We start from the raw sequence: 56,372 nt of genomic DNA, 5'->3' as shown, positions 1-56,372 counted from the left end.
CCGAACGTTCGAGGCGGTCGAGGGTGTCGTTCGTGGTGAGGGCCAGGTAGGTGATCTCGTCGCCGGTGTCGGGTACGGGCACGCGCCTGCTGAGGTCCTGGCCGGTGATCTCGGCCATCTCGGCGCGGATGCGTTCGACGGGACGCAGGGCGGAGCCCACGGTGATCCAGGTGATGCCCGCGATGCACACCAGGACGAGCGGAGTGCCGAGGAACACCAGGAGATGTACCCAGATGAGGGCGCGATCGACGTCCGCCAGGGAGGACGCCCCGTACACGGTGGCGGGGCCGTGGGGCGTCTGCACCGTGAGGGCCATGATCAGATAGTGGGCCTCCGGTTCGTCCGGGCTCCGGTACACGGTGCGCTCGGTGGTGTAGACGGTCTCGGGCTTGGCAGGGCGGAGGCTCGTCAGGGGCAGTTCCTCGGGGACGCCGCGGCTGCTCGCGATCACCTTCCCGTCCGCCGAGACCACCCGCAGCAGCTGGACGCGCGTCGGGGGCTCCAGCACCGGGGGCAGCTCTCCCGTACGCGCCTCACCCGCGACCCGCCGCACGGCCACCTCGACCCTGGCGTGTTCGACGCCCCGCAGGTTGTCCGGCACCGTGGTGAGGGTGAGGACGGACGTGGCGCAGAAGACCAGTGCCGCTATCAAGGTCGCGACCGCGGTCAGGCGCGCCCGGATCGAGCGCGGAAAGAGCCGTCTCACCATCCCATCCCATCCCCCCTCTGCGTCACTGTCTGTGACATTTACCCTTCGGACGGCGATCGCAATATGGCTGTGCGTGAGGGCCTCAGGCTTTCGCTCCTGGCGATTCCGCTGACGGCGTGCACACCTACCGCGCGGGGAGCCGGAGAGCCAAGGTGGATGGCATGAAACTGCTGGTGCTGGGTGGCACGGAGTTCGTGGGGCGGGCGGTCGTCGAGGAGGCGCTGGCGCTGGGCTGGGAGGTGACGGCGTTCAACCGGGGCAGCCACGAGCCGCCTGCCGGTGTGGCGGCGTTGCGTGGCGACCGGACGGCGCCCGGCGGGCTCGCGGCGCTGGAGCGCGGGGAGTGGGACGTGGTGATCGACACCTGGTCGTGGGCGCCGGCCGCGGTCAGGGACACCGCGTCGCTGCTGGCCGGGCGGGCAGGCCATTACGTCTACGTCTCCAGCCGCTCGGTCTACGCGCCGCCGGTGCCGTTCGGCGCGGACGAGAGCGCCCCGGTCGTGGCGGCGTCGGCGGACGATGGAGACGGCGACTACGCCAAGAACAAGGCGGGAGCCGAGCTTGGCGCGGTCGCGGCCTTCGGCGAGCGGGCGCTGCTGGCACGCGCGGGCCTGATCCTCGGCCCGTACGAGAACATCGGACGCCTGCCGTGGTGGCTGACCAGGATCGCCCGCGGCGGCCAGGTGCTCGCCCCGGCGCCGAGGGACCTCGCTCTGCAGTACATCGACGCCCGCGACCTGGCCATCTGGTGCCTGGAGGCGGCCCGGCGCGGCGTCGGCGGGGCTTTCAACGTGGTGAGCCCGCCGGGGTTCGTGACGATGGGGCAGGTCCTGGAGGCGTGCGTGAAGGCGACGGGATCCGACGCCGAGCTGCGCTGGGTGGCGGCCGAGCCGATCCTGGCGGCGGGCGTGCAGCCGTGGACGGACCTGCCGATCTGGCTGGTGGGGGAGTCCTACGACTTCATGCACGGGGGCGACGTGTCCAAGGCGGTGGCGGCGGGCCTGCGATGCCGGCCGCTGGAGGAGACGGTGGCGGACACGTGGCGGTGGCTGCAGAGCATCGGCGGCCGGCCCCCGATGCGCCCGGACCGCCCCAGCGTCGGCCTCGACCCGGAGGTGGAGGCCCGGCTGCTGCGGCAAACGTGAGCCCGGCCGCGCGATCAGCCGGATGTGTCGAGGGTGGTCAGCCGGCGGCGGCGCGGCCGGCTTGGCGGCCGGAGAAGAGGCAGCCGCCCAGGAAGGTGCCCTCGAGAGCGTTGTAGCCGTGCACCCCGCCACCCCCGAACCCGGCGATCTCTCCCGCCGCGAACAGCCCGTCGACGGGCCGGCCGTCCAGGCCCAGGGCGCGCGAGTCGAGGTCGGTCTGGATGCCGCCGAGCGTCTTCCGGGTGAGCACGTGCAGCATGACCCCGACCAGGGGACCGGCGGCCGGGTCGAGGATCCGGTGCGGCGTGGAGGTGCGCCCGAGCCGGTCGCCGAGGTAGCGGCGGGCGTTGCGGATGCCCTGGATCTGGGAGTCCTTGCTGTACGGGTTGGCGAGCTGCAGGTCGCGGGCCTCGATCTGGCGGCGCATGAGCTCGGCGTCGAGCAGCGGCTCGATCGTGAGCTGGTTCATCTTGGCGACCAGGTCCGCCAAGGTGTCGGCCACGACGAAGTCCGCGCCGTTGCGCATGAAGGCCGCCACCGGACCGGGGGCGCCCTTGCCGAGCAGGCGTTCACGGAGGAAGGCCTTGCGGTCGTTGCTCGTGATGTCGGGGTTCTGCTCGGAGCCCGAAAGCGCGAACTCCTTCTCGATGATCTTCTGGGTCAGCACGAACCAGGAGTGGTCGTGGCCGGTGCCGCGCAGGTGGCGCAGGGTGCCCAGCGTGTCGTAGCCGGGCAGGCAGGGGTCCGGCAGCCGCCGGCCCACCGCGTCGAACCACATGGAGGAGGGCCCTGGCAGGATCCGGATGCCGTGGCCCGGCCAGATCGGGTCCCAGTTGCGCAGGCCCTCGGTGTAGTGCCACATGCGGTCGCGGTTGACCAGCCGCGCCCCGGCCTCGGCGCTGATGTCCAGCATGCGGCCGTCGACGTAGGCGGGCACGCCGGTCACCATGCTCTCCGGGGCGGTGCCCATCCGCTCGGGCCAGTAGCGGCGCACCAGGTCGTGGTTGCCGCCGATGCCGCCGCTCGTGACGATCACCGCGGGCGCGGCGAGCTCGAACTCGCCGACCTCGTCACGGTTGGAGGCGACCCCGCGCGGCGAGCCGTCCTCGGCGAGCAGCGTGCCGCGCACTCCTTGTACGGCGCCGCCGCTCATGACCAGCCCGTCGACCCGGTGGCGATGGTAGAAGGTGACCAGCCCGCGCTCGGCCGCCTGCCGCACCCCGCCGACGAACGGCCTCAGCACGCCCGGACCCGTGCCCCAGGTGACGTGGAATCGCGGCACGGAGTTGCCGTGGCCGTCAGCGCGCAGGTCGCCGCGCTCGGCCCAGCCGACGGTGGGCAGCAGCTTGATGCCGAGCTGGTCGAGCCAGGCACGCTTCTCCCCGGACGCGAACTCGACATAGGCGCGGGCCCACCGTACGGCCCAGGAGTCCTCGTCCTCGAGGCGGTCGAACTGGGCGCTGCCCTGCCAGTCGCTCCAGGCCAGGTCGAAGGAGTCCTTCACGCCCATCCGCCGCTGCTGCGGCGAGTCGACCAGGAACAGGCCGCCGAAGGACCAGAATGCCTGGCCGCCCAGGTTGGCCGCGCTCTCCTGGTCGACCACGGCGACCCTCTTGCCCCTGGCGGTGAGTTCACAGGTCGCCACCAGGCCTGCCAGGCCGGCTCCGACGACGATGACGTCAGCGTTCATGCGCCGATGATGGCGTCTGTGACATTCCATTCACAAGGTGGATGAAAGACGCCAAAGGGCTCACGTGCCGTTGATCTCCAGCAGGCGATCGAGCCGGAGGGCGAGGTCGATCATCTCGCACCTGAGCGAGTCGAACTTCTCCATGATCTCGGACTGGGTGGACTTGAAGTTCTCGTTCGTCTGCGCGCGGAAACCGGCGATCTCCACGATGAGAGCCTCGAAGTCCTGGCTCGCCTCCGTGCGGACGTCCGCGATCTCGGCCTTCAGCTCGGCGAGGCCGATCGACCTCTCGCAAGCGTGGACGGGCAGTCCGGGCCTGTGCGGGCCGCTCTGCGCCGGGATGACGTGGTGGGGGCGTGGGCCGGGGCCGGAGCGCACGATCGTCTCGAGAGCTTCCACCCGGCGTTTCAGGTCGAGGATCTCTGCCTCTACGTTCACGCACTCCTACCTTCGCCATGGCCGCCCGGGCCTCACTTCGTGTGTGCACATGATGGCAAGCGGTTCATGATCAGGGGCGATCGATCGCCGAAGCACGTGCGGATTTTTCTCCCGACACGACGCCGGCGCTGATGGCGGACATGGTGACGGCCACCGCGTGACGCACCTTCGAAGAGCCACGGTTCGCGTCGAAGGAGCACAGGGCGATGGCCGCAGGGACCAGTTTGCTGCCTGGCCGGTCGCCGGTGAAGCCCCGTCAGAATCGGTGACTCCTACTTGTTGTGCCGCACCGGCGCCCACGTTTCGGAAGCAACTACTTCGGGTAAAACCGACGTTGATCTCTGAGCTGCCTGGTCCTCAGGAGCCCCAGATGTCCCGTATCACGTTGACGCGTGCCGCCCGTGAAGCGCTGCGCGACGAAGAAGTGGTGTTCTTCGACTGGCACGTGACCGGCCTCTGCTGCGCGGACGCGGGGGAGTTCTCGGTCAGGCCGCTGCGTCGCTCCCGTCTCCCCCGGCGGGCCCGCAGCCTCGGGACCGATCTGGCGTACGCCCATCCCACCGCCTGGGTGCATCTAGCCGAGCTTCCCGTGACGATCGACTGCCGTCCGCTCTGGCGCTGGCGGCACTTCACCACCGATCTGCCGCCGGACGCCGGGCTGCGTTGCTGCCTGGGTCGCCCCATTGCTGGGAGGTAACGGGTGAAGCTGCGTTCCATCATCATCTGGACGGCGGTCGCCGCCGTCGGGGCCGCTGGGTGGGCGGTGCTCGCCCTGTCCAGAGGAGAGAACGTCAACGCGGTCTGGCTGCTGGCCGCCGCACTCGGCTCGTACGCCATCGCCTACCGTTTCTACGCCCGTTTCATCGTCCGCAAGGTGCTGGGCGCGGACGACCGCAGGGCCACCCCGGCAGAGCGGCTCGACAACGGCATCGACTACCAGCCGACCGACCGGCGCATCCTGTTCGGTCACCACTTCGCCGCCATCGCCGGGGCGGGGCCGCTGGTCGGGCCCGTGCTGGCGGCTCAGATGGGCTACCTCCCCGGCACCATCTGGATCATCGCCGGCGTGATCTTCGCCGGGGCCGTCCAGGACATGGTGATCCTGTTCTTCTCCATGCGGCGCAACGGCAGGAGCCTCGGCCAGATGGCCCGTGAGGAGATCGGGCCGATCGGCGGGGCGGCGGCGCTCATCGCGGTCTTCGCCATCATGATCATCCTGCTGGCCGTGCTGGCGCTGGTCGTGGTCAACGCCCTGGCCCAGTCGCCGTGGGGCGTCTTCTCCATCGCCATGACCATCCCGATCGCCCTGTTCATGGGCTTCTACCTGCGGGTGATCCGGCCGGGCAGGGTCGTCGAGACCACCGTGATCGGGGTCGTGCTCCTGCTGCTGTCGATCGTGGCCGGCGGCTGGGTGCAGGAGTCGAGCTGGGCGCCGTTCTTCACGCTGAGCCCGTCGGCGCTGGCGCTGTGGCTCATCGCGTACGGGTTCGTCGCCGCGGTGCTGCCCGTGTGGATGCTGCTCGCGCCGCGCGACTACCTGTCGACGTTCATGAAGATCGGCACCATCGTGCTGATCGCGATAGGGATCGCCGTCACGATGCCCACGCTGAAGACCACGGCGTTCACGGACTTCGCGTTCAACGGCAAGGGGCCGGTGTTCGCCGGGTCGTTGTTCCCGTTCGTGTTCATCATCATCGCCTGCGGGGCGCTGTCGGGCTTCCACTCGCTGATCTCCTCCGGCACCACCCCCAAGATGATCCAGAAGGAGACCCAGGTCCGGATGATCGGGTACGGCTCCATGCTCATGGAGTCGTTCGTGGCGGTCATGGCCATCACCGCGGCCTGCGTGCTGACCCCTGGGCTCTACTTCGCGATGAACTCCCCGGCGGGCGTCGTCGGGGCCACCGTGCAAAGTGCCTCCCAGGCCGTCAGCGACATGGGCTTCGTGATCACACCGGAGCAGCTCCAGGCCGCTGCGGCGGCCGTACAGGAGCAGACCCTGATCGCCCGCACCGGCGGCGCGCCCACGCTGGCCGTGGGCATCTCGCAGATCTTCTCCGGGTTCATCGGGGGAGCGGGGCTGCAGGCGTTCTGGTACCACTTCGCGATCATGTTCGAGGCGCTGTTCATCCTCACCACCGTCGACGCGGGCACCCGGGTGGGGCGCTTCATGCTGCAGGACACGCTGGGCAACCTGTGGAAGCCGATCGGCAAGGTGAGCTGGTGGCCCGGGCTGGTGGCGGCCAGCGCCGTCGTCGTGGCGGCCTGGGGATACTTCCTGTACGTGGGCGTCAACGACCCGCTGGGCGGCATCAACCAGCTCTTCCCGCTCTTCGGCATCGCCAACCAGTTGCTCGCCGCGGTGGCGCTCACCGTGGCCACGACGCTGCTGATCAAGAGCGGCCGGCTGAAATGGGCCTGGGTGACGGGGGTGCCGCTGGCGTGGGACGTCGCGGTGACGCTGACCGCGAGCTACCAGAAGGTGTTCTCCGCCGACCCCACGCTCGGCTTCTTCGCCCAGCGCGACCGCTACCAGGCGGCGCTGGACCAGGGGAAGCTGCTCGCGCCGGCCAAGACCCAGGGCGCGATGGAGCAGATCGTGGTCAACTCCACCGTGGACGGGATCCTGGCCGCGCTGTTCGCGGTCCTGATCGTCATCGTGATCCTCGACGCCCTGCGCGTGTGGGTGACGGCGATCAGGTCGCGTGAGCCGCTGCCGACCACGGAGGCGCCGTTCGAGGAGTCGAAGATCCGCGCCCCTGCCGGGCTCATCGCGACCCGGGAGGAGCGGGAGATGCTAGAGGCGTAGCTCCGGCGGGAAACCTGTCCACCGCAGGTCGGCGGGCAGGTGGCCCATGTCGTTGAAGAGCAGGACGGAGGACGGGCGGTCCTGCGCGTACCTGATGACGGTCAGGGCGGCGTTGCAGTGGTTGAGGCCGAGCCAGCGCCAGTCCGGGGCGTTCAGCGCGGCACGGACGAGCCAGCCGATCAGGAAGTTGTGCGTGACGACCAGCTCGTGGCGAGTGCCTTCCACTGGGCCGGTGAACAGCTCTTCGGCCGCACGGGCGAGCCGCGCGCCGCCGTCCTCCGGGAACTGGCCGACGAAGCCCAGGAGCCGGTCCGCGTGCTGCGCGGGCAACTCCTGCTTTGCCGGTACGTACGGGACGAAGTCTCCGGCGGCCTCGGAGACACGCACGGGTACGTCCGGGAGCTGCTCGGCGATCAGGCGAGCGGTCTGGGCGGCCCTCGGCAGCGGCCCGTGGTGGATGGCTGAGAGGGGGACGCCCTTCAGCCGCTCGCCGAGCAGCGTGGCCTGCCGGCGGCCGTTCTCCGTGAGGCCGCTCTCGTCCGGCGTGGCCTCGCCGTGGCGGGCGAGGTAGAGGTAGCGGGTCATCGGTCTCCTGTTGTTGACCTCGGATGCGCGTCATGGGCATGGTAGGGCGTGGCCAGCGACGAGACGCGCGACGGGATCGCGCTCAGCAACCTCGACCAGCCGCTCTTCGACGGAGCGGGGGCGACCAAGCGTGACCTGGTCGACTACCTCGACGCGGTCAGCGACCGGATCATCCCGGCCCTGCGCGACCGGGCGCTCTCGGTCATCCGCGTACGGCCGGGGCAGGAGCCGTTCATGCAGAAGAACCTGCCCAAGTACGCCCCCGACTGGGTCAGGTCGATCTCCGTGTGGGCCGAGGCGTCACGCAGGCAGGTGACGTACGCGCTCTGCAACGACAGGAGGACGCTGCTCTGGTTCGCCAACCAGCGGGCCGTGGAGTACCACCCGGCGCTCTTCGTCGGCGACCATCCCACCCACATGGTGCTCGACCTCGACCCGCCCGAGGGCAGTGACGCGTTCTCGCTGGCCGTACGCGGGGCGTTGCTGGTGCGCCAGGCCCTGGCCGACGCCGGGCTGGCGGGGGCGGTGAAGACCAGCGGGGCCAAGGGCGTGCACGTGTTCGTGCCCGTGGTGGCGGGGACCGGCGTGGAGGACCTGGCCGCGGCCACCCGCGCGCTGGGTGCGCGGGCCGAGCGGCTGGATCCGGCGCTGGCCACCACGGCGTTCATCCGCGAGGACCGCGCGGGCAAGGTGTTCATCGACTCGACCAGGGCGGGCGGGGCCACGGTGGTGGCCGCGTACAGTCCTCGCGTGCGTCCCGGCGCGCCCGTGTCCTTCCCGGTGGCCTGGGAGTCGATCGAGGACGTCGCGCCCGCCGACTTCACCGTGCACACGGCGGCCGAGCTGCTCAAGGGGGCGGACCCCTGGGCCGAGCTCATGCCGGAGCCGCAGCGGCTGCCCGCTGACCTGGTCGAGGAGGGGCACACGATCCCGGTCGCCCGCGTACAGGCGATGCACGAGGGCAAGCGGCGCGCCCGCGCCCGTCGCGGCGAGTGACCAGCTGACGGGTGCTCACCCGCATATGTCCGGATTTTGACGCACTAGTGGGTCTTCTCACTGATCGTCGGCCGGGTTACGTTCGCCTGGCGGCTCGGGGGAACTGCCGCATTCCCGTCCAGTAGGGGGACCTTTATGCGCCGAATCGCCATCGCGCTGATCACAGCGCTCGCCTTGCCGCTGGCCATGGCCGCGCCGGCCAACGCCGGCGGCCTGGACGACGTCTTCTCCAGGCTGCTCGTCAAGCAGGTCAAGGGCACGAACGTCAAGAAACACCTCAATGCCCTGCAGGCGATCGCCGACGCCAACGGCGGCAGCCGCGCCGCGGGCACCCCCGGTTACAACGCCTCCCGCGACTACGTGGCGGACAAGCTGCGCAAGGCCGGATACAAGGTCACGCTCCAGCCGATCAACTACGTCGACAGCTGGAGCGAGAACTCCCCGCCCACGCTCGCCCTGACCGCGCCCGGCTCGAAGACGTACGTGCCGAACGAGGACTTCTACTCCTTCCAGCCCTCCCCGGCGGGCGACGTGACCGCGCAGGTCCAGGGCGTGGACCTGACGCTGCCGCCGAGCCCTTCGCCCAGCTCGACCAGCGGCTGTGAAGAGTCCGACTTCGCCGGTTTCGTTCGCGGCCGGATCGCGCTCATCCAGCGTGGCACCTGCGCCTTCGCCCAGAAGATCCGCAACGCGGGTCGGGCCGGAGCGTCCGGGATCATCGTGTTCAACGAGGGCCAGCCGGGACGGACCGAGGCGTACCCGCTGGACATCGGCGAGTGGCGGGCCGGAGTCCCGATGGTGTTCGCCGACTTCGCCGTCGGCAACGAACTGGCGGCCACGCCCGGCGCGACCGTCCGGCTCAAGGTCGACGCCAAGCTCGTGCTCGGCACCAACGACAACGTGATCGCCGAGTCCCGCTTCGGTGACCCGCGCAATGTCGTGATGGCCGGCGCCCACCTCGACAGCGTCCACGAGGGCCCCGGCATCAACGACAACGGGTCGGGCAGCGCCGCGATCCTGGAGGTCGCCGAGGAGATGGCGCACTTGCCGGTGAAGAACAAGGTCCGCTTCGCCTTCTGGGCCGCCGAGGAGATCGGCCTGCTCGGATCCGACCAGTACGTCGACTCCCTGTCGGAGGCGCAGCGCGACCGCATCCGGGTGTACCTGAACTTCGACATGGTGGCCTCGCCGAACTACGCGTACAAGCTGTACGACGGGGACAACTCCGACAACGTCGGCTCCCCGGCCGGGCCGCCCGGATCCGCCGAGATCGAGAAGCAGTTCCAGGCCTTCTACGGCTCGCGCCAGTTGCCCACCGTCGGCACCGACTTCGACGGGCGCTCCGACTACGGCCCGTTCATCGCGGTGGGGATTCCGGCGGGCGGGATCTTCACGGGCGCCGAGGGGATCAAGACGGCCGAGGAGGCGGCGCTGTTCGGCGGCACGGCGGGGGTCGCGTACGACGCCTGCTACCACCAGGCGTGCGACACCATCGCCAACATCAACGACACGGCGCTGGACGTGGACGCGGACGCGATCGCGGACTCGATCGCCCGGTACGCCTTCAACCTCCGCTCCATCCCATCGAGAACGGCTCCCACGGCGGCGATGCTGGCCGCGAAGACAGCCAGCTGACACCCATCCTCCGGCTCAGGAGGGCGAGGCCGCGTCCATGGCAGGGCGCGGCCTCGCGGAGCGTCAGCGGGTGATCTTGACGTCGTCCACGCCCGCCTCGACCAGGGAGGCGCCCGAGGCGTCGGCGGCGTCGATGAGGATGCGGACCGTCTGGCCCGCGAACGCGTTCAGGCTGGCGGTGGCCGTGGCCCAGGCGCCGTTGCGGTTGGCGGCCGCACCCGTCTGGTTCAGCACTGTCGTCGTGGTGGTGCCGACGACCCGGACCCGGAAGTAGTCGGCGCTGGAGGCGTTCGAGCCGTGGGCCAGGTACCACGACAGCGACAGGTTCAGCGGCCCGGTGGACGGGAGCGTGATGGGCGGCGACTGGATCGAGGTGACGCCGCCGTCGAGGTCGTAGTCGCCGGCCGAGGCGCCCGCGAGCCGGCCGGTCACCAGGTCGTTGCTGCCGCTCACGGTGGTGCCGAGCTGCTTGGCGCCGCTGGAGGTGGTGGCCTCCGGGTCGCCGCGCTCCCACTGGCCGGTGGTGGCGGTGTCCGTGCCTGACGGGTTGACGGTCCACCCCGTGGCCGTCTCGAACGTGTCCTGCCAGACCACGACCGGCGGCACGGCGGTGGCGACCGTCCACACCGCGTACGCGATCGCGTCGGCGTTCCTGTCGAGCGCGGTGTCGTTGATGTTGGACATGGTGTCGCAGGAGCGGTGGTAGCAGACGTCGAACGCCTGCCCGGCGGTGCCGCCCCACAGCGTGGCCTGGGCCGAGCTCTTGATGCCCTCCGCGCCCGTGAACGTGCCGCCCGCCGGGATGCCGACCGCGATGAACGGGCCGTAGTCCGAGCGGCCGTCGAAGTCGGTGCCCCGGGTCGGCACGCCGATCGACGTGAAGTAGTCCTGGATGACCTTCTCCAACTGCGCAGACCCGGCCGGGCCGGGGCCGGAGCCGGTGCCGTCCGAGTTGTCGCCGTCGTACACGAAGTATCCGGGGTTCGGGGAGCCGACCATGTCGAAGTTCAGATACCCCTTGATCCGCGCTCGGTCGGCGGCCGGCAGGTTGTTCACGTAGAACTGCGATCCGCGCAGCCCCAGCTCCTCCGCGCCCCACCAGGCGAAGCGCAGGTGCTTGGCCGGCTGGAGCGACTGGCGGGACACTTCGAGGGCGGTCTCCAGGATGGCCGCGCTGCCCGAGCCGTTGTCGTTGATGCCGGGTCCCGCGGCGACGCTGTCGAGGTGCGCGCCGACCATGAGGATGTCGTTGGGGTCCCCGCCCGGCCAGTCGGCTATGACGTTGTAGCCGGTGGCGCCGTTGTAGGTGAACGACTGCAGGGTGGTGGTGAAGCCGGCGGCGTCCAGCTGACCCCGTACGTAGTTGGCCGAGGCCAGGTAGCCGGGGCGGCCGTGCGCGCGGTTGCCCCCGTTCGCGGTGGCGATGGACTGGAGCTGGGAGAGGTGGTTCTTGACGTTCGCCAGGGAGAGGTTCGGTGCTGCGGCGGCCCGGGCGGGCGTGCCCGGCAGGACGATGGCCAGGGATAACGCGATCACTGTGGCGATGCGTAACTTCACGCCGTTTCCGCAGGTGAGCGGCATGGTGGCGCCTCCATCCGAGGTCGAGGGTGGAAGATCCCGAGATGGTGCTCATAGGAACGTAACCCGCCAAAACGGGTTCGCCTAGGCCTACGAATGGAGGCTCAGACCGGGCCGCAGCGCCGCCAGGACGGTCTCGGGCTGGTCGGCGAAGAAACGGATCGAAGTGGCCTCGGCGCGGGCGCCGAACGGGCGCACGAAGGCGATCGGCTCGGTCAGCTCGATCGTCAGGTTCGTCTGCGAGGAGACCGCCACGCTGAGCCGCCCGTCCTTGACCGCGACCATGCTGCCCTCGTTGTAGTTGCGGCTGGTCCGCACGGCGGCGATCCGATCGACGGGTACGCGCAGATCGAAGTACACGCCGTACCGGATGCGCAGCTCGTCCGAGGTGATGACGTGGGGCCTGGTGACACAGGCGGCGGCCAGCATGATCCCGTACAGGAGCCCGTACCCGTCGGCGTAGAGCACCGCGAAGCGCAGCCACGCAGGCACGTCGAGCGCGACCAGCAGCAGATCGACCACCACGGTCTCGACCGCCATCGCGAACAACATCAGCGACAGCATGAACGTCTGCACCTTCGTGTACGTCGCGACGACCGCCCCGTCCGGCACGCCATGACGGCGCCGCACCATCCACCGCCCGATGGCGGCCAGGCCCTTCAACTCGAATCTCACGATCCGCAGCACGGCTCTGACCATCGGGTTCCTCTCTCTCGGCGCGGTTACCCCGATTAGAAACGTTGACGTCGCGTCAAGGTCAAGCCGAAGCGATCCGGCTGCCATGGAAAGTAGATCCATGAGCCGTTCTTCCGCCTCGACCCGTGATCGTGTCGCGTCATGCGCCCGGCGCGGTGACGGCGTCGGGCGGCAGGCGACGGGACAGGCGCAGGAGGGTGACGCTCGCCAGCGCGAGCAGGACGGTGAGCGTGCCCCACAGCAGCGAGGGCGCGGCGCCCAGCAGGGCCGAGAACGCGGCCGGGGCGACGACGTTCCCGATCGCCCAGGTCTGCTGGTGGATCGCCAGGTAGCGGCCGCGCAGGGCGGGTGGCGCCGTCGCCGCGGCCAGGGCCCACGACGGGGTGGCGTGCATCAGCTCACCCACGGTGAAGACGAGCGTGGCCACCACCAGGGCGATGACGCGCGGCGCTCCGGGGGGAAACGCGGCCGCCGCGGCGTACGCGACGCACGAAAGGATCAGGACCGCCCCGCCCAGGGCCATGGCGTGCGTACGGCGTGCGGCGCGCTGCCGTCGCCGGACCGCGAGCTGCCCCGCCGCCACCAGGATCGTGTTGAGCGTGTACAGCAGGCCCAGCAGCCAGGCGGGGGCGCTGAGCACCGTGACGGCGTAAACCGGCAGCGCGACAGGAAGGACCATCCGCGTCAATGTGAACGCCTGCTCGGCCGCCACCAGCCCCAAGAAGGGCCGGTCCGCCAGCACCCGCCGGTACCCACCCCGCTCCGGGGGCGCCGGCTCCACCGGTGTGCGCCGCCCCGACAGGACCAGACACCCGGTGGCCACGACGAAGCTGGCCGCGTTGACCGACGCGATGATCACGAAGCCGGTTGTGCCGCCCAGCGACACCACGCCCGCCGACAGCAGCCCGCCCAGGCCGAAGGCGACGTTCCTGGCGGTCGACATCATCGCGTACAGCCGGTCCCGGTCCGCGCCGGTGGCCAGGACCGAGATGTAACCGCCGGAGGCGGGATAGTAGGCCCGGTCGCCGATCGCGACCAGCGCGGCGACCACGATCAGCGCGGCGTAGCCGTCCACGAACGGGTACGCGGCGAAGCCCAGCCCGCGCAGCACGTACGTGCCCATCAGCACACGCCGTGCGTCGAACCGGTCGATGAGCACACCGGCCACCGGGTTGGCGGCCAGCCCCACCGCGGCCGCCGCCGTCACCCCCAGCCCGACAACGGTCATGGGCAGGCCGGTGACCGTGTGGATGAACAGCAGGGTGAGCGGGACGTACAGGCCACTGCCCAGAGCGTCCACGAACATCCCGACGAGAAACGGCCGCACGCCCGACGGGCGCGCCACGGAGGCGATCGACATGACGAGGAGTATCGGCACGCCAGAGGCCCTTTCGGATCGGCCCCCGGCCCTAGACGGTCTACACCGATGGTCTTAGAGCCTCGCCGTCTGCCGCGTCGGCGGTCCCCACCCAATGGGGCGCCCACCGCGAGTCGGATCGCGGTGGGCGCGGCAGGGTTACCGCACGAGGTAGGCGTCGGAGAGGAGCTGCTGGACGGAGTTGCCGTCCTTGTCCTGCGCCTCGACCTTGATCGAGATGCTCCCCGGGCCCTTGGGGTTGAGCACGAGCACCTTGCCGCCGGGCAGCACCGTGGCCTGTGTCCAGTGCGCGCCCTTGTCGCTGGAGATCCAGGCCCTCCGCAGCGACGGCGACCTGCCGCCCTCGGGCTTGACGGTGAAGGTGAACGGCCTGCCGCCCTGGACCGTGTCGTTCTCCGGCAGCCTGAGCTCGTACTTGAGGCGGATCAAGGGCACCTGGGCGCAGGGCTGCTTGTCGTCCCACAGCACGGCGTCCAGGCAGGCGTGCGAGGCGCTGCCGGCCGTCGGGCGGGTGGAGCGGAAGGTCCAGGTGGTTTCGACGCCGGTGCCGGAGTGCTTGCCGGCGAACGCGTCCTTCCACGAGTCCGTGAGCCGGTACGTGCCGGATCCGGCGGGGACCGTGTAGTAGGGCACCCCCAGGTCGTCGTACTGCGGTTGGACCTCGGTGTCGCCGCTGAACAGGTGGATCTCCTCGGTTCCGGGTGCGCCCTGGTACATGTGGCTCGGGTCGGAGGCGTCGGAGTAGTAGCCGAAGCCGACCGGGCTGAGCGCGCGCAGCCGCAGCCGGTCGCCCTGGCGGCAGCCGTCGCAGTAGAGGATCGGGCTGAACCAGTCCGGCAGGCCGGAGCCGGTCGTGAGCTGCGCGGGCACGATGGCCTCGTTCCAGTCCTCCCGCTCCTTGGTGGCGCGGGTGAAGCCGCGGGCGGAGACCGCGTAGCGCGAGCTGAACGTGGCGGGGTCGAAGAACACGTACTCGCGCTCCCACAGCACGTCCCGGCCGGGCGAGTTGTAGTACTCGGTCCTGGCCGTCGGCCCGGCGAAGCCGTGCGAGCCGCGGACGCTGAAGCGCTGCTCGGCCGAGTAGGTGTGGTTGACCTCGGTGAAGTTCCAGCGCGGCCCCCACGTGCCCGCCTCCGGGGCGAACTGCGCGTGATACGTGGTGTCGATCTCGGTGAGGTCCCGGGCCTTCGGGGCGAAGTTCAGTCGGCCAGCCGTGGTCCCCTTCACATAGTAGGCCAGCTTGTACTCGAACGGGGTGGTCGGCGTGGCGCGCAGGGCGGCGCTCGGGTACGGCTTGCGGGCCAGCGCCTTGCCGAGCTGGTCGGCCTCGCCGCTGTCGATCCACAGCACCGGGATCTTGTTCTGGGCCGTGTACGTCGAGGCGGTGAGCAGCCAGGCGAACCGGTCGCTGGTGACCACACCCGCGGCTCCCGCCTTGATGGCCAGATCCATGTCGGCCAGGAAGAGCTGGAGCGAGTCCCTGGCCGGGAGGTGGACGAGCTTGCCACGCACGTCCGCGCCGCCGCGCATGTCGTCGCCCGTGGTCAGGCTCAGGCGCCTGCCGGCGGTGAACTTCGGCACCAGCGGGTCGTGCTCGCTGACGTAGTGAGGGTTGAGCCGGACCCCCGGCACGGCCAGCTCGACCTCGGGGGCGCGGCGGATCTGGTCGAACAGCAACGTGTAGGTGCCCACCGTGGGCGCCTTCCGCACCCGCGTGACCCAGTACTTGCCGGTGTTGACGGGCTCGTAGCTGAGCAGCGACGCGCCCCCGTACATCCGGCCCGAGGCGGTCGTGCGGACGGTCATCACGTTCATGAACACCGGCTCCGACGTGCGCGGCGTGCTCACCTGAATCGGCTCGACATCGGTCGCGTCCAGGGTCACCGTGGTGTCGCCGTCGAGCTTGATCTCGGGGGCGAGCAGCAGGCCGTACTGGAGCTGCCGGTCGGGCTGGGTGAACCACCAGGGTGTGTCGCCGATGGAGTAGACGCCGCCGTGAGCGAGCTTGAGCTCGGTCTCGAACGTGCCGGGCGTGTCGGTGGCCCGCCAGTTGTCGGTGGCCACGCTCATCGGCTCCCCGTCGAGGAGCGGGTCGGTGTCGCTGACCCGGACAGCGGACACGATGCCCGGGTTGACCGTCCATTCCGGTCTGCCGGCGAACCTGATGCGCACGGTGTCCATCTCGGCGCCCTTGTGCAGGGCGATCGGCGCGGTCAACCGGGTCGTGCCCGCGGTGGCCGTCAGGCGGCCCTCGTACCAGCCGGGGTCGCCGAGCGTGGGCTCGATGGTGAGGTCCGCGCTCGCCGTGCCGCCCGCGGGAACGGTCAGCGACGACGGGGTGAGCGTGGCCATCCCGGAGGGCGGCTGGGCGTCGCCGCGCTTCAGCGTCATGGACAGGGCCAGCGTGACGGGTTCCTTGCCGGTGTTGCGGAAGGTCACCTTCCTGGTCAGCGTCTGGCCGGTGTACGGGTCGGTGAACCCGGCGTGCACCGTCGCCAGGTCGTCGAAGACCTGCTGGGTGACGGCCTGCCCGAGGTCCAGCCGTCCCGAGCCCTGGTCGTAGACCGGGGCGTCGCCCGGCTTCGCGGTGCCCGTCAGCGCGGTCTTGATCTGGTCGGCCGTCCAGTCGGGGTGCTGGACGGCGAGGATGCCCGCGGCGGCCGCCACGTGCGGCGTGGCCATCGAGGTGCCGGAAGCCGCGGTGTAGTGGTCGTCGATCGGGCCACCGCCCGGGATGCTGCTGCCCTCGCCCAGCGAGGTGCCCGCCGCGCGGGCCGCGATGATGTTCACGCCGGGCGCGGTGAGCTCCGGCTTGATCGCGAAGTCGTCGCTAAGGCGCGGGCCGCGGCTGGAGAACGAAGCGATCTTGTCGGACGGGTCCACCGCGCCGACGGTGAGCGCCGAGGTCGCCGCGCCGGGAGAGGCGATGGTGTACCTGCCGGGACCCGAGTTGCCCGCCGCCACCACGAACAGCGTGCCGTACTCGGCGGTCAGCTCGTCGGCCGCCTGGCTCAGCGGGTCGGTGCCGTCGGCCGGGCTGTTGCTGCCCAGGCTCATGTTGACCACCCGGGCGTGCGCGGTGGCCGCCTGCCACTGCATCGCCGCGATGATCTCGGAGTTGTTGCCGCTGCCCGTGTCGTCCAGCGCCTTGGCGATGGTCAGCCGGGCGCCGGGGGCGACGCCCTTGTACTTGCCGTTCGAGGCGGCGCCGCTGCCCGCGATGATGGACGCCACGTGGGTGCCGTGGCCGACCCGGTCGGCGACCTCGTCGGGGTTGCCGCCGCCTGGTTTGCCCGCGGGGACGAAGTTGCGGGCCGAGGTGACCCGGCCCTGCAGGTCGGGATGCGCGCTGTCGATGCCGGTGTCGATGACGCCCACCGTGGCGCCCGTGCCGTCGTAGCCCGCCGCCCATGCCGTGGGGGCGCCTATCTGCGGGTTGCTGACGTCGTCGAGCGCCTTGACCTTGCCGTCGAGCCACACCTTGCGCAGGTCGCTCTTCAGGGCCTTGGCGTTGGCCGGGTCTCCTCCCAGGGACTGCCAGAACGTGGTGGCCTGCTTCTTGTCCACCTTGATCGCGGCGCCGTCGATGCTCTCCAGCACCATCGGCTCCGCGCCGCCCTTCAGCGACTTCGCCTTGCCCGCCAGGTCGGCGGCCTTGGTCTGCGGCTGGTACTGGACGATGAGCGGGATCTGCGCGGCCTTGGCGTCGGCGTACCCGTTGGCCACCAGGTAGTCGATGTTGAACAGTTCCTTGTCCAGCAGGCCCTTGCTGACGTAAGACGCGGCGTCAGCGGGGATCACGTAGTAGCCGTGCTCGTCCTGCTCGGCCTGGTACGTCCGCACCTCGCGGCCCGCGCCGGGCTCCAGGGTGGCCGACGCGCGGCCGGCGCCGTCCTTGGCGTAGGTGACGGTGTCCCCGGTGATCAGCGTGACCTTGGCCCGCGGCGTACCGACTGCCTGCGCGCTCGCCTTGGTGACGGTGACCGTCGCGGTGGCCGGTCCCGGGACCGCGACGAGCGGCACGGCGAGTACGGCCCCGAGTAAGGCCACGAGTCTGCGGCGCCGGGGGGTGGGCAGCATGCGCACAACTTCTCCAGACGTGAGTAGCACCGGCCATCGTCGCCCGCGCGCGATGGAGATCGTTTCCACGCTGACCTAATCTGGTGATCAGTCAGGGCACAAGACCGCCGAACGGCCAAAACCCGCCAGGTGGCGGTAACCCGCCACCCCGTCAGCGGGAGAAGGGGCGTCGCCGATGCTCGAAGCGATCGGCCTGTCAGCTGCCGAGAGCCGCCTGTACGCGACACTCGTCGAGAACCCGCGATCGTCCGCCGACGAGCTCGCCACGCACTGCGGCGTCTCGACGCTCCTCGCGGCGCGCACGCTGGCGGCCTTCGCGCGACGCGGCCTTGCCAGCAGGCTGCCTGGCCGCCGCGCCCGTTACGTCGCCGTCGCCCCCGACATCGCCATCAGGCCGCTGCTCACCCGCCAGGAGGAGGAGCTCCACCAGGTGCGCACGGTCATCCACGAGCTCACCATGTCGTTCCGCCTGGCCTCCCGCTACGCGACGCATCCGGCCGAGCAGGTGGAGGTCATCACGGGGACCGACAACATCATCAGCAGGGCGTACGCGCTGCAGGACAGCGTCCAGAGCATGTTCCGCAACATCGACAAGCCGCCATATGTCATGAGCGGTCACGCCGACAACGTCGAGCGAGAGCGGCGGATGCTCAAGTCGGGCATCGACTACCGCAGCGTGTACGACCGGGAGTCTTTGGCGCTTCCCGGCAAGTTACCCCTCATCCAGGAATCCATGGCACACGGTGAAAAGGCCCGCGTGGTGGCCGGGGCGGCGGCGAAGATGTGGATCGCCGACGACACGCTCGCGCTGATTCCCATCCGCAACGGGTCGTACGCCATCGACGCGGCGTTCATCCTGCACCAGTCCGCCCTGCTCGACGCGCTGATCGCGCTGTTCGAACTGGAGTGGCGGCGGGGATCGCCCCTCCGCGCGGCACCTCGGCCCACCGATGAGCCCGACGAGCTGACCAGAGATCTGCTCGCGCTGCTCGCGGGCGGTCTGACGGACGAGGCCATCGCGCGGGCGCTGGGGCTCGGGCTGCGCACGGTGCAGCGCCGCATCCATGCCGTCATGCGCGACCTGAACGCCATCACCCGCTTCCAGGCGGGACTGGCGGCGCGGGAGCGCGGCTGGATCTAGCGGACCAGGAGAAGGCGCAAAGTGCCAGCCCCGGCCCCTTCTGCTAGCTACAGTGAGAATTCCAGTATCGGCGGGATATTTCGGGATATCCGCAGCGCGAGGAGCCGCGGGGTGAACCACCGCGTAACCGACGAAGCCATGGTCCGAGCCCTGTACCGCGAATACGGCGCCCCTTTGATGGCCTTCGCCATCCGCTTGACGGGGGGCGATCGGCGCTGGGCCGAGGACGTCGTGCAGGAGACCCTGGTACGCGCCTGGCGCAACCTCCACGACCTGCGTACCGAGTCCGGCTCGCTGATGCCCTGGCTGGCGACGGTGGCCCGCCGGGTGGTGATCGACAACCGGCGGCGCTCCGGCTCGCGCCCGCTCGACACCGTCGAGGACGTCCCAGAACGCGCCAACGCCGTGGCGGCGGAGGACGAGCGGCTGCTCCGCGAGATCGTCGTGACGGACGCGATGCTCTCGCTCTCGCCGGCTCACCGCCAGGTGCTCACGGAGACGTTCCTGCTGGACCGCACGGTCCAGCAGGCCGCGGAGACCATCGGCGTGCCGGTGGGCACCGTGAAGTCCCGGGTGTACTACGCCATGCGCGCGTTACGCGTGGCGCTGGAGGAAAGGGGGGTGACGCTGCCATGACGAGGGAGCCGCGTCACAACAGAACGAAGGGGGTGACGCGCTCATGACCGAGGTGCGTCACGAGGACGTGGCCGCGTACGCGCTCGGCCTGCTCAACGAGGAGGAGCGCGCCGAGTTCGAACGCCACCTGCACGGCTGCGCGAGCTGCGCCGAGGAGGCCGGGGCGTTCGCGGCGATGGGGGAGCTGATCAAGGGCGTGCACCCGGACGATCTCCTGCCCCACCCGCCCGACCCGCAGGTCGAATCGCTCCTGGTACGCCGCGCCGCCACCGAGCGCCGTCGCCGCCGGCTGCACCGCACGTTCATGTCCGCCGCCGCCTGCCTGGTCGTCGCGGCCGGCGTGTTCCTCGCGGTCAGCTCGATGACCAGCGGCCCGAACCCCGACAGCATCCACAGCCCGGCCCGCGCGCTCCTCATGACCGGCCGTACGTACTCCGCCACCGACCCCGCCACCGGCGTGTCCGCCGTCGTCGGCCTGGAGGACAAGGGCTGGGGCACCCACGTCGCGCTGGAGCTCAAGGGCGTCAAGGGACCGCTGCAGTGCCGGATGATGGCGGTGGGCGACGACGGCCGCTCCGAGGCGGTGGCGAGCTGGGGTGTCCCCGACAAGGGGTACGGCGTGCCGGGCTCTCCCGACCCCTTGGTGCTGCACGGCGGCACCAGCCTCCCGCAGTCGGAGCTGAACCACTTCACGATCGAGACCTTCGACGGCCGCACCTTGGCCACCATCCAAGTATGAGATCACAAGGCCGATAAGCTCGCCCGCAGCTCGCTGACCTGCCGCGGCTCCGCGATCCCGTCCCAGGGGGCCAGCGCCGCCAGCCCCGCCGCCCGGTGCTCCGCGGCCCGATCGGGCCGCAGCCGGGCCAGGTGCAGGTGGGTCAGCGCCATGCTCACCCCCGCCGGGGGCAGCCGCGGCTCGGCCTCCTCCAGCAGCGCGACCACCTCATCCGGCTGATGATCGGGCTCGTCCAGCAGCGCCACGGCCCGCTGCACGAGGCAGCGGGCCCGCCCGATCTCGTCCGCGGTCTCCGCGTAGAGCCGCTCGGCCTTCTGCAGATCGGACTTCGCGTCGAGGGGCTGCTCCAGGTAGCGGTTCGCGAGCGCGAGCAGCTCCTGACCGTGCGCCGCCGCGCTGGGGTCCGAGGCCTGCTCCGCCAGCCTGAGGGACTCGAACAGCACGATGCGGGCGTCGGCGTACAGGCGTTGCGCCTCGCGGTCTCGGCCGTCGTGGTCGAGCGTCTGCCCCTTGCGCAGGAGCAGCGCGGCCACGTTGGTCAGCCGGAGCGAGTGCCCCGCGAGGTCGCCGCCGGACAGCGCCTGCCCGTACCGTACGAGCGCCGACTCCACGGCGGTGAACTCGTCGCCGCTGGCCAGCAGGATGGCCGCGTGCTGCAGGTGGAGCTCGGCGGGCCACGACTCCACCTTGACGCGCAGCGCGGCCGCCTGGTTGAAGTGCTGGCGCGCCTTGCGCGGGTCGCCCCAGGTGAGCAGGATCGCGCACTGGCGCAGCTCCGCCGTGGCCTGCACGTGCTCGTCGCCGAGCGCCTTGGCCGCCTTGGCCAGCGCCTCCGCCGCCCGCAGCCGGTCCTCGTGGCGCTGTTCGAGCCGGAACCACGTCTCCAGCCCGTCCGCGATCCGCGCCAGCGCCCGCGCGGTCTTGGGCACGGGGTTCCCGAACGCCAGCACCTGCAGCAGCACCCTGTCCTCGATCGCGAACCAGGCTCGGGCCTCCTCCCCCGGCAGCAGGGCGGCGAACGCGTCGGCCTGGTCGGCGAAGTGCTCGACCAGCCGCCGCCAGGCCGCGGCCTCCAGCGGGCCGCCGCCGCGGAACGCGCCGCCCACCCTGACGCGCGTCATCCGTACGCTCTCCACGAGGCCCAGCTCGGCCAGCTCCCTGATCGCGTCATCGGCGGAGGGCACGCCGAGCAGCGCGGCGGCGGCCCGGTGGTCCACCTCGGCGATCGGCAGGCCCGCCAGCAGCACGAACAGCTGCTTGGCCAGCGGCCTGAGCTGCGTGATGCTCCGCTCGAGCACGAAGTCGAGCATCTTGTCGACGGACCCGCTCCGCAGGTCGTCGACCAGGTTCTGGAGGGTGACCTGGCGGTTGCGGGCGAGCCAGCGGCCGATCCTGATGATCTCCAGCGGAGTGCCCAGGCAGGCGTCCACCAGCAGGCCCAGCGCCTTCGGATCGCGTTTGACGCGCTCGTCGGCGACGTGGCGGGCCAGCAGCCGCTGCCCGTCCTCCGCGGCGAGCGGGCCGAGCTGGATCGGCTCGATGTGCTGCGGCAGCTCGTCGGTGAGCGTCCCCGCCACCACGATGTGCGCGCCCGGCACCCTGGGCGGCAGCCAGGCGATCTGGCTCCACGTGCTGACGTTGTCGAGCAGGAGCACCCGGTCGGTGCCGGTGAGCGCCTCGACCACCTGCGCGGTGGCGTCCTGCGGCTCCTGGATGGCCCCGGGCGGCCGGTCGAGGGTGCGCAGGACGCGCTGGGCCACGCTCAGCGGCGTCTCCGGATGGTCCCGGTCGGGGCCGCGGAGGTCGGCGTAGCGCTGCTTGCGGGCGTCGGCGGTCAGGCCCCACGTGGCCAGGACCGCCACGGCGGAGGTGCCCATGCCCATCGCGCCCTGCACGACGACGATCCCGCGCTCCTGCGCGCGCTCCTGGACCTGCCGGATCTCGGCGTCCCTGCCGACGAGCCCGTCGACCCTGTCGGGGAACGGCAGGCGGTGGAAGATCGGCTGGGGCGGGTCCTTGCGGCGGTTGCGTACGACATGGGTGAGCCAGCCAGTGGCGACCGGCAGCGCAAGGATCAGAACGACGATGAGCCAGGGCGGGAGCCACTCCGCTACCTGCTCCATCAGCTTCTCCTGCAGCAGCAGGACCGTGCCGCCCACCGTCACCAGGCCGCCCAGCCCCAGCTCGGGCAGGTGCGCCCCGGCCTGCTGGGAGAGCCGGGACAGGCGGATGCGCAGGCGGTCCTTTCGCGAGATGTCCGTCATCGGCGTACCCCTCGCGTCAGCCCCCTGTACAGCCAGCGCGCGGTGGCCACGACCACCAGCACGGGCACCGCGGTCGCGATCACCGCCTCCGCGGCCAGCGCGCTCGCGGCGCTCATGAAGTGGCGCGACTGCTCCAGCAGGATCAGCTGCAGGTGGTCGCCCGCCGGCCAGTTGAGCAGCAGCCCGACGACCGTGTCGTTCCACACCAGGACGAACGCCAGGACGCCGGCCAGCACCACGGCCGGGCGCGCCTCGCGTACCACGTGGAACAGCTCCCACCGGTCACGCGCCAGCATGGGGGCCGGCACGCGGACGAACGCGTTGTGCAGCACGAGCACCGCCAGCGGGATCACCAGCGCCGCGTGCACGATGGCCAGCGCCGGAGTGGTGCCGACGGGGCTGAGCGAGCGCTGCAGCGGCACCGCGAACGCCTGCGGCGGCAGCACGGCCAGGGCCACCGCGACCAGCAGCACCGGCCGCCAGGCGCGGCGCGGCAGCAGGTGCTCGTGCGCCAGCACGTACGCGGCCGGCACCGCGGCGAGCAGCACCAGGCACACGACCACGAAGGCCCGCACGAACGTGGTGCCGAGCGCGCCGAGGAAGCCCGGGTCGGCCAGCGCGTCCGCGTACGAGCCGAGCGTCCATGGACCGCCGCTCCACCACCCGGACAGCGCCGCGGCGACCGGGTCGCGCAGCGAGGTCAGCACGAGCACCGCGAACGGCAGCACCCAGAGCACCGACACCGCCACGCACGGCAGCCACACCCGCCAGCCCTTCCGCGAAGGCGCCGTGGCCACCGGATCCGCCCAGGTCACCCGCCCGCGCAGCCCGGACAGCGCGGGCACCGCCATCAACGCCACGAGGACCGACAGCCCCACGGAGAGCGCGGAGGCCCGCGTGTCGCCCAGGTCGCCGTGGTGCCGCCACCAGAACAGCCCGCCGCCCTCGATCTCGGCCTGCATCGACCCGGGCGCGCCCATCAGCACGACGTCGAACACCCTGGCCGCCGCGACCAGCGCGAAGAGGTACGCGAGCGCAGCCGGACCGGCGAGCGCGGGGAGCACGACGGACCACACCCTGCGCCGCCGCCCGATGCCGAACGCCCTGGCCATCCGCAGCAGGTTGGTCGGCATCCGGGCCAGCGCCTCGTGGAAGACCAGGAACGCGACCCCGGCCCACTGCCAGATCAGCGCCAGCCCGAACACCAGCCAGATCCACACGGGGCCGAGGAAGGCCACCTCCGTGCCGAGCAGCGCGTTGACCAGGCCACGCCGCGGGTTGGTGTCGAACATCAGCCGGAAGATCGCGCCGGTGGTGAGCGGGGAGACGGCGGCAGGCAGCACCAGCAGGAAGCGCAGCACGCCGCCGAGCACCGGCCCCGCGTTCCTGGCCAGCCAGGCCAGCCCGAGCCCCACGGCGCACACGACCACGGCCAGCACCAGCCACACGAACGAGTTTCCGAGCGCCTGGAGCACCTTGCCGTCGGACAGGACGTCGTACGCGCCGAGCCCGTGGGAGAGGCTGAGCACCACGGTCGCGCAGAGCGGGACCAGGATGACGCCCGCCGACAGCAGGACCGCGAGCAGGAGGTAGAGCGACGCGCGCCAACGGCTGATCCCGTGCCTGACCACGGGAATCCTGGCGTCGTGGTGCGGCGCCACCTCAAATCCGAAGGCGTTCACAGGACCGCCTTCGTCGGTCCTGTGAACGCGATGCGGCTGTGTTCATTGGCTCGCTCGCTACGCTCACTCACAGAGCGCCCTCCCTGCTACCGGCGACGAGCCTGTCGTGGGCCGTGCTCGCCGCGGTGGCCGGATCGGTCTGGTTGACGGTGACGTTCGTGAACAGCTCGGTGAGCACCCGCCACAGCCCGCGCCCGTCGCCGCCCTCCAGCCCGCCGATGAGCCGGTCGGAAAGGTCGTACTGGAGGTTCCCGCCGGACTTCAGCCCCTGAGGGAACGGCATCAGGAAGCCGCCGTCCTGCACCCAGCGAGTCAGCGCGTAGGGCTGCGTGAGCGGGTCGGTCAGCCAGTTGACGAAGTCGACCGCCTTCTCCGCGCCGTCGTTCATCGCCACCGCCACGTCGCCGCCGACGACCAGCGGGCGAGGGTTGCCCGCGTAGGCGGGGAAGGGGAACGGGGCAGGCACCCCGACGCGCCCGCCGGTGTACCGCTTGATCACCGGCAGGGCGAAGTCGGGCGCGGCCACGAGGTCGGCGGTGCGGTAGACGAACACGTCGAGTATCGAGTCGTGGAACTGCATGGTGAGCGCGCGCCTGCCTTGCTCAGGGGTGAACGCGCTCCGCCAGATCCCGCCGAGCAGCGCGAGCACCTCCGCGATCTCCGGCGCCCGCCACTGGTCTGGACTGTCCAGTGAGTGATACAGCCTCCGGTAGACCTCGGGGGCGTAGGCCAGCAGCACGTTCTCGAACCAGTCGCTGAGCACCCACCCGTCGGCCGCCCCGATCGCCAGCCGGCTGGGCTGCCAGGCGGCCAGGTTGGTGGGCTGCGCGGCCTGCCCGTCCCGGTACCAGATGAGCGACTTGTTCGCGATCTTGAACCAGGCCCCGAGCTGCTCGCCGCTCCCGTACGGTGTCACGAGCTCGCGCCAGAACTCCGGCTGGCCGGACCTCGTGGTCAGCCGCCTGATGCGGCCCTGGATCAGCGGATCGTGGAGCAGGCCCAGCCGGGGGATCACGGCCACGTCGGGAAGGACCTCCTGGGCCGGTCCGCGCAGCAGGGCGCCGATGTTGTCGCCCGCCGAATAGACGTTGACGGCCCCGTACCCGCTCACCACTTCGTGGAAGCGCCGCAGCTCCTCGCCGCTCCACACCACCGCCACCTGCAGCGGCCGCTCGCGGGCGCAGCCGGCCAGGGCCGTCGCCGGGATCGCGGCCAGCAACGTTCTACGGCTGACGGACATCGGCGATCTCCCAGAAACGCGAAGGGGAGGCGAGGCTGGCCACCCTGGTCCTGTCGTCGGCGACGACCAGCACGGCCAGGCTGGGATCGGCGCGCAGCGCCGCGCTCACGGCCGCGTGGCAGGGCCCGCACCCCGTGCGGTCCTCCACCACCATCACCTTGACCGGCAGCAGCCGGCACAGGACGCGGGCCAGCGCCACGCTCAGCCGCTCGTCGTGGGCCAGCTCGTGCGGCCTGGAGCGCAGGAAGCCCTGGATGTCCATCCGCCTGGCCATGAACGCGACCCTCCCGTGCACGAACGAGGGCGCGAGGTCGTCGCGGGCGGCCAGCGCGAGGTTCTGCTCGACGGTCAGGTGCGGCAGCAGCCCCGCCCCGGCGGGGACGAGCCCGACCTTGCGCTCGGTCGGCAGCCGCATGGTGATCTCCTGGCCGCCGACGCGGATCTGGCCGTCGTCCGGCATCTCCAGGCCGACCAGGATGTCGGTGAACGTGTCCGCCTCGGCGCTGTCGGCCGCCACCACCACGGCGGTGCGCCCTGAGTCGACGGTCAGGGGATCGGGCTTGAGCCCACGGCGGGTCCCACGTGTCTCCCAGGTGAGTCCGGAGAGCTCAAGAAGTGGCACGTCCACAACCGCCGTCAAGTCGGGGGGTCCTCCGCACCTGACGTTTTCACAAACAGTGGATCATGGCAACGTAATTGAGCGATTCCACTACGTGCTCATCGGGGGCCCGAGAAGTGGGTCGAGAACCAGTCTCTGGCGTGCTCGGCCACGACCTCCAGCGCGCCGGGCTCCTCGAACAGGTGGGTGGCCCCGGGCACGACCGTGATCCGGCTCTCGGCACGCAGGTGCCGCTGGGCCTCCTCGTTCAGCTTCACCACGACCGGATCCCTGCCGCCCACGATGAGCAGCGTAGGGGCGCGTACCGCCGCGAGCCGAGGCCCCGCAAGATCGGGCCGCCCGCCGCGCGAGACGATCGCGGATATCTCGTCGTCCGGCTCCGCCGCCGCCCACAGCGCCGCCGCCGCGCCGGTGCTGGCGCCGAAGTATCCGATGGGCAGCCCCGCCGCCTCGTCCTGCTCGCGTACCCATGCGGTGCTCTGCAGCAGCCGCTCGGCCAGGAGCCCGATGTCGAAGACGTTCGCCCTGTCGCTCTCCTCGTCGGGCGTGAGCAGGTCGAACAGCAGCGTGCCCAGCCCTGCCTTGTTGAGCACCTCGGCCACGTAACGGTTGCGCGGGCTGTGCCGGCTGCTGCCGCTGCCGTGCGCGAACACCACCACTCCCTGAGCGGCGTCAGGAATGATCAGATCGCCCTCCACCTGCCACACCTCCTCCTCTCAACCGGACGTGTCCTCTCCCTCCGCCTTCCCCGCAAGCCCCCTCTTGCACCACCCCGAACCCCGTCGCCCGGTCCGGCGGCGACAGAGCGGCAAGATCCATATACTGCACGGATGTCCGATTTTGCCGACTTCCGGGCCAGAGGGCGGGCGGCGCTGCTGGCGGGCCGGGCGACCCACGACTCTCCCATGGTTGAGGGCGCGCGGCGGTGGGGCGCGGCAGCCGTGCTGCGCCCTTCGGGTGAGGTGCTCGACCGGCTGGCGGCACTGGCCCGGACCATCGAGGCGCCGGGGCACTGGGTGCACGAACCCCGGACCTTGCACGTCACCCTGAGGTCCCTGGAGCCCTACCGCGACCGGATCCCCGCCGACGACCCCCTCCGCCGGGTCTACCGGGACGCGCTGGCCGAGGCGGCAGCCGGGCTCGAGCCCGCGAGAGTGCGGCTGGCGGGCGTGAGTCCCCATCCAGGCGGTGTCCTGGTCTGCGGCCACCCCGAGGACGACACGCTGGTGACGCTGTGGAAGCGGTTCGCGCACGCGATGCAGTCCCGCGGCGTGCGGGACCTGGAGCACGGCCGGGTACGCGACCGCTGGTACGTCAGCCTCGTCCACTTCGCCAAGCCGCTCACGGATCCCGGCGGGATCGTCGAGTGGTGCGACGCCCACGCCGACGTCGACATGGGCACGGCCGAGCTGGACACGGCGGAGATCGTCCAGTTCGTCCTCACCGGCACGGGCATCCAGGTCAAGGCGCTCGAAGAGGCCAGCCTGGCCTGAGACGGCGGGGCGCCACCTGGCCCCATTCCAAAGGTGGCGCCCCGCCGCCGCCCAAGTCAGCCCAGCACCAGCGCGGTGATGAACTGCAGCAGGTGCCAGGCCACATAGCCGCTGAGCGAGCAGAACGCCCACTCCTTCCCCCGGCTGATCCTGGAGATCCACCGGAGCTGTTCCGCCGGCTCCTTCCGCGCCCTGACAGTTCTGGCGACGAAGTACGCCGACATCAGCCAGGCCACGCCCGAGCCCGTGACGAGCGCGAGCGACAGCGCCAGCAGGATCGGGGACCCGCTCAGCAGGTCCGGCGGCGGGAGCTGGCGGCACCAGGCGGCCAGGAGTCCGGCGAGCACCGCGGCGGCGATCCGCCTGTCCTTACGCGCCTGGCGCTTCAGCCACTGAAGGTCTCGACGCAGATGGTTCTTGAGCATCCGGATCACCTCCGTTTGGAGTAGCTGGTAGAGCCAGCTAACGGGAATGTCCGGATAAGATCTCCGACCTCACATCCGAGATTTCACGACTTTTAGCGGCATTTCAGTGCCCGTGCGCCATCCCAAGCTCGCGCAGTTCCACCGACACCCGCCGCGCCTCCAAGGCGTCCCCCACCTCTTCGAGCAGCCGCAGAGCCTCCCTGAGCTGCTCGATCGCCGCCCCCCGGTTCCCCAGCCTGGCCGAGATCAGGCCGAGTGCCCGCAGGGCACACCCGAGGTCCCGCCTGGTCCCGCACTCCAGGTGCACGTCCCTGGCCTGACGCGCGTACAACAGTGCCTCCTCGGCCAGGTCCAGGTCCAGCAGCACCATGGCCAGCGTCGTTAGCGCCGCCGCCCACCGGTCCTTGGTGCCGGTCTCGTTCTGCAGCTCGACCGTCTCCCACGCCAGCTTCACCGCCGCCTGCGGCTTGCCCGCCGTGTGCAGCGCCTGCGCCATCGACAGCAGCGCGCTGGCCCGGTTGTCCCGCAGCTCCTCCCTGATCGCCAGCGACGCCTTGGCCGCCTCCAGGGCAGGCTGGTGCTGCCCCAGCGACAGGTACGTGTTCGCCAGCGTCTCCTGGACGTCCGCCTCCGCCCGCCGGTTCCCCAGGCCCTGCACGATGTCCAGGGCCTCGAGCGCGTACACGAACGCCACGTGCGGCAGCCCCTGCCGCCGCCGGACCCTGGCGAGCCGGTTGAGCATGCGCGCCTCCACCGGCTCGTCGCGGATCACCCGGCTGATGGCGAGCGCCTGGTTGAGGTAGTCGTCGGCCCGCAGGTAGTCCGCCAGCCGCCAGTGCACCAGCCCGATGTCCCCGAGCGTCTCCGCCTTGCCCTGCTCGTGGTGGAGCTCGACCTGTACGGCCAGCGCCTGCTCGTAGTACGCCAGCGCCTCGTCGTACCGCGAGCCGTTGCGCGCGATCCGCCCGAGCGCGCACAGGGCGCGCCCGCAGCCGTGCTGGTCGCCCGTCGCCGTGTACCCGGCCAATGCCCGCTCGGCGTCCCGCCGGGCGTCGTGCGGCAGCCGCAGCAGGTCGTAGATCTCGGCCAGGCAGAGCAGCGTCTCGGCCTCGGCGTGCTCGTCGCCCAGCTCGTGGCAGATCGACAGCGCCTCCAGGCCCTCCGACAGCGCCGCGTTGGCCTCGCCCAGGTTCCGCTGCACCGTGGCGAGGATGATCAGGCTCTGCGCCGTGCCCCGCCGGTCGCCGAGCTCCTCCCGCACCTCCAGCGCCTGGCCGGCGTGCTGCAGCGCCAGCTCGTACCGCTCCTGGGACAGGTGCAGCCGGGAGAGCGTGTGCAGGCAGTTCGCCACCCCGGTCAGGTCGCCGATCTCCCGGTAGAGGTCGAGCGCCTCGCCGGCGCACTTCAGCGCCTCCTCGTTGTTGCCCGCGATGCCGTGCACCTCCGCCAGGTCGTTGAGCGCGCGGGCCCGGCCCTCGCCGTCGCCGAGCGAGGCGAAGTCGTCCAGCGCCTCCCCGATGAACCTGGCCGCCAGCGTCGAGGGACCGATGTCCCGGTGGATCGAGCCGAGGTTGCTGCGCATGAGCGCGATCGCCCGCCGGTTGCTGACCTGCATCGCCGAGGTCAGCCCGGCCTGCTGGATCTCCAGGTTGTTCTCGTAGTAGCGCAGGCTCCTGAACGGCTCGAACACGGCCTTCGCGAGCCGCCACGCCATCCCCTGCGCGCCGCTCTCCTCGGCCATCCGCACGGCTGAGACCAGCGAGCGCCGCTCCGCCTCGAACCACTCGGGCGGCGTCGCGGGGTCCGTCGCCTTCGCCAGGTAGTGGTCGAGCAGCCGCACCCTGGCCTCCCGCACGCCGCCCTCCGCGTGCCTGCCCAGCTCCCTGGCCAGCCGCTTGACCAGGTCGTGCACCCGGTAGCGCGGCCCGGCCAGCGGCTCGACCAGGTACGCCCGGTGCAGCCCCTCCACCGCCACCACGGCCTCGCTCACCGGCACGCCGAGCGCCGCGGCCAGCACCTCGGGCGTGAAGTCCCGCCCGGGCAGCAGCCCCACGTGCCGGAACGCCCGCCGCTGCCCCGGGCTCAGCGACTCGTACGCCAGGTCGAGCGCCGACCTGAACGCCTCCTCCGGATCGCCCACCAGCAGCCGCCCCGGCCTGCGCAGCTCCTGGACCCGCTCCTGCACGCTGAGCCCGGGCGTCTCGGCCAGCTTCGCCGCCGAGATCCGCAGCGCGAACGGATGGTACGAGCACACCCTGGCCAGCTCGGCCAGCGCGTCCCTGTCGGCGGCCCGCGGCGAGTCGCCACCGAGCACCGCCACCAGCAGCGCCACCGCGTTGCCCGGGTCGAGCACCGGCAGGTCCATGAGATCGGCGTGCCCGGTGGCCCGCAGCGGCGCCATCCGCGTGCGGCTGGTCACCAGCACCACACAGTCCTTGCCGCCCGGCAGCAGCGCCCGCACCTGCGCGGGGTCGGCGGCGTTGTCGAGGATGAGCAGCAGCCGGCGCCCGGCGATCCTGCTGCGGTAGAGCAGCATCAGCTCGGCCTCGTCGTCGGCGGGCATGTGCTCGCCCACCCCGAGCGAGCGCAAAATCTGCCCCAGAGCCTCGGACGGCGTCATCGGCGGCTGGCTCGGCGACTGCCCCCGCAGGTCGATCGCGATCTGCCCGTCCGGGAACCGGTCGGCGTGCAGGTGCCCCCAGTGCGTCACCAGCGCGGTCTTGCCCACGCCTGGCAGGCCCTGCACGACCATGGTGTTCGTCCGCCTGGGCCGCTCCAGCCAGTCGGTGAGCAGGTCCAGGCTCTGCTGCCGCCCCGTGAAGTCCGGCACGTCCGCGGGGAGCTGGCGTGGCTTCGGCACCCCGCCGACCGGCAGCGGCTCGATCGCGCCCGGCCTGGTCAGGAACGGCGTCACGTGCCCCTGCCACGGCGCCGACAGGTGCTCCCAGCCGCCCGCCGCGTCACGCAGCGCGGACGGGTCCGTGATGTGCAGCCGCCGGTAGCCGGGCCGTGCCAGCCAGCCCCGCCGTACCCACTTCGTGAGCTGGCGCTGCACCACATCGGGAGAGCTGCCCACGAGGTCGGCCAGCGTCTCCATCGAAAGGGGCGGCGCCGACTCCGAGGCCAGCGCGTAACGCTCGTCGAGGTGCAGCAGCCACACGGCCAGGCGGGCGGAGACGGGGGCGCGGGCGAGCGCCTCGTGCCTGCGGGCCGCCACGTTCCTGGCGAACAGCTCCTGCACCAGCGCGGTGGCCACAGCCGGGCTGGCGGCGGCGTGCTCGCGTAACCGGCGCAGGTCGATGGGCCAGGCGCGCAGCTCGGTCAGCGCGTCGATCTTGGCGCGCTCGGCGGGGCTCCAGAAGGCCAGCTCCCCGATGAGGTCGCCGCCGCCGCGGAGGTCGTGCACGGCCTCGCGCTCGCCTGCGGGGGTGTATTCGCGGGCGTAGCCGTAGTCGATCACGTAGACCCGGTTGGCGGGCCGCAACGGCGAGCAAATGGTCTCGTTACGCCGGAAGATGCGGGGCCGCGCGCCCTCGTCGACCAACGACCGGAACAGACCCACCCCGACACCACCAATCTGGGGACGGCGGTGTCCTCTTATGACAGACGCGAAACAGCCTCAACGACCATTTGTCACATCAGCGGGCTTCGCTGTCAATCGGCTCAGACGGCCGCGGTGTCCTGGCGGTCGGGGACGAAGCGGTAGCCGACGTTGCGGACCGTGCCGATGAGGGACTCGTACTCGGTGCCGAGCTTGGCGCGCAGGCGACGCACGTGGACGTCGACCGTCCTGGTGCCGCCGAAGTAGTCGTAACCCCAGACCTCCTGCAGCAACTGGGCCCGGGTGAAGACCCTGCCGGGGTGCTGCGCGAGGTATTTCAGCAGCTCGAACTCCTTGAACGTGAGGTCGAGCACCCGGCCGCGCAGCCGCGCGGTGTAGGTGGCCTCGTCGATCGACAGGTCTCCGCTGCGGATCTCGTCGGGCGCCTCCTCCGTGGCCGCCTGCGAGATGCGGCCCGTGGCCATGCGCAGGCGCGCCTCCACCTCGGCCGGCCCCGCGCTGTCGAGCAGCACGTCGTCCACGCCCCACTCGGCGGTCATCGCGGCCAGCCCGCCCTCGGTGACGATCACCAGGAGGGGGCAGTCGATGCCGGTCGTGCGGATCAACCGGCACAGGCTCTTGGCCTGCACGAGCTCCTTGCGCGCGTCCACGAGAACCGCGTCGGCCGGAGGCGTGTCGATCAGTGCGGACGCTTCCGCCGGCGAGACCCGGACCGAGTGGAGCAGCAAGCCCAGCGCCGGAAGCACCTCGGCGGACGGCTCGAGGGCGTTGGTCAGCAGGAGCAGGTTGCTCATTACGGCCTCCTCAAACACGCAAGGACCCGGGGGCTACGTCGCCCAGGTCCCGTAGGTGAGGATATCCCACGAGTAAGTCGCGTCCATTGCGCGTCCAGCAGGTGAACAGCGCGTCTCCTGAAACAAGCTCGTTAAGGGGGACGCACAATAGACCACAAACCGATTGTGAGGTGCCCATGGCCACGGGAAAGGTACGTTATTGGGCCGCGGCCAAGGATGCCGCCGGCGTGGCGGAGGAGTCGTTCGATGCGGCCACTCTTGGTGAACTGATGACGAAAATCACACAAAATCGTGCAGATCTGGCGCGTGTGGTGAGGCGGTGCTCGTTCCTCGTGGACGGCTCCCCGGTCGGCAAGCGGCCCCATGACGAGGTCGTTCTCGCCGACGGCGTGACGGTGGAGGTGCTGCCGCCGTTCGCCGGTGGGTGATGGGGCGCTTCGTGAGGGAATGACTGATGCCAGTCGATAGGCTCTTGCCCCCGCCATAGACAGGTAGCCCCATGCGCAAGCTGATCGTTTTCCTGATCGTGCTGATCGTTCTCCTCGGTGTCGTCGACAGGGTCGCCGTGGCGGGGGTCGAGCGCGATCTCGCGAACAGGATCGCGGCCGCGGCCGACCTCTCCGGCACGCCGACCGTGACAATTGAGGGCATCCCATTTCTCACCCAGGCCGTCTCCGGGCACTATCCGGAGGTGCGGTTCGACCTCGGCACGCTGACTTACGGCGGGGTGCCGGTCAAGAACCTGCGCGGCGCCGCCTACGACGTGACGGCACCCCTGGCGGACGTCCTCCAGAACAGGGCCAACATCCAGGCTCGGCGCGTGGCCGTCAGCGGCACCCTGACCAGGGCGACGATCGACAAGTACGCGCCCAGCGGCGTCAAGATCGGCGGCAACGGGGAGCGGCTCACGGCGTCGGGCGAGGTGACGGTGGGGGCGCAGAAGGTGAAGTTCAACGCCGAGATGCGGGTCGAGGTGGCCGACGGGGTCATCAAGCTCCAGGCGGAGAAGATCGAGGGCGTGCCCGACCAGCTCGCGCAGCTCGTTTCCTACCCCATCAAGTTCAAGGGGAAGCTGCCCTTCGACGTGAAGGTGACCGGGGTCAAGAACGTGGCCGAAGGATTGGAGTTCTCGGCCGAAGCGTCTGACGTGCCGATCCGTGGATGACGACATTGAACCGGTCCGGCCTGCCGTACGTGATGAGGACGTGAGCGCAGCCGGCACAGCCGACGAGGAACTCGTGAGGACCCTCTTCGACGAGCATGCCGGGCCACTCTATGGCTACGTCCTGCGACTGACCGGTGACTCTGGGAGGGCGGAGGATGTCGTGCAGGAGACCCTGTTGCGGGCCTGGCGGCATCCCGAGGCTCTCTCCGACCGGCCGATCCGCGCGTGGCTGTTCACGGTGGCCCGTAATCTCGTCGTGGACCAGCATCGAGCGAAGAAGGCCAGACCACAGGAGACCGGAGACGAGGCGCTGGCGGTCATGCCGGCCGACGACCATCTGGAGCGGGCGGTCGAGTCATGGGCGGTGGCCGAGGCGCTGGCCGCGCTCAGGCAGGAGCACCGCGAGGTGCTGCTGGAGGTCTACTACCGGGGGCGATCGGTGAAGGAGGCGTCGGCGACGCTGGGCATTCCGCCGGGCACCGTCAAGTCGCGTACCTACTACGCGCTGCGGGCGCTGAAGCTCGCCCTCGAGGAGCGGGGGTTGGCGCCATGATGACGTGCGAGGAGGTACGGCTGGCCCTGGGCGCGCACGCGCTGGGCGCGCTGGACCCTGACGAGGCGCTGGAGGTCGACCGGCATCTGGCGACCTGCGAGGAGTGCGGGGCCGAGCTGCTCGACCTCGAAGGCGTGGCCGCCTTTCTTGGGAATGTGTCGGAGCGCGACGTCGAGCTGGTGTCCAGCCCTCCGCGGCAGGTGCTCGACCGGCTGCTGAACGACCGTGCCAAGCGGACCAGGCGTGGCCGGCTGCTGCTGGTGGCGGCCGCCTCCGTGGTGACGCTGGCCCTCGGCGGCACGGTCTGGACGGTCGTGAACGACACCAGTCAGCAGCCGCAGGCCGCGATGGCCCCCGAGTCCACCCAGTCGCCGGCGAGCGTGCTGGACGCGCCCGAGGACAGCCAGGCGAAGGCGCTGCGCAGTGAGGCCGAGCCGTCCGCGAGCCGGAAGCCGACACTGAGGCCGAGCCTGAGGCCGAGCAGGTCGCAGTCGGACGCGGTGGACGGGCCCACGTTCACCGGCAAGAACGCGGCGAACGGCTACAGCGCAACCGTGTCGGCGTGGCCCGGCGAGGACGGCGGCACGGAGCTGGGCGTCAAGGTCGGCGGCGTGCCTGTCGGCACGACCTGCCGCCTGCTCGTCGTCGCCGCGGACGGGCGGCGTGACTTCACGAAGAGCTGGGCGCTCAGCCGGGAGTCATACCAGGAGAACACCGTGTTCAAGCGCGTGACGTCGCTGGACATGAGCGACATCACCAGGTTCGACGTCGTCGATCAGGCGGGGAAGGTGCTCGTCAGGGTCCCGGTGCGGAAGTAGTCCCGGCGCGGAAGTTATCCCAGTGCGGAAGTAGTCCCGGTGCGGAAGGAATCGCGGGCGCCCGTGGTTGCACCAGGCGATGACTGGTTTGTGGGTGGCGCTGGCGACCCTGGCGCTCGGCATTGTGATCGGGGTGGTCCGCCTGCGCCGCGACGGACGGGTGCGTGACATGAGCGGAGATCGGCTGTCCGAGGCCGATCTCGGTGCCGGGCTGGGCGAGCGGGCGACGCTGGTGCAGTTCTCCACGGCGTTCTGCCAGCCGTGCCGGGCGACCAGGCGGATCCTCGCCGACGTGAGCGAGCTCGTGCCGGGGGTGCGCCACGTCGAGATCGACGCCGAGTCCCGGCTGGACCTCGTGCGGCGGCTGGACATCATGCGCACGCCGACGGTTCTGGTGCTCGATACCAGCGGAAAAATCGTGAAAAAGGCCGCCGGTCTGCCCCGAAAGGCCGAGGTCCTGGCGGCCCTCGCCGCGGCCGTACCACCACCGCCGTCTCAAGAATCGTCTCACTAACCGGACGAGATGTGACAGATGACGAGACGCCGAGTAGTGTCTTCGGCATGAACCCAACGACAGAGCTGCTGACGAAGCGGCGCGCGGTTGATTTCTGCCGCGTGACCACCGCGCTCTGTCGCGCTGCCTGAGGACGATCCCGCGGACATCAGGTCCGCCCCATCGACCCTTCAGGAGCATCCTGCGATGCGTGCCGACCCTAGAGCGCTGCGCTTCGGCGCGGCCATCACCACCCTGGTCCTCGCCCTCGTGCTGGTGACCGAGAGCGCCTGGCTGCTCGCCGCCCAGGCGATGGTCTTCGCACTCGGGGTCACATGGCGCTCGCCGTACACGATGCTCTTCAAGGCGCTCGTCAAGAGCGCGCCGAAGGAAACCGAGGACGCCCGCCCGCCGCGCTTCGCGCAGGGGGTGGGGCTCGTCTTCGCGGTCGCGGGGCTGACCGGATACCTCACCGGGATCATGCCGCTGGCCCTCGTGGCCACGGCCGGGGCACTCCTGGCCGCCTTCCTCAACGCAGCCTTCGGATTCTGCCTTGGCTGCGAGATGTACCTGCTCATTCGCCGTCTACTGCCCGCCGCCAACATGGAGGTTTCCAAATGAGCCGCTCCGCCGCCCTGGTGGACGCCGACTGGGTCGAGGCCAACCTCGACACCCCCGGAGTGGTCCTCGTCGAGGTCGACGAAGACGTCAGCGCGTACGACAAAGGCCACATCCGTGGCGCCGTGAAGGTCGACTGGCGGCAGGACCTGCAGGATCCGGTGCGCCGCGACTTCGTGGACAAGACCGGTTTCGAGGCCCTGCTGTCCGACCGCGGCATCTCCAACGATGACACCGTCGTGCTCTACGGCGGCAACAACAACTGGTTCGCCGCCTACGCGTACTGGTACTTCAAGCTCTACGGCCACGCGAACGTCAAGCTGCTCGACGGCGGGCGCAAGAAGTGGGAGCTCGACTCCCGCGAGCTGGTTCGCGAGGTGCCCGAGCGGGCCAAGACGCAGTACGTCGCCCAGGAGCAGGACACCAAGATCCGCGCCTTCCGCGACGACGTGGTCGGCGCCATCAGCAAGTTCAACCTGGTCGACGTGCGCTCGCCCGACGAGTTCACCGGCAAGCTGCTCGCTCCCGCGCACCTCCCGCAGGAGCAGGCGCAGCGCGCCGGCCACGTGCCCACCGCCCGCAACATTCCGTGGTCCAAGGCCGCCAACGACGACGGCACGTTCAAGTCCGACGACGACCTGCGCACGCTCTACGGCGAGGCGGGGGTCGACTTCGGCAAGGACACCATCGCCTACTGCCGCATCGGCGAGCGCTCCGCGCACACCTGGTTCGTGCTGCACGAGCTGCTCGAGCAGGACAACGTGAAGAACTACGACGGTTCGTGGACCGAGTACGGCTCGCTCGTGGGCGTGCCGATCGAGCTGGGGGAGGCCCGCTGATGACTACTGCACAGGGTTGCGGAGCGCCGGAGCAGACGATCACACTGCCCGCCGGGATCGACCTGTCCACCCAGGCTGTGATCCAGGGCGTGGTGACCGGCGCCGGCACGGCGTACGCGCGGCTGCTCGACCACTCCGGCGAGTTCACCGGCGAAGTCGTGGTGTCCGACGAGGGCGTTTTCCGCTTCTTCGCCGCCCCCGGCGACTGGACCGTCCGCATCATCGCGGGCGGCGGCGTCACCAGGGACGTCAAGGTGGAGGCCAAGCTGGGCGAGGTCTCCTCGCTCGCGGTCGCCGTCTAGCCTCGCTTTTCGCGCGTCCCGCCGTCGACCCGCGTTCCTTCGCTGCTCGCCGCACTTCGGCAGAGGTCCCTTTGAAAGAGGGAAGCAGGGACGCGGGTCGTGGCGGGACCATTGGCCCGCGTCCTTCCCGGGACGCGGGCTTTTCTCTTTCGGGGAGGCGGCGCTGCAACGGATCGGTACGCGGCGGTGTTGTAGCAGGTGTGAGTGAAACCGACTGTCTCGACCCGGTGCGCAAGGCGCTGCTCGACGACCTCGACGAGGGGTTCGCCGAGCTGTACGGCGCCTACCGCGGCCTGGTCTTCTCGACCGCGCTGCGGCTGAGCGGGCGCTGGGCCGACGCCGAGGATCTCACCGCAGAGGCGTTCCTGCGCGCGTACCGGGCGCTGGCCGGCTACGAGCGTGACCGCATCGCCGCGCTCCAGCCGCGCGCCTGGCTGGTGACGATCCTGATGAACATCTGGCGCAACTGCGCCAGGGCCAAGTCCCGCAAGCCACCGCCGGAGCTGCAGGACCAGCCGGTCGAAGAGGCCGATCCCGGCCAGGACGTCGAGGAGGCCGCGGTGCGCCGCGAGACCGGCGACGAGCTGGCCGAGCTGCTCAGCCTGCTGCCCGAGGAGCAGCGGGTCGCGGTGGTGCTCAGGCACGTCGTCGACCTGCCGGTCAGCGAGATCGCCACCGTGCTCAGGATCCCGCAGGGCACGGTCAAGTCGCACGTGTCGCGCGGGCTGCGGCGGCTACGCGCACTGGGAGGTGCCCGATGACCCACGACCCACTGCTCGACGAACCAGAGGCGCCGGACGGGCTGCTCGCCGCGCTCGCGGGGCTGGCCGCCGACGCGCCCCACGGGCTGCTCGACCGGATCGCGGCCCGCTGGGTACGCGTGCCGAGCCCGATCGGGGAGCTCCGCGTCGCGTTCACCGACCAGGGCGTGGCCTACGTGCGCGCGGGCGAGGGGTTCGCGGAGGCGTTCAGGAAGCGGTTCGCCCGGCCGCTGCTGCGCGCGGAGCGGCCGCCCGCCGGGCTGGTGCCCGCGCTGCGCACCGGCCGCACCGCCAAGGTCCGGCTGGACCTGCGCGGGCTGAGCGACTTCCAGCGCGACGTGCTGGAGGCGGCCCGTACGATCCCGCGCGGCGAGGTCAGGCCGTACTCGTGGATCGCGGAGCGGATCGGCCGGCCAGGGGCCGTGCGCGCGGTGGGCACGGCGCTCGGCCGCAACCCGGTGCCGCTGCTGATCCCGTGCCACCGCGTCACCAGGTCGGACGGCGTCGTGGGGGATTACGTGTTCGGCTCGGCGGCCAAGGAACGGCTGCTGCTGGCCGAGGGCGCCGACCTGCGGCGGGTGCGGGAGCTGGCCGGGGAGCGGGTGTTCTACCTGGCCAGCGACACCACTGGCGTCGTCTGCTTCCCGACGTGCCACAACGCCAGGCGCATCACGCCCGCGCACCGGCACGGCTTCCGCAGCCTCGCCCAGGCGCGGGCGGCCGGTTACCGCCCGTGCCGCACCTGCCGGCCCGCCGCGTAGGTCGCTCAGGGTTTGACCGGGTAACGCATGAGGAGCGTGGCACGTACGACGTCGGGCCCGCGCGCGCGGTAGCCGTGCGGCACGTCGGAGATCCACGAGATGTGGTCGCCCGGGCCGGCCGTGAGCGGCTCGTGGATGGGACCGGCGCTGAGCGTGCCGGTGAAGACCGTGACGTGCTCGCTCACGCCCTCGTGATGCGCGGGCGAGGTCTGTGTGAGGCCGGGCGGGACCGTCACCCGGTAGAGCTCGTACGTGACGCGCTCGTCCTCGAACACCTCGAGCAGCTCCGCCTCCATCGCCGTGCCCCGCATGATCTGCGGCTCGGGTGGCTCGGCGAGCAGCGCCCCGATCGGCACACCGAGCTGCGCGGTGATCGCCCAGAGCGTCTCCAGTGTCGGGCTGCGCGTGCCTGTCTCGGCGCCGGCCAGGGTGGCCTTGTCGATGCCGGAGCGCTTGGCGAGCTCCGACAGCGACACGCCGCGCTCCTGACGCAGTCGCCGTAGGCGATCTCCCACCACGCGAGGGTCGGCGTCCATTGCGGGCTGCGGCTCCATACAGTCATCGCACGCGTCGCGCTTCGTGGCCGCCATTTCCTCGCCGATAATTCTTTTGTCACTGCCCAGGCACGACACCCGCACCGGCGAAGACCTGGACCGGCACATGCACTGGCACGCGTACACCTGGACCGGCAGCGCGGAAGAGCGTGACAGGGAAGCGGAGCGCCGCCCTGACTCGCCCGACTTCCCGAGCTCCGCCGTGCCGCCCATGCGGACCGGCGACTGGCTGGCCAAGCCGCGCTCGCGCGTGGCGGCCACGTTCGACGACCTCGACGCGGCGCTCGACTGGCTGAGCTCCCGATACGGCCGCCTGGAAGGCGCGTTCCTGCACGCCGACAGGGTCGGCCTGGACGAGCGGCTCGCGTCCGCGAGGGATGCCCTGCCGCGCGGCGTGGACGTGCAATGGGGCGAGTGGCTGACCGGCGGCAGGTTCGCCACGGTGAGCCTCATCTGCTGCCCGAACAGGCACGTCACCCACCCGTGCCCGGCCCGCAGGCCATAGCGCTTTCGGGAGTTGCTGCTGCGGCAGAAGGGGCAGACCGATACGATTCTGCAGATGTCCGGTTCGACAGGAGTGATGGCACCTCCCCGACCTGGGCCTACGCCGGCTCAGGGGATGCCGTCGCCGTACTCGCTGCCCCTCCACACCCTACGACTGGCGGGCAAGTGCGCCCTGCCGCTGATCTTCTGGTTCGCCGCAGGTCAGCTCGCGCGCTTCCTCCTGCTGTACGGCGCCACCGAGGTCGCGTACGGCGACTTCCAACAGGTCCGCCTCGTCGCCGTGATGACGCTGCTCACGTGCATCATCCTCACGGCGATGACGGTCACCACCGGCATGCTGTACTCCCTGCGCGGTGCCATGTGGGAGATGCGCGCGCGGGTGGACGAGGGCGAGGCGCAGGAGCGCTTCTTCCGGGTGCTCGACCGGGTGGCCCCGGCCTTCGCGGTGCTCTACCTGGCGTGGGGATTCCAGACGGAGGACGCCAGGGACGTCTACCAGATGGACATGTTCCACCACTTCTACGACCAGCTGGACGCGAGCTGGTTCGGCGAGGACTCCCAGGTCGGCCGCGGGCTCATCGATCTGGACTGGCGGGTGTCGCTTGGGGCGATGGCCGTCATGTTCGGGCTGAAGTGGCTCTTCGCGAAGTTCGTCGAACAGGGCAAGGGCGGCTTCTACGGCTTCCTCGCCGCCTTCTCCGAGTTCGCCTTCGTCTTCTACGGCCTGAACGCCACCGTCTTCATCGCCGACGCGCGCTCCGAGTGGCTCGAGCACCGCAACGTGGTCGCCGGCACGCAGGAGCTCTGGGCCGAGGCGCAGAAGAACGTGCCGTTGTGGGACGCCGTCACCAAATTCTTCGGCGATGTCTGGCCGTACTTCCTCGACGCCATCGCCGTACCGCTGGCCTGGATCACCGTGGCGATGCTCGTCTTCGGCTCGTACTCCGACGAGGCCCGTACCCTGCTCAAGGGCACCCGCCTGGAGAAGAGCGTGGACCGGCTCGAAGAGAGCCACGACATCACGCAGAAGTCGTTCGACCAGCTCACGGGCGGGTTCAGGGACCGCTGGCTGCCGCTGGCCAATTCCCTGCGGATGGCGTTCAGGAGCGGCGCGCCGCTGTTCGGCATGATGTGCCTGTGCTACGTGACCATCTCGGTGACCGGGCAGTACGCGGAGCGGGGGCTGATGACGCTGATAGGCGCGCAGGAGGAGTACGCGTGGGCCTTCATGGGGCCGCCGGTGACCTTCGTACGCGACATGATCGTGACCGTGCTGACCATGTCGCTGCTGGCGGCCGCGTACGACATCGCGGCCACCAGGGCCCGCCTCAACGGCGAGCCGCTCAACGACGTCTGAACCGCAGGACCTCGACGTCCTTCTCCATCTTCTCCACAGCCTCACGCTTGAAGAGATCCTCGGTGGGGATGTCCGAGCGGTAGGTGCTCGGCCGGAAGGAGAGCTCGACCTCGTTCGCCACGGGGGTCGGCACGATGGCCAGCCCCTGGACCTTGTACTCCTCGCCCACCACCAGCCGGTCCGTCGGCGGATCTCCCACGTCCGCGGTCTCCACGACCCAGATACGGCCTGCGCTGTCCTCCAACCGGACCTCGCTGGGCTTGGCGGTCATGGTGGCGCTGCTCTCGTCGAGGGCCTTCCTCGTGATGTCCACCTTCAGCCAAGTGACCTCGGGGCCGTGCTTGCTGTTCGGGGGAGCCTTGGTGGGGGCGACCGCGGCCCGGTACTCGATGTTGTGCGACCTGCCCGCCTGGCCGGCGGGCACGATGATCAGCTTGGTCTCCTTGGTGCTGCTCTTCTCGTAGAAGAGGTAGCCGTCGTACGACTGGGCGGCCGTGGTGAGAAGCGACACGACCACGGCGCCGGCGGCGATCAGCAACGTGCGCTTACGCCGTGCCCCGGGTGCGGCGGCCCGCCGCGACCCCGGCTCGGTGGCCTGCGGCGCGTCGGGCGAGGCGCCGTGCGGCCCGTCGCCCGGAGGTTGGTGCGGCATCGCCGCGGCCGCCTGTGGGGGCTGCCCGGGCGGGGACGCCCTCTGCTGTGGCTCGAAAGGCGGGGGGCCCTGGACGGTCGGTAGCGGCTGGGTGGAGCCGCCGACGGGTTCGCGAGGGGCCGGCGGCCACACCTGCTGGTCGGACAGGACGTGCCGAGCCCGGCTCTGCGGCGCGCCATGGCGCGGAGGCGCCCCGTGCGCCGCCGCCTGTCCCTGCGCGTGCATCGGGCCATGCGGCGGTGCGCTGCTCTGCGGCGGTGTGCTGCTCTGCGGCGGTGTGCTGCTCTGCGGTGGTGTGCTGCTCTGCGGCGGCGCGCTGTGCCACTCTGGTGCCTCTTGTGCCTCTTGTGGCGCGCTGGGCCACTCCAGCGCGTCCTGTGGGGTTCTAGCCCATTCAGGGGGCCCTTGTGGCGTGCTGGGCCACTCGGGGGCGTCCTGAGGCACGCTGGGCCACTCGGGCACGGCCTGTGGCGTGCTGCGGGGCCACTCCGGCACGGCCTGCGGTGGGCCGGACCGTTCCGGGGCCTCCTGCGGCGCGCTTGGCCACCCCAGCACGTCCTGCGGCTCGCTTGGCTGCGGCTCCAGCGCGTCATAGCCGGGAGGCGGCGTTCCGCGGCCGCGACGCCTGCCGAGGCCGGGCAGCTCGCCCCCTGACGGAATCCGAGGGACCGGCGCCGTTTCGGCACCAGGCGGCACCTCCTCCTCGTCCTCGGAAGGCAGGGCGTGACCGGAGTGCCGCCCACGGCCGGGCGGCACGGTGCCCGGGGTGGGAGCGGGCGTGCCGAGGCCGGAGTGGGAGCCGAGGCCCGGGGGCGGCTCCTGGCTGGGCGGGGGCGGGGGCGGCGGGTCCTCCTCGCGCCGCGGTTCGTTCCTGGGCGAGAACCAGTCGCGCTCGTTCGTGCTCATCCTGCGATCACTTCTTGTCGGTCGAGTAGACGTCCTGAGGCGAGGCCGCGAGCTTGCGCGCGCCCTCCTCGTCCAGGCCGAGATCCACCTCGACCTCTGGCTGGTACGACTCCACCAGCGTCTTGTTCGGCAGCCCGAACACCACCCGCGCCCCGGGCAGCACGGAAGGCGGCACCTCGAAGTAGAACCGCCCGCTCACCCAGATGTCCGGCTGCACCCATGTGGCGGCCAGCGTCAGGTCGCTGTTCACCCGGTCGGTGGCGGAGAAGCGCTTCCCGTCGGCGGTCAGCAGCACCGGCTGCGCCAGGTGATAGGGCTCACGGCTGGACTTGGCCGAGGCGTTCACGATGAGGAAGAGGTTGTCGGTCCCGAGGGTGCTGCCGCTGCTCTGGAGCGACCTGGCCGCGGTGAACGAGTCGAGCCGGACGGTGAACCGCCGCGCGTCGACGGCCTCACCCTTGACCCCCGTGTAGGTGAGCGGATCGCCCTCCTGGCCCTCGGTCATGTGCAGGGTCTGCACCGCCACGGCGGCGGCCAGCAGCACCAGCCCCACGACCACGCCGAGCAGCCGGCTCCCGGCCCCCTGCCCCCGCTCGGCCCGCCTGCCGCCGCCGCGCCGGGCGCGGGCCACCGCTGTTCGCTGCTCTGTCGTGGTCACGCTGCGTCACCCTTCTTGACAGTCAGCGTCACTCGCGCCTTGATCTCGGGGATCCACTTGTCGCCCATCTCTTTGGCGACCATCTTCCAGGCCAGGTCGTTGCTGCCGAATTGGCGCTCCTCCTCGAAGGAGGCCACGTCCATGGTGATCCGGTCCGGCGGCTGCTCGTCGTCCTTCAGCCGGTAACGCACGATGACCTGGCTGGTCACCCCCGGCTGGAGCTGACGGCTCTCGTTCCCCTTGGCCTGCGCGAAGGCGAACGGCCCCGCGGCTTTGTCGAAGGCCGGGTTGATGTTCAACAGCGAGGCGGCGAAGCCGTCCAAAGCGAAGGCTTGCTCGACTTTCTGGGCGGGCAGGCCGACCGGGAAGGTCTTGTCGCCCTGGTTGGTGACGTCGAAGACCAGCTCGACGAAGCGCTTGTCCTCCTCGAACTGCGTCTTCGCCCGCTCCACCGTCACGCGCGACTCGACGAACTTGGTGGAGTAGAGGCCCTGGTCGAGCACCGCGCCCTGGCCCAGCGGCTCCGGCTCGTCAGGAGCCTCGCTCAGACCGCCCAGCAAGGCGGTGATGCCGACGGCGGTGAACGCCACCAGGGCAACTGCGGGCACCACTACCGGGCGTCTGGGCTTGTCACTGCTTGCGCCGGAGGGTTCCGTCATGGAAAAGGATGGTAGTAGGTCTCGTCTGTCCCATCTGCCGCAATGCTCCCATCGGACAGGGAGAATTGCCGAGAAACCCTGCCGCTACGGGGCTTGAAGCTCATACGCTGTCACGGAGCGGAAAGGGCTGGCCCCTACTCCTAACGACATATCGGCGGCCGGAGGGTCACGTGACGGACGTGCATCCCGAGCATGCCCAGCTACAGGCGGACCGCATCTACCTGGGCTGGCAATACATCCTGCTGCACCCCGACCCGGGTCCGCCGCCCAAACGTCCCTCGCCCGCCGAGGAGCCGCCGCCCGCCGCCGCGCCCGACGTCGCCGAGCAGGAATTGCTGCGCCGCGAGCGCCGCCAGGAGGACATGCTCAACCAGCCGGTGCGGATCTTCCGGACGTTCATGCTGGTGCTGGCCGTGCTCATCCTCGCCGCGGCCATCGCGGGCTACCTGGGGTGGTCGTTCGCGCTCGCCGGGCTCACCGCCACCGGAGGCGTGGCGGCCATCTGCAGTTACGCGCTGGTACAGGGTGACAGGGCGGTCAAGTACCGGGTGCTGGAGCAGCAGGCCAGGGGCGAGCGCCGGCGCGAGGAACGTGACAAGGAGCTGTTCCGCGCGCAGGAGGAGCACGCCCAGCGCTACCGCGAGTGGCAGGACTCCAAGGAGCGCTACGACAGGCAGCTCACGTGGTACGCGGTCGCCGTGCCCGACGAGATCGACCGCATCGACGTGGCGGGCGGTACGTTGCCCGGCTGGTCGGCCCTGATCACGCTGCTCGGGGCCACGCGGCTCTACAGCGGCGGCCACCTGACCGTGCTCGACCTGTCCGAGGGCGCGATCGCGAAGGACCTGATCGAGCTGGCCCGCAAGGGCGGCGACGACCCGCTGGTCTGGGTGCTGCCGGTCGATCTGCCCAAGCTCGACCTGGGCGCCACGCTCAAGCCCGAGGCGTTCGCGGACGTGCTGGCCCACGTGGTGAGCGTGAGCGAGGAGCACCGCACCACGCGTGACCTCAGCTTCGACAACGCCATCCTGGAGCGGGTACTGGAGGTGCTCGGCGAGAACGCCACGATCAGCCAGGTCACGGCCGCGCTGCGGGCGCTGGCGCAGGTGGGCGACCCGCGCGACGACCTGAGGTTCGGGCTGATCACGGCGACCCAGCTGGAGCGGATCGGCACGTTGTTCGGGCGTGGGGTGAGCGACCGGGTGGTGATCGAGCGCGCCTGGGCGCTGGAGTCGCAGCTGCGCAAGCTGGAGACGCTCGGCACCGAGGCCGTGCGGCTGCCGCCGGCCAGGCTGCGGGTGGTGAGCATGGACCGGCAGGCGGGCGTGTTCGGCAACCGCGTGCTCGGCACATACGTGGCCACGGCCCTCACCCACATCCTGCGCCAGTCCGCCGCCTCCGACCGGCCCTGGTACCACACGATCATCGTGGCGGGCGCCGACAAGCTCAGGGGCGACGTGCTCGACCGGTTGATGGACGCCTGCGAGACCTCCCGTACCGGACTGGTCCTGACTTATCGGTCCTTGACCCCCACGGTGCGGGAGCGGCTGGGCAGGGGGCACGCGGCGGTGGCGTTCATGCGGCTCGGCAACGCCGAGGACGCGCGGGTCGCCAGCGAGCATGTCGGCACCGAGCACCGGCTGGAGCTGGCCCAGCTCACCGAGACGATCAGCGATTCGCTGCCCGGGCTCGACGGCGGTTACACCTCGACGATCTCGCAGCTGGACGACGACAGGGAGGCCAGGGACGAGAGCCACGCCGACCTGGCGGGCGACATCACCGAGTCCACCGAGTGGGGCAGGACCGCCGACAAGATCTCGGAGAAGGAGCGGGTGCTGCAGCGCTCGCGCGAGTTCCTCGTCGAGCCGCACCAGCTCCAGCAGCTCCCCACGACCTCCGTGATCGTCACGGACGCCACGGCCCAGGGCAGGCGCGTACGCCTCGCCGACGCGAACCCGGCCATCCTGACCTTCCCCAAGACCACGCTCGGCGAACTGGAGGAGGTACGCGAGGCCGTGCTGGCGCTCGACCCCAAGGCGCGGGACGGCGACGAGGAGCCCCCACCGAACCTCGGACCACCACCGCCACGCCTGGACTGGCGCAAGGGGAGGCAATGACATGGTCAATGTCAAGGTGACGAGCTGACGGTTGGCGGAATTTAACAAAGAACCGTCTGTGGGGGAATGAAATGCAGCCGAGTGTCTCGCTGAGTGGGCCCTGGTATCGAATCCAGTCGATCGCAGCACCCTCGCGAAGCTCGTCGGCGGAGTGGGATTTCGTCACCGTGCTGCCCGCGGTGCTGTCGGCCGCCCAACGCGACCGGCCGTTCGTCATCGGGTGGCTGTCGCGAGGGTCCGGCGCGCCGCTCGAGCTCATCACCAACGCGGGGCCGCTGTCGCCGCCGCGCCAGCCGCGCAGGTCGACCGGCGCGCCCGAGTATCCGAGCGGGCCACAGCCGCTGCTGTTCCCCGGTGGGGCCCGCGGCGTCCAGCTCGACGAGGAGTATCTCGCCGACCTGGCGGACCTGGTGTGGACGCCGTGCCCGGGCCGGCAGGCGCCGCCGCTCGGGAGCAAGGGGCGCGAGTTCGACCCGGACGAGCTCAGGCGGCCGACGTTGTTCGAGTCGACGCTGGTGACGCTCATGTCGCGGCCGTTCGCCTGGCTGGTGGTGGCCGAGCCGACCGACCTGCTCGACGCCGAGGTGGCGCACCTGCGTACCCAGCTCAACGTGCTCAGGCAGTACGGCGACGCCTCGGAGCGCTCCCGCTTCGACGCCGAGCGGGCCGAGCGGCGCATGCAGGAGCTGGACGCGTTCAGGGAGGCGGGACTCTGGAACGTACGCGTGCTCGCCGGGGGCGCAACCGCCGAGGAGCTGCGGCAGATCGCGCCCGTGCTGGTCGGGTCGGTCGAGATGAGCCAGCACCCGTACCGGCTGCGCAGCTCGCACGGCGCGGCCTACACGCTGCCCGAGGCCCTGGCCATCACCATGCAGGACCCGGCCGACGGCGCCGCCGCCCCGTTCGCCGCCACCGCCGGAGCACTCGCGGCGCTGGCCGGGCTGCCCCGCCGGGAGGTCCCCGGGGTACGCGTGCTCGAGTCGGGCTTCTTCGACGTGACGTCCGAGGCCGACGGGGGCGAGCTGGAGCTCGGGGAGATCCTCGACGGGCAGGACAGAGCGGTCGGTACGTTCCGGGTGCCGCTGGCCACGCTCAACCGGCACGCGTTCGTCACGGGCGCGACCGGCTCCGGCAAGTCGCAGACCGTTCGTCACCTGCTGGAGCAGCTCAGCAGGGCGCGCATCCCGTGGCTGGCCATCGAGCCCGCCAAGTCCGAGTACGCCGCCATGGCCGGACGCGTCGACGAGCCGATCACGGTCATCAACCCGTCGGCCCCTGACGGCGTGCCGTTCAGCATCAACCCGCTCGAACCCGAGCCCGGCTACCCCGTCCAGGCCCACATCGACATGGTCAGGGCGCTGTTCATGGCGGCGTTCGACGCCGAGGAGCCGTTTCCGCAGATCATGTCACTCGCGCTGCAGCGCGTCTACGAGGCGACCGGCTGGGACGTCGTCACGGGCGGCGCCGTGCCGGGCTCGAACGTCCCGCCCAGTGTCCCCACCCTCGAACAGCTCCAGCAGCACGCCATGGACGTGATCAAGGAGATCGGCTACGGCCGCGAGGTCCAGGCGGACGTCGAGGGCTTCATCTCGCTCAGGCTCCGCTCCCTGCGGGTCGGCTCGGCCGGGCGCTTCTTCGAGGGCGGACACCCCGCCGACATCGGCGGTCTGCTCGAACGGGACGTCGTGCTGGCGATCGAGGACGTCGCCAACGACGAGGACAAGGCGTTCCTCATGGGCACGCTGATCATCAGGATCGTCGAGCACCTGCGCATGCGGGCGCGCAGGGAGAAGTCCCATGAGCTGCGCCACGTCATCGTGATCGAGGAGGCGCACCGGCTGCTGCGTGACCGCGGCCACGGGCGGGCGTCCACGCACGCGGTGGAGCTGCTGGCCGGGCTGCTCGCGGAGATCCGCGCGTACGGCGAGGGCATCGTGGTGGCCGAGCAGATCCCCACCAAGCTCGTCTCCGACGTGGTCAAGAACACCGCGCTGAAGGTGGTGCACCGGCTCCCGGCGGAGGACGACAGGAAGCTCGTCGGCGCCGCCATGAACCTGAGCGACGAGCAGTCCCGCCACGTCGTCTCCCTGCAGCCGGGCTCGGCCGCGGTCTTCGCCGACGGGATGGACCGGCCGCTGCGGGTCCGCGTGCCGCTGGGGGAGTCCAGGGAGAAGGTGCTGCCCGGGCCGCCGCCGCCCATCCGGGGCCGCCGGTCCGCGGCGTGCGGCTCGGCCTGCCGTACCGGGCAGGCGTGCACGCTGGTGGAGCTGCGTGAGGCCGACGTGCTCGCCGACGCGCCCGAGTGGGCCTGGCTGCGGATCTGGTGCGACACGGTCGTGCTCGCCTTCGTCAGCAACCGGCCCCTGCCCGGAGTGCCGCGCGCCCTCGCCTCCGCCTCGTCCGACCTGCCGGCGCGGCGCCGGGAATGCCTGCTGGCGACCCTGATCGAGCGCTCGGTGCAGCGGCGCGCGTGGTCGCTGCGCAGCTGGTTCGATCCTTCGCTGCTCACCGAGAAGGCGGCCGAGACCGCCACCCGGCTGCTCGCCGGGCTCGAAGGCGGCGGGGAGCGGCCGGGGGCGTCGTGGGTGATCCCGCAGGTCCGCTGGCTGCACGAGGTGGACAGGCTCTTCCCGTACGGCCAGCCCGCTCCCGACCTGCGCAGCCCGGCGCCTCCCATGGAGTACGCCCTCTTCCGCCAGCCGTCCAACGGCAACGGCTCCTCGCCCGATCTCGTCCACACGGAGCTGCTCGGGCATCGGGCGAAGGCGCTGCGGCATCACCCCCTGTCGATGGAGATAGACCGTAACCGGGCACTGGCCTGGCGGGTGATCCTGGGGGACGACGAGAACGAAGGGGTGCAGCGGGACATCACGACGGTGGCGATCGGGATCGAGTCGTCGGCGCGGGTGCGGCACGTGGGGCAGACGATGGGGGCCGGGTGGCTGGAGGGCGTGCTGTCCTGGCCCCGGCGCTTCGTCCTGCCGTTCGACCACGGCGGGGCCCCGGAGATCGCCTTCGCCGAGCCCGCCCCGAGCCCCTCCTGACCCGTTGGCCGTGTTTTCGTGTGCTTCTCCAGACCAACGGCCAACGCCGACTAGGATCCTTGGGCATGACCCAGCTTCCTCTGCGGGCCCAGCTCGCCAGCGCCCTGGGCCGCAGTGCCGCCACACTGTCCAGGATGACCGGGCGCGGTGACGGCTCGGTGATCGGCGGCCGAGTGGGCCTGCTGCTCGAGCCCGACCTCCTGCGCAAGCTGGCCCGCGACCGCAAGCTGGCCCTGGTCAGCGCCACCAACGGCAAGACCACCACGACCAGGCTGATCACCTCGGCGCTGCTCGACCTCGGCGAGGTGGCCACCAACGCGTTCGGCGCCAACATGCCCGCCGGCCACGTCTCGGCGCTCTCCCAGAGCAAGGCCGCCCCGTACGGCGTGCTGGAGGTGGACGAGAAGTACCTGCCGGAGGTGCTCGACACGACCGGCGCGAGCGTCGTCTGCCTGATGAACCTCAGCCGCGACCAGATGGACCGCGCCGCCGAGATCTGGCTGCTCGCGCAGAAGTGGCGCAGGGCCCTGTCCGGCAAGCCCACCCACGTCATCGCCAACTGCGACGACCCGCTCGTGACCTGGGGCGCCTCCACGGCAGCCAAGGTCACGTGGGTCGCCGGCGGGCAGCGGTGGAAGGAAGACTCCTGGTGCTGCCCCGAGTGCGGCGGCCCGCTCGACCGCAAGGACGCCTTCTGGGCGTGCAGGGAGTGCACGTTCCACCGGCCGGAGCCGCAGTGGGCGCTCGACGACGACGTGGCCGTCGACCCGCGCGGCCAGCGGTGGTTGCTCGACATCCAGCTGCCCGGCCAGGCCAACCGTTCCAACGCGGTGATGGCGCTGGCGGTGGCGGAGGCGTTCGGGGTGCCGGTGGAGCGCGCCCTGCCCAGGCTGCGCGAGGTCACCTCGGTGGCCGGCCGCTACACCACCGTCGAGCGCGACGGCCGCCACGCGCGGCTGCTGCTTGCGAAGAACCCGGCGGGGTGGCTGGAGGCGTTCGACGTGGCCGACCCGCAGCTGCCGATCATCCTCGCGGTCAACGCGCAGGGCCCCGACGGCCGTGACACCTCGTGGCTGTGGGACGTCGACTATCGCATCCTGCGCGGGCGGCCCGTGTTCGTGACCGGCGAACGCCGCCTCGACCTGGCGCTCAGGCTCGACGTGGCGGACGTGCCGTTCACGCTGTGCAGCACGTTCAGCGAGGCCCTCGCCATGCAGCCGCCCGGCCGGGTCGACGTGATCGCCAACTACACCGCGTTCCAGAGCATCCGATCGGAGTTCGGCCGTGCCGTCTGACAGCGCCCTGCGCATCGTCTGGATCTACCCTGACCTGCTGAGCACGTACGGCGACCAGGGCAACGTGCTCGTCCTGGAGCAGCGTGCGCACCGCAGGGGCATCGAGACGGAGACGATCCACGTACGCTCTGCGGACCCGGTGCCGGAGACCGGCGACATCTACCTGATCGGCGGGGGCGAGGACCGCCCGCAGATCCTGGCCGCCGAGCGCCTGCGCCGGGACGGCGGACTCCACCGTGCCGTCGCCCGCGGCGCCGCCCTGCTGGCGGTGTGCGCCGGATACCAGATCATGGGCAGCACGTTCGGCGGCGAGGAGGGCCAGCCGGTCGACGGCATCGGCCTGCTCGACATCGCCAGCTCCCGCGGGCCGGCGCGCGCCGTGGGCGAGCTGGTGGCGGAGGTGGACGCCGCGCTCAGCCTCCCCACGCTGACCGGCTTCGAAAATCACATGGGCGTCACCCACCTGGGCCCCGGCGTCAGGCCGCTGTCCAGGACCGTCGTGGGCGTGGGCAACGGCGACGGGTTCGAGGGGTGCTACGCGGGGCACGTGGTCGGGACATACCTGCACGGGCCGGCGCTGGCCCGCAATCCCGCGCTGGCGGACCTGCTGCTGTCGTGGCGGGTGGGGGAGCTGGTGCCGCTCGACGACTCCCGCTACGAGGCCCTCCGCCAGGAACGCCTGGCCGCCGTGCTGCCGAGCTGACCCTTCCCGGGCCGCACGTGGAGCGCGACACGCGTGCGGCTCGGCGTCCGGCGGCCGGCGACGGTCAGTAGACCAGCGCCTGCGCGCCCTCGCTGACCGCTTCCTCGACGAATGCCGGAGCGCCCGCGATGCGGACCCCCTCGATCACGTCGTCCACGGTGATGTTCCTGCGGGCCGCGCACTGGGTGCAGAGCGTCACCCGCCCACCCGCCAGCACGGCGTCGAGCAGGTCCGCGAGCGGCGCGGCATGCGGCAGGCTGAACTCCTTGGCCCTGCCCGGCAGCGCGAACCACGACGACTCGCCGGTCAACCAGAGAGAAACGGGCACACCGCTCGCGAGCGCGGCGGCCGCGACGGTGAACGCCTGGTTGCACCGCTCGGGGGCATCCGCCCCGGCGGTCACCTTGATCACCAGTGATCGTCCCATACCGTCACCCTAACTCCTCCGCCGTTTCCTGACGCTCCTCGCGGGCCGGTGCGCAGCTCTGGTCGCAGCCGCCGAAGCGGGCCGTGTTCACCGGGGTGAAGTCCGAGGCCGGCACGTCCTTCAGCGCCGCCATCATGGTGTCCTTCCAGATCGGCCCGGGCACCGAGGCGCCGGCCACCGCGCCGAAGTACCGGCCGCCGATCGTGACCCCGGTCAGCTTGTACCGCTGGGAGCCACGCGGGTCGCCCACGCTGACCGCACCCGCGAGGTCGGGGGTGAAGCCGGCAAACCAGGCCGTGGCGTACCCGTCCGTGGTGCCCGTCTTGCCCGCCGCCGGGCGGCCGATGCCGCCGACTCCGCGCATCGTGCCCTTGGTGAACACGCCGGACAGGACGTGCGCGGTGGCGTCGGCCACCTCCGGGTCCAGCGCCTTGCGGCACGACGGCTTGTACGAGGTCGTCGTGCCCGCGCCCACCTCGTTCACCTTGGTGATGACCATGGGCGCGCAGTACGTGCCGCGCGCCGCCACCGCCGCGTACGCGGCGGCCACGGTCACCGGGTCCATCTCGTTGATCCCGAGCGTGAACGTCTCGTACTCCTGCAGCGGCCCCCCGTCCGCCCGCCTGATGCCCAGCGACTTGGCCGTCTGCACCGTCTCGCAGAGGCCGACCCGCTGCTCCAGCGCCATGAAGAACGTGTTCACCGACCCCCACGTGCCGGTCGCCAGCGTCTTGAAACCGGGCGAGCCCTCGTCGTTGGTGACCGTCCAGGATGGGATGCCCATGTTCTGACCCTTGCAGTTCTTGAACGAGGCATAGCCGGGAGCGGTGTAGGCGTTGGTCACGCTGATCCCGTCGTCGATCTTCATGCCCTGGGCGAGCGCCGTGATCAGCGTGAACGTCTTGAACGTCGAGCCCGCCTGGAAGCCGATCAGCCCGCCGTGCCGCTTGTCCGCCACCGGGTTGTAGGAGATCTCCTTCCGCTTGGCGGAACGGCCGTAGGGCCGGCTGGCCGCCATCGCCTTGATCTCGCCCGTACCCGGCTTGACCAGCGCCTCGGCGGCGACGGCGTGGTCCGAGGCGAACACGTGCTTCCTGATCGCCGCCTCCGCCGCCCGCTGCGCCTTGGGGTCCAGCGTCGTGTAGATCTTCAGCCCGCCGCGCTCGAACCGCTGCTCCCTGATCCGCTGCGTCCCGCCGAAGGCGGGGTTGGTGAGCAGCTCGTAGCGTACGTACTCGCAGAAGTAGGGATAAGGGCTGTCCTGGCAGCCGTTGGGGGCGTCGACCCCCTTGTAGCCGAGCTGCTCCGCCTTGGCCTGCGCCGCCTGCTCGGGCGTGATGCGGTCGAGCTGCGCCATCCGGTCCAGCACCACGTTGCGGCGTTCCAGTAGCAGCTTGCGGGCCTGCTTGCCGAGCTCGGGATCGGTCCTGTTGGGGTTCTGGACGGCGCCGGCCAGGGTCGCCGCCTGGGCCAGGCTGAGGTGGGCCGCCGAGACGCCGAAGAAGCGCCGCGCCGCCGCTTCCACGCCGTTGGCGCCCGCCCCGAAGTACGCGATGTTCAGATATCTACGGAGAATCTCGTCCTTGGAGTATTTCTGCTCCACGCCCATCGCGTACCGCAGCTCCTTGAGCTTGCGCGCGTAGCTGGCCTCCAGCGCCTTGTTCTTGCCCGCCTCGGTGTCGGCGGAGTTCAGCAGGACCTGCTTGACGTACTGCTGGGTGATGGAGGAGCCGCCCTGGGCGATGCCGCCCGAGCTGAGGTTCTTGACCAGGGCGCGGACGGTGCCCTCGAAGTCGATCGCGCCGTGCTGGTAGAAGCGGTAGTCCTCGATGGCGACGATCGCCGTCTTCATCACGTCGGCGATCTGGTCCAGGCGTACGACCTTGCGGTTCTCGGCGTAGAACTGGGCGATGCGGTCGCCCTTGGCGTCGTACACGACGGAGGTCTGGGCCAGGGGCGGCTCTTCGAGCTGGGCGGGCTTGAGATCCAGCGTCTCGGTGGCGGAGACGACCAGCGTGCCCGTGCCGCCCACGGCGGGCAGCGTGAGCGCGGCCACCAGGGCGCCGGCGGCGACGGCCGCTCCGGTCAGACGGGCAAGGCTCCACAAGGGGCTCGAAGTGGACATGGGCGTCATGACAGCACAGGGCCGTTCTCACTGTCCAAGACTGATATGCCGCCTCCATCGATATCGGAATGGATATCGAGGCCGTACGGCAGGCCAGGGCCACTAGGCTTGGGGAACATGGAAGAACCTGAAGTGCACCCCGACCTGGAGCAGATCGCGTTCCTGCTCGGGCGGTGGGAAGGCGCCGGCGTGGGCGGCTACCCGACGATCGAGAGCTTCAACTTCGGTCAGGAGATCGAGTTCGCGCACAACGGGAAGCCGTTCCTGTCCTACGTGAGCCGCACCTGGCTGCTCGACGAGGACGGAAACCGGGTGAAGCCGCTGGCCACCGAGTCGGGATACTGGCGTCCCCAGCCTGACAGGCAGATCGAGGTGGTGCTCGCGCACCCGACCGGGATCGTCGAGATCTACATCGGCGAGGTCGTCTTCCACAAGATCGAGCTACGCACGGACGTCGTCGCCCGCACCGCCTCGGCCAAGGAATACACCGCGGGCCACCGGCTGTACGGGCTGGTCAACGGCAATCTCATGTGGGCGTACGAGATGGCGGCCGTGGGACACCCGCTCACGGACCACATGTCGGCAGAGCTGAAGAAGGTAGCTTGACCTGGTATGAGCACGCCCTTCACCGCTGACGCCGTCGAGGCGATCAAGCGCCACATGAATGACGACCATGCCGAAGACGCGCTGATCATCGTACGAGGACTCGGCGGACGCCCCGAGGCCACCTCGGCGGTGACGAGCGACGTGGACGCCGAGGCGATCGAGTTCACCGTCGACGGCGGGGAGCGGGTCCGGGTGCCCTGGGGAGCGACGCTCACCGAGCGCGCCCAGGTGCGCAAGGCCGTGGTGCAGCTCTATCGGGATGCGTGCGGCAAGCTCGGCATCGCGGCGCGAGGCGAGCACTGACCCCGGGAGCATGAAGAAGGGCCCCAGGCCAACTCCGCCTGCCGAGCAGGCGGGCCGGATGGACCAAGGTCGGGATGGGATCCCGCCCTCCGGCTGCCAGGGGCCCCGGCGGTTGCCTCGTATTCGCCGTGCGTCACGAGACAACAGTCCGCGACTTAGCGGACAACCACCTCGCTAGTCCAACTATGAATCACCATTGTTTGGACCACCTCCTTTCCGCGTACCAAAGACGCTATGCGCTCGTGCTCGGAAGGGGCAAGTGAATATCACCGGACCGTCCGGCGGCCCATGCGCCTAAACTCAGGACATGACCGAGACGCAGTGGCATGAGGAACTCCGCGCCAAGGGCTACCGGGTCACCCCACAGCGCCAGCTCGTCCTTGAGGCGGTCAAGTCGTTGGAGCACGCCACGCCGGAGGAGATCTGCGTCAGGGTCCGCGAGACCGCCCGCGGCGTGAACATCTCGACCGTCTACCGCACGCTGGAGCTGCTCGAAGAGCTCGGCATGGTCACCCACACCCACCTCGGGCACGGCGCGCCGACCTACCATCTGGCTGCCGAGGCCGATCATGTGCACCTGGTGTGCCGGGGCTGCGACGAGGTGTTCGAGGTGCGTCCCGAGCTGGCGGAAGGGCTGGTCAAGGGGCTGGACGAGGAGCTGGGGTTCATCGCGGACGTGCATCACCTGACGGTCTTCGGCCGGTGCCGCAACTGCCGATAGGCGCGCGGCCTCCCGTCTGCGGGCATCCTCGCGACTGCCGCTAGCCTGGATGGCATGCGTAGCCCTCTGCTCGACCTTCCCGGTGCCGTCGCCGCCGACGAGCCGGACTCCGACGTAGCCGCGCACTACGGTGACCTGTTCGCCGAGCAGCGCGCGCTGGCCAAGGGTGAGGCGGTCGTCGACCGCAGCAACCGCGAGGTGGTCCGCATCTCCGGCGCCGACCGGCTGAAATGGCTCAACGACCTGACCTCGCAGCAGCTCGACACGTTGCGCCCCGGCGAGTGGACGCAGACGCTGGACCTCGACCTGCAGGGTCACGTGCTGCACCACCTGACGCTGGTCGACGACGGCGAGAGCGTGCTGGCCCACGTCGAGCCGGGCACCGCGCAGAGCCTGATCGACTATCTCGACCGGATGCGGTTCATGCTCCGCGTGGAGGTGTCGAGGGCCGACGAGCTGGCCGTGCTCTCCACGGCCACAGAAGACTTCCTGGTGCCGCGCGCCGAGCTGTCCGACCACCTGGGCAGGCCGCTGGCGGGGCTGTGGGCGTACGAGGCGCTTCGGATCGAGGCGCACCGGCCGCGGCTGGGGCTCGACACCGACCACAAGACGATCCCCCACGAGGTGGGGTGGATCGGCTCGGCCGTGCACCTGAGCAAGGGGTGCTACCGCGGCCAGGAGACCGTCGCCAGGGTGCACAACCTCGGGCACCCGCCGCGCCGCCTGGTCTTCCTGCACCTCGACGGCAGCGTCGACACGCTGCCACCGCACGGCGCTCCGGTGGTCCTGGAGGGCCAGGAGATCGGCGTGGTCGGCTCGGCCGCGCGGCACCACGAGCTGGGCCCGATCGCGCTGGCCGTGGTGAAGCGCACGGTGCCGGTGGACGCGCCGCTGCTGGCCGGCGGGGTGGCGGCGGCGCAGGAGGTCGTCGTGCCGCCGGACGCGGGCCGCAACGTCAGCATCGACCCCTCGCTCCGCCGCCGCATCCGCTGAGGGCCTAGACCCAATGCCGTTTAGTTTGGCTTCACGCTGGTTTGTCAAGGTTCATCGGGCATGTGGATGTTGATGCTGATGGTGGCCTTGTAGCTGGTTCGGTC

Annotated in this window: 51 protein-coding genes (1 of these 51 running past the window's edge); 29 read left to right on the top strand and 22 right to left on the bottom strand. The window is 70.8% G+C overall.

The features are described 5' to 3' along the window. Positions 1-709, bottom strand: partial view of a sensor histidine kinase gene (locus tag ACIBVN_RS43650; protein WP_397146185.1) — the 5' portion only. It extends 659 nt beyond the left edge of the window; the window shows 709 of its 1,368 coding nt (coding positions 1-709); the start codon lies at positions 707-709; the stop codon falls past the left edge of the window. 161 nt (positions 710-870) lie between these two features. On the opposite strand from ACIBVN_RS43650, the gene ACIBVN_RS43645 reads away from it, so the two are divergent. Next, positions 871-1,854 carry an NAD-dependent epimerase/dehydratase family protein gene (locus tag ACIBVN_RS43645; RefSeq protein ID WP_397146184.1) on the top strand — a complete coding sequence of 328 codons (984 nt, stop codon included), beginning with the start codon at positions 871-873 and terminating at the stop codon, positions 1,852-1,854. Positions 1,855-1,891: 37 nt separating this feature from the next. Here ACIBVN_RS43645 and ACIBVN_RS43640 read toward each other — a convergent pair whose 3' ends face one another. Together ACIBVN_RS43640 and ACIBVN_RS43635 are read right to left on the bottom strand one after the other, a co-directional pair. Then, complete coding sequence (locus ACIBVN_RS43640) at positions 1,892-3,544, bottom strand: FAD-binding dehydrogenase (protein ID WP_397146183.1); 1,653 nt, start codon at positions 3,542-3,544, stop codon at positions 1,892-1,894. A 60-nt stretch (positions 3,545-3,604) separates the two neighbouring features. Continuing rightward, on the bottom strand, positions 3,605-3,982 hold the full coding sequence (locus tag ACIBVN_RS43635) for a hypothetical protein (RefSeq protein WP_397146182.1): 378 nt from the start codon (positions 3,980-3,982) through the stop codon (positions 3,605-3,607). A gap of 370 nt (positions 3,983-4,352) precedes the next feature. On the opposite strand from ACIBVN_RS43635, the gene ACIBVN_RS43630 reads away from it, so the two are divergent. Further along, complete coding sequence (locus tag ACIBVN_RS43630; RefSeq protein ID WP_397146181.1) at positions 4,353-4,679, top strand: hypothetical protein; 327 nt, start codon at positions 4,353-4,355, stop codon at positions 4,677-4,679. Positions 4,680-4,682: 3 nt separating this feature from the next. Beyond that, positions 4,683-6,791, top strand: coding sequence for a carbon starvation CstA family protein (locus tag ACIBVN_RS43625; protein WP_397146180.1), 2,109 nt, complete (start codon positions 4,683-4,685; stop codon positions 6,789-6,791). On the opposite strand, the gene ACIBVN_RS43620 is transcribed toward ACIBVN_RS43625, so the two are convergent. Continuing rightward, positions 6,780-7,376 carry a histidine phosphatase family protein gene (locus ACIBVN_RS43620; protein WP_397146179.1) on the bottom strand — a complete coding sequence of 199 codons (597 nt, stop codon included), beginning with the start codon at positions 7,374-7,376 and terminating at the stop codon, positions 6,780-6,782. The genes ACIBVN_RS43625 and ACIBVN_RS43620 overlap by 12 nt on opposite strands. 48 nt (positions 7,377-7,424) lie before the next feature. Here ACIBVN_RS43620 and ACIBVN_RS43615 point away from each other — a divergent pair, with 48 nt between their 5' ends. Both ACIBVN_RS43615 and ACIBVN_RS43610 read left to right on the top strand, forming a co-directional pair. Further along, on the top strand, positions 7,425-8,372 hold the full coding sequence (locus ACIBVN_RS43615; RefSeq protein ID WP_397146178.1) for a DNA polymerase domain-containing protein: 948 nt from the start codon (positions 7,425-7,427) through the stop codon (positions 8,370-8,372). Between the two features lie 135 nt (positions 8,373-8,507). Continuing rightward, positions 8,508-10,007 (top strand): M20/M25/M40 family metallo-hydrolase, encoded by a 1,500-nt coding sequence (locus tag ACIBVN_RS43610; RefSeq protein ID WP_397146177.1) that lies wholly within the window; start codon positions 8,508-8,510, stop codon positions 10,005-10,007. A 63-nt stretch (positions 10,008-10,070) separates the two neighbouring features. Here the strand turns inward: ACIBVN_RS43610 and ACIBVN_RS43605 are convergent, their stop codons facing one another. The 4 genes from ACIBVN_RS43605 to ACIBVN_RS43590 all read right to left on the bottom strand — a co-directional run bounded on the left by ACIBVN_RS43605 (position 10,071) and on the right by ACIBVN_RS43590 (position 17,739). Continuing rightward, positions 10,071-11,564 (bottom strand): M28 family metallopeptidase, encoded by a 1,494-nt coding sequence (locus ACIBVN_RS43605; protein ID WP_397146176.1) that lies wholly within the window; start codon positions 11,562-11,564, stop codon positions 10,071-10,073. Between the two features lie 111 nt (positions 11,565-11,675). After that, on the bottom strand, positions 11,676-12,260 hold the full coding sequence (locus tag ACIBVN_RS43600) for a hypothetical protein (RefSeq protein WP_397146175.1): 585 nt from the start codon (positions 12,258-12,260) through the stop codon (positions 11,676-11,678). Positions 12,261-12,420: 160 nt separating this feature from the next. Beyond that, complete coding sequence (locus ACIBVN_RS43595) at positions 12,421-13,641, bottom strand: MFS transporter (RefSeq protein ID WP_397146174.1); 1,221 nt, start codon at positions 13,639-13,641, stop codon at positions 12,421-12,423. A gap of 156 nt (positions 13,642-13,797) precedes the next feature. Beyond that, positions 13,798-17,739, bottom strand: coding sequence for a S8 family peptidase (locus ACIBVN_RS43590; RefSeq protein ID WP_397146173.1), 3,942 nt, complete (start codon positions 17,737-17,739; stop codon positions 13,798-13,800). Between the two features lie 175 nt (positions 17,740-17,914). Here ACIBVN_RS43590 and ACIBVN_RS43585 point away from each other — a divergent pair, with 175 nt between their 5' ends. From ACIBVN_RS43585 to ACIBVN_RS43575, 3 genes are all read left to right on the top strand, one after another. Further along, a complete protein-coding gene (locus ACIBVN_RS43585) occupies positions 17,915-18,880 on the top strand; it encodes a helix-turn-helix domain-containing protein (RefSeq protein WP_397146172.1) in 966 nt (321 codons plus the stop codon). 138 nt (positions 18,881-19,018) lie between these two features. Next, a complete protein-coding gene (locus ACIBVN_RS43580; RefSeq protein WP_397146229.1) occupies positions 19,019-19,516 on the top strand; it encodes a sigma-70 family RNA polymerase sigma factor in 498 nt (165 codons plus the stop codon). Positions 19,517-19,559: 43 nt separating this feature from the next. Further along, the gene (locus ACIBVN_RS43575) at positions 19,560-20,255 is read left to right on the top strand and encodes an anti-sigma factor family protein (protein ID WP_397146171.1); all 696 of its coding nucleotides are present in this window, start codon (positions 19,560-19,562) and stop codon (positions 20,253-20,255) included. 2 nt (positions 20,256-20,257) lie between these two features. Here the strand turns inward: ACIBVN_RS43575 and ACIBVN_RS43570 are convergent, their stop codons facing one another. The 5 genes from ACIBVN_RS43570 to ACIBVN_RS43550 form a co-directional block, all read right to left on the bottom strand. Continuing rightward, positions 20,258-22,519: a hypothetical protein gene (locus ACIBVN_RS43570; RefSeq protein ID WP_397146170.1), complete on the bottom strand. Its 2,262-nt coding sequence runs from the start codon at positions 22,517-22,519 to the stop codon at positions 20,258-20,260. After that, positions 22,516-24,201, bottom strand: a complete 1,686-nt coding sequence (locus tag ACIBVN_RS43565) for an ABC transporter permease subunit (RefSeq protein WP_397146169.1) — start codon at positions 24,199-24,201, stop codon at positions 22,516-22,518. The genes ACIBVN_RS43570 and ACIBVN_RS43565 overlap by 4 nt, the downstream gene beginning before the upstream one ends. A 67-nt stretch (positions 24,202-24,268) precedes the next feature. Beyond that, positions 24,269-25,441, bottom strand: a complete 1,173-nt coding sequence (locus ACIBVN_RS43560; RefSeq protein ID WP_397146168.1) for a hypothetical protein — start codon at positions 25,439-25,441, stop codon at positions 24,269-24,271. Continuing rightward, positions 25,425-26,081: an ATP-binding cassette domain-containing protein gene (locus tag ACIBVN_RS43555; RefSeq protein ID WP_397146167.1), complete on the bottom strand. Its 657-nt coding sequence runs from the start codon at positions 26,079-26,081 to the stop codon at positions 25,425-25,427. The genes ACIBVN_RS43560 and ACIBVN_RS43555 overlap by 17 nt, the downstream gene beginning before the upstream one ends. Before the next feature lie 77 nt (positions 26,082-26,158). Continuing rightward, on the bottom strand, positions 26,159-26,758 hold the full coding sequence (locus ACIBVN_RS43550; protein ID WP_397146166.1) for a dienelactone hydrolase family protein: 600 nt from the start codon (positions 26,756-26,758) through the stop codon (positions 26,159-26,161). A 132-nt stretch (positions 26,759-26,890) separates the two neighbouring features. Between ACIBVN_RS43550 and ACIBVN_RS43545 the strand changes: the two genes are divergently transcribed. After that, positions 26,891-27,553 carry a hypothetical protein gene (locus tag ACIBVN_RS43545; RefSeq protein ID WP_397146165.1) on the top strand — a complete coding sequence of 221 codons (663 nt, stop codon included), beginning with the start codon at positions 26,891-26,893 and terminating at the stop codon, positions 27,551-27,553. 56 nt (positions 27,554-27,609) lie between these two features. Here the strand turns inward: ACIBVN_RS43545 and ACIBVN_RS43540 are convergent, their stop codons facing one another. From ACIBVN_RS43540 to ACIBVN_RS43530, 3 genes are all read right to left on the bottom strand, one after another. After that, positions 27,610-27,978: a hypothetical protein gene (locus ACIBVN_RS43540; RefSeq protein WP_397146164.1), complete on the bottom strand. Its 369-nt coding sequence runs from the start codon at positions 27,976-27,978 to the stop codon at positions 27,610-27,612. A 103-nt stretch (positions 27,979-28,081) separates the two neighbouring features. Further along, positions 28,082-31,540 carry a tetratricopeptide repeat protein gene (locus tag ACIBVN_RS43535; RefSeq protein ID WP_397146163.1) on the bottom strand — a complete coding sequence of 1,153 codons (3,459 nt, stop codon included), beginning with the start codon at positions 31,538-31,540 and terminating at the stop codon, positions 28,082-28,084. 101 nt (positions 31,541-31,641) lie between these two features. Then, a complete protein-coding gene (locus ACIBVN_RS43530; protein ID WP_349446536.1) occupies positions 31,642-32,334 on the bottom strand; it encodes a response regulator transcription factor in 693 nt (230 codons plus the stop codon). Positions 32,335-32,510: 176 nt separating this feature from the next. Between ACIBVN_RS43530 and ACIBVN_RS43525 the strand changes: the two genes are divergently transcribed. The 10 genes from ACIBVN_RS43525 (at position 32,511) to ACIBVN_RS43480 (ending at position 38,644) form a co-directional block, all read left to right on the top strand. Further along, positions 32,511-32,762: a MoaD/ThiS family protein gene (locus tag ACIBVN_RS43525; protein WP_397146162.1), complete on the top strand. Its 252-nt coding sequence runs from the start codon at positions 32,511-32,513 to the stop codon at positions 32,760-32,762. Positions 32,763-32,833: 71 nt separating this feature from the next. After that, the gene (locus ACIBVN_RS43520) at positions 32,834-33,499 is read left to right on the top strand and encodes a DUF2993 domain-containing protein (RefSeq protein ID WP_397146161.1); all 666 of its coding nucleotides are present in this window, start codon (positions 32,834-32,836) and stop codon (positions 33,497-33,499) included. 40 nt (positions 33,500-33,539) lie between these two features. Continuing rightward, the gene (locus ACIBVN_RS43515) at positions 33,540-34,052 is read left to right on the top strand and encodes a sigma-70 family RNA polymerase sigma factor (protein WP_349446539.1); all 513 of its coding nucleotides are present in this window, start codon (positions 33,540-33,542) and stop codon (positions 34,050-34,052) included. Continuing rightward, entirely contained in the window at positions 34,049-34,870 is an 822-nt protein-coding gene (locus ACIBVN_RS43510; protein WP_397146160.1) for an anti-sigma factor family protein, read from the top strand. Before ACIBVN_RS43515 ends, ACIBVN_RS43510 begins: the two co-directional genes overlap by 4 nt. Before the next feature lie 79 nt (positions 34,871-34,949). Beyond that, a complete protein-coding gene (locus ACIBVN_RS43505) occupies positions 34,950-35,384 on the top strand; it encodes a thioredoxin family protein (RefSeq protein WP_397146159.1) in 435 nt (144 codons plus the stop codon). 186 nt (positions 35,385-35,570) lie between these two features. After that, positions 35,571-35,984, top strand: coding sequence for a DUF4395 domain-containing protein (locus tag ACIBVN_RS43500; RefSeq protein WP_397146158.1), 414 nt, complete (start codon positions 35,571-35,573; stop codon positions 35,982-35,984). Beyond that, positions 35,981-36,820 carry a sulfurtransferase gene (locus ACIBVN_RS43495; RefSeq protein WP_397146157.1) on the top strand — a complete coding sequence of 280 codons (840 nt, stop codon included), beginning with the start codon at positions 35,981-35,983 and terminating at the stop codon, positions 36,818-36,820. Before ACIBVN_RS43500 ends, ACIBVN_RS43495 begins: the two co-directional genes overlap by 4 nt. Next, positions 36,820-37,122, top strand: a complete 303-nt coding sequence (locus ACIBVN_RS43490; protein WP_397146156.1) for a DUF1416 domain-containing protein — start codon at positions 36,820-36,822, stop codon at positions 37,120-37,122. The genes ACIBVN_RS43495 and ACIBVN_RS43490 overlap by 1 nt, the downstream gene beginning before the upstream one ends. Positions 37,123-37,322: 200 nt before the next feature. After that, complete coding sequence (locus ACIBVN_RS43485) at positions 37,323-37,883, top strand: RNA polymerase sigma factor (RefSeq protein ID WP_349446545.1); 561 nt, start codon at positions 37,323-37,325, stop codon at positions 37,881-37,883. Then, entirely contained in the window at positions 37,880-38,644 is a 765-nt protein-coding gene (locus ACIBVN_RS43480; protein ID WP_397146155.1) for a methylated-DNA--[protein]-cysteine S-methyltransferase, read from the top strand. The genes ACIBVN_RS43485 and ACIBVN_RS43480 overlap by 4 nt, the downstream gene beginning before the upstream one ends. 5 nt (positions 38,645-38,649) lie before the next feature. Here the strand turns inward: ACIBVN_RS43480 and ACIBVN_RS43475 are convergent, their stop codons facing one another. Beyond that, entirely contained in the window at positions 38,650-39,180 is a 531-nt protein-coding gene (locus tag ACIBVN_RS43475) for a helix-turn-helix domain-containing protein (RefSeq protein ID WP_397146154.1), read from the bottom strand. Between the two features lie 73 nt (positions 39,181-39,253). On the opposite strand from ACIBVN_RS43475, the gene ACIBVN_RS43470 reads away from it, so the two are divergent. Continuing rightward, on the top strand, positions 39,254-39,703 hold the full coding sequence (locus tag ACIBVN_RS43470; RefSeq protein ID WP_397146153.1) for a hypothetical protein: 450 nt from the start codon (positions 39,254-39,256) through the stop codon (positions 39,701-39,703). A 114-nt stretch (positions 39,704-39,817) separates the two neighbouring features. Continuing rightward, the gene (locus ACIBVN_RS43465; protein ID WP_397146152.1) at positions 39,818-41,059 is read left to right on the top strand and encodes a hypothetical protein; all 1,242 of its coding nucleotides are present in this window, start codon (positions 39,818-39,820) and stop codon (positions 41,057-41,059) included. On the opposite strand, the gene ACIBVN_RS43460 is transcribed toward ACIBVN_RS43465, so the two are convergent. Genes ACIBVN_RS43460 through ACIBVN_RS43450 form a run of 3 tightly spaced genes read right to left on the bottom strand, consistent with a single transcriptional unit; the run spans position 41,046 to position 43,934 of the window. Beyond that, on the bottom strand, positions 41,046-42,617 hold the full coding sequence (locus ACIBVN_RS43460; protein WP_397146151.1) for a hypothetical protein: 1,572 nt from the start codon (positions 42,615-42,617) through the stop codon (positions 41,046-41,048). The genes ACIBVN_RS43465 and ACIBVN_RS43460 overlap by 14 nt on opposite strands. 7 nt (positions 42,618-42,624) lie before the next feature. Further along, on the bottom strand, positions 42,625-43,275 hold the full coding sequence (locus ACIBVN_RS43455; protein ID WP_397146150.1) for a hypothetical protein: 651 nt from the start codon (positions 43,273-43,275) through the stop codon (positions 42,625-42,627). Further along, positions 43,272-43,934 (bottom strand): hypothetical protein, encoded by a 663-nt coding sequence (locus tag ACIBVN_RS43450; protein WP_397146149.1) that lies wholly within the window; start codon positions 43,932-43,934, stop codon positions 43,272-43,274. The genes ACIBVN_RS43455 and ACIBVN_RS43450 overlap by 4 nt, the downstream gene beginning before the upstream one ends. 170 nt (positions 43,935-44,104) lie before the next feature. On the opposite strand from ACIBVN_RS43450, the gene ACIBVN_RS43445 reads away from it, so the two are divergent. The 4 genes from ACIBVN_RS43445 (at position 44,105) to ACIBVN_RS43430 (ending at position 51,093) form a co-directional block, all read left to right on the top strand. Then, positions 44,105-46,051 carry a hypothetical protein gene (locus ACIBVN_RS43445; RefSeq protein WP_397146148.1) on the top strand — a complete coding sequence of 649 codons (1,947 nt, stop codon included), beginning with the start codon at positions 44,105-44,107 and terminating at the stop codon, positions 46,049-46,051. Between the two features lie 71 nt (positions 46,052-46,122). Beyond that, positions 46,123-49,095 carry an ATP-binding protein gene (locus ACIBVN_RS43440; protein WP_397146147.1) on the top strand — a complete coding sequence of 991 codons (2,973 nt, stop codon included), beginning with the start codon at positions 46,123-46,125 and terminating at the stop codon, positions 49,093-49,095. Positions 49,096-49,160: 65 nt separating this feature from the next. Beyond that, complete coding sequence (locus ACIBVN_RS43435) at positions 49,161-50,390, top strand: MurT ligase domain-containing protein (protein ID WP_397146146.1); 1,230 nt, start codon at positions 49,161-49,163, stop codon at positions 50,388-50,390. After that, the gene (locus tag ACIBVN_RS43430) at positions 50,380-51,093 is read left to right on the top strand and encodes a type 1 glutamine amidotransferase (protein WP_397146145.1); all 714 of its coding nucleotides are present in this window, start codon (positions 50,380-50,382) and stop codon (positions 51,091-51,093) included. The genes ACIBVN_RS43435 and ACIBVN_RS43430 overlap by 11 nt, the downstream gene beginning before the upstream one ends. A gap of 64 nt (positions 51,094-51,157) precedes the next feature. Here ACIBVN_RS43430 and ACIBVN_RS43425 read toward each other — a convergent pair whose 3' ends face one another. After that, positions 51,158-51,520, bottom strand: a complete 363-nt coding sequence (locus ACIBVN_RS43425; RefSeq protein WP_349446557.1) for a DsrE family protein — start codon at positions 51,518-51,520, stop codon at positions 51,158-51,160. A gap of 4 nt (positions 51,521-51,524) precedes the next feature. Further along, positions 51,525-53,645 carry a transglycosylase domain-containing protein gene (locus ACIBVN_RS43420; RefSeq protein ID WP_397146144.1) on the bottom strand — a complete coding sequence of 707 codons (2,121 nt, stop codon included), beginning with the start codon at positions 53,643-53,645 and terminating at the stop codon, positions 51,525-51,527. 117 nt (positions 53,646-53,762) lie between these two features. Between ACIBVN_RS43420 and ACIBVN_RS43415 the strand changes: the two genes are divergently transcribed. The 4 genes from ACIBVN_RS43415 to ACIBVN_RS43400 all read left to right on the top strand — a co-directional run bounded on the left by ACIBVN_RS43415 (position 53,763) and on the right by ACIBVN_RS43400 (position 56,268). Continuing rightward, positions 53,763-54,251 (top strand): FABP family protein, encoded by a 489-nt coding sequence (locus tag ACIBVN_RS43415; RefSeq protein WP_397146143.1) that lies wholly within the window; start codon positions 53,763-53,765, stop codon positions 54,249-54,251. A gap of 6 nt (positions 54,252-54,257) precedes the next feature. Next, on the top strand, positions 54,258-54,554 hold the full coding sequence (locus ACIBVN_RS43410) for a DUF2470 domain-containing protein (protein WP_349446560.1): 297 nt from the start codon (positions 54,258-54,260) through the stop codon (positions 54,552-54,554). Between the two features lie 307 nt (positions 54,555-54,861). Further along, entirely contained in the window at positions 54,862-55,275 is a 414-nt protein-coding gene (locus tag ACIBVN_RS43405; protein WP_397146142.1) for a Fur family transcriptional regulator, read from the top strand. A 54-nt stretch (positions 55,276-55,329) separates the two neighbouring features. Next, a complete protein-coding gene (locus ACIBVN_RS43400) occupies positions 55,330-56,268 on the top strand; it encodes a YgfZ/GcvT domain-containing protein (protein WP_397146141.1) in 939 nt (312 codons plus the stop codon). Positions 56,269-56,372 lie beyond the last annotated feature (104 nt).

This window comes from Nonomuraea sp. NPDC049400 (assembly GCF_044466425.1).
Classification (GTDB): domain Bacteria; phylum Actinomycetota; class Actinomycetes; order Streptosporangiales; family Streptosporangiaceae; genus Nonomuraea.
This window is presented reverse-complemented; position numbering and strand designations above follow the sequence as displayed.

Excerpts from the sequence above, each read along its gene's own strand:
- ACIBVN_RS43645 (WP_397146184.1), top strand. The coding sequence starts at position 871 with ATGAAACTGCTGGTGCTGGGTGGCACGGAGTTCGTGGGGCGGGCGGTC.
- ACIBVN_RS43640 (WP_397146183.1), bottom strand. The coding sequence starts at position 3,544 with ATGAACGCTGACGTCATCGTCGTCGGAGCCGGCCTGGCAGGCCTGGTG.
- ACIBVN_RS43630 (WP_397146181.1), top strand. The coding sequence starts at position 4,353 with ATGTCCCGTATCACGTTGACGCGTGCCGCCCGTGAAGCGCTGCGCGAC.
- ACIBVN_RS43620 (WP_397146179.1), bottom strand. The coding sequence starts at position 7,376 with ATGACCCGCTACCTCTACCTCGCCCGCCACGGCGAGGCCACGCCGGAC.
- ACIBVN_RS43610 (WP_397146177.1), top strand. The coding sequence starts at position 8,508 with ATGCGCCGAATCGCCATCGCGCTGATCACAGCGCTCGCCTTGCCGCTG.
- ACIBVN_RS43595 (WP_397146174.1), bottom strand. The coding sequence starts at position 13,641 with ATGTCGATCGCCTCCGTGGCGCGCCCGTCGGGCGTGCGGCCGTTTCTC.
- ACIBVN_RS43590 (WP_397146173.1), bottom strand. The coding sequence starts at position 17,739 with ATGCTGCCCACCCCCCGGCGCCGCAGACTCGTGGCCTTACTCGGGGCC.
- ACIBVN_RS43585 (WP_397146172.1), top strand. The coding sequence starts at position 17,915 with ATGCTCGAAGCGATCGGCCTGTCAGCTGCCGAGAGCCGCCTGTACGCG.
- ACIBVN_RS43580 (WP_397146229.1), top strand. The coding sequence starts at position 19,019 with ATGGTCCGAGCCCTGTACCGCGAATACGGCGCCCCTTTGATGGCCTTC.
- ACIBVN_RS43575 (WP_397146171.1), top strand. The coding sequence starts at position 19,560 with ATGACCGAGGTGCGTCACGAGGACGTGGCCGCGTACGCGCTCGGCCTG.
- ACIBVN_RS43570 (WP_397146170.1), bottom strand. The coding sequence starts at position 22,519 with ATGACGGACATCTCGCGAAAGGACCGCCTGCGCATCCGCCTGTCCCGG.
- ACIBVN_RS43560 (WP_397146168.1), bottom strand. The coding sequence starts at position 25,441 with ATGTCCGTCAGCCGTAGAACGTTGCTGGCCGCGATCCCGGCGACGGCC.
- ACIBVN_RS43545 (WP_397146165.1), top strand. The coding sequence starts at position 26,891 with ATGTCCGATTTTGCCGACTTCCGGGCCAGAGGGCGGGCGGCGCTGCTG.
- ACIBVN_RS43540 (WP_397146164.1), bottom strand. The coding sequence starts at position 27,978 with ATGCTCAAGAACCATCTGCGTCGAGACCTTCAGTGGCTGAAGCGCCAG.
- ACIBVN_RS43530 (WP_349446536.1), bottom strand. The coding sequence starts at position 32,334 with ATGAGCAACCTGCTCCTGCTGACCAACGCCCTCGAGCCGTCCGCCGAG.
- ACIBVN_RS43525 (WP_397146162.1), top strand. The coding sequence starts at position 32,511 with ATGGCCACGGGAAAGGTACGTTATTGGGCCGCGGCCAAGGATGCCGCC.
- ACIBVN_RS43520 (WP_397146161.1), top strand. The coding sequence starts at position 32,834 with ATGCGCAAGCTGATCGTTTTCCTGATCGTGCTGATCGTTCTCCTCGGT.
- ACIBVN_RS43510 (WP_397146160.1), top strand. The coding sequence starts at position 34,049 with ATGATGACGTGCGAGGAGGTACGGCTGGCCCTGGGCGCGCACGCGCTG.
- ACIBVN_RS43505 (WP_397146159.1), top strand. The coding sequence starts at position 34,950 with ATGACTGGTTTGTGGGTGGCGCTGGCGACCCTGGCGCTCGGCATTGTG.
- ACIBVN_RS43500 (WP_397146158.1), top strand. The coding sequence starts at position 35,571 with ATGCGTGCCGACCCTAGAGCGCTGCGCTTCGGCGCGGCCATCACCACC.
- ACIBVN_RS43495 (WP_397146157.1), top strand. The coding sequence starts at position 35,981 with ATGAGCCGCTCCGCCGCCCTGGTGGACGCCGACTGGGTCGAGGCCAAC.
- ACIBVN_RS43490 (WP_397146156.1), top strand. The coding sequence starts at position 36,820 with ATGACTACTGCACAGGGTTGCGGAGCGCCGGAGCAGACGATCACACTG.
- ACIBVN_RS43480 (WP_397146155.1), top strand. The coding sequence starts at position 37,880 with ATGACCCACGACCCACTGCTCGACGAACCAGAGGCGCCGGACGGGCTG.
- ACIBVN_RS43475 (WP_397146154.1), bottom strand. The coding sequence starts at position 39,180 with ATGGACGCCGACCCTCGCGTGGTGGGAGATCGCCTACGGCGACTGCGT.
- ACIBVN_RS43465 (WP_397146152.1), top strand. The coding sequence starts at position 39,818 with ATGCCGTCGCCGTACTCGCTGCCCCTCCACACCCTACGACTGGCGGGC.
- ACIBVN_RS43460 (WP_397146151.1), bottom strand. The coding sequence starts at position 42,617 with ATGAGCACGAACGAGCGCGACTGGTTCTCGCCCAGGAACGAACCGCGG.
- ACIBVN_RS43450 (WP_397146149.1), bottom strand. The coding sequence starts at position 43,934 with ATGACGGAACCCTCCGGCGCAAGCAGTGACAAGCCCAGACGCCCGGTA.
- ACIBVN_RS43440 (WP_397146147.1), top strand. The coding sequence starts at position 46,123 with ATGCAGCCGAGTGTCTCGCTGAGTGGGCCCTGGTATCGAATCCAGTCG.
- ACIBVN_RS43435 (WP_397146146.1), top strand. The coding sequence starts at position 49,161 with ATGACCCAGCTTCCTCTGCGGGCCCAGCTCGCCAGCGCCCTGGGCCGC.
- ACIBVN_RS43425 (WP_349446557.1), bottom strand. The coding sequence starts at position 51,520 with ATGGGACGATCACTGGTGATCAAGGTGACCGCCGGGGCGGATGCCCCC.
- ACIBVN_RS43420 (WP_397146144.1), bottom strand. The coding sequence starts at position 53,645 with ATGTCCACTTCGAGCCCCTTGTGGAGCCTTGCCCGTCTGACCGGAGCG.
- ACIBVN_RS43415 (WP_397146143.1), top strand. The coding sequence starts at position 53,763 with ATGGAAGAACCTGAAGTGCACCCCGACCTGGAGCAGATCGCGTTCCTG.
- ACIBVN_RS43410 (WP_349446560.1), top strand. The coding sequence starts at position 54,258 with ATGAGCACGCCCTTCACCGCTGACGCCGTCGAGGCGATCAAGCGCCAC.
- ACIBVN_RS43405 (WP_397146142.1), top strand. The coding sequence starts at position 54,862 with ATGACCGAGACGCAGTGGCATGAGGAACTCCGCGCCAAGGGCTACCGG.
- ACIBVN_RS43400 (WP_397146141.1), top strand. The coding sequence starts at position 55,330 with ATGCGTAGCCCTCTGCTCGACCTTCCCGGTGCCGTCGCCGCCGACGAG.